The 57,671-nt window shown below is 38.4% G+C and carries 56 protein-coding genes (2 of these 56 cut by a window edge); 38 read left to right on the forward strand and 18 right to left on the reverse strand.

Annotated features, from left to right (window positions below; translation table 11 throughout):
* Positions 1-805, forward strand: partial view of a DMT family transporter gene (locus F3H00_RS05580; RefSeq protein WP_148799038.1) — the 3' portion only. It extends 83 nt beyond the left edge of the window; 805 of the gene's 888 nt are visible here — the last part of the coding sequence; the start codon falls outside the window, past its left edge; the stop codon is at positions 803-805.
* Complete coding sequence (locus F3H00_RS05585) at positions 802-1,224, forward strand: threonylcarbamoyl-AMP synthase (protein WP_021091590.1); 423 nt, start codon at positions 802-804, stop codon at positions 1,222-1,224. Before F3H00_RS05580 ends, F3H00_RS05585 begins: the two co-directional genes overlap by 4 nt.
* A gap of 9 nt (positions 1,225-1,233) precedes the next feature.
* Here F3H00_RS05585 and F3H00_RS05590 read toward each other — a convergent pair whose 3' ends face one another.
* The 6 genes from F3H00_RS05590 to nifJ form a co-directional block, all read right to left on the reverse strand.
* Positions 1,234-2,961: a gluzincin family metallopeptidase gene (locus F3H00_RS05590; RefSeq protein WP_148799040.1), complete on the reverse strand. Its 1,728-nt coding sequence runs from the start codon at positions 2,959-2,961 to the stop codon at positions 1,234-1,236.
* A 9-nt stretch (positions 2,962-2,970) separates the two neighbouring features.
* Positions 2,971-4,365, reverse strand: coding sequence for a C4-dicarboxylate transporter DcuC (dcuC, locus tag F3H00_RS05595; RefSeq protein ID WP_148799042.1), 1,395 nt, complete (start codon positions 4,363-4,365; stop codon positions 2,971-2,973).
* 324 nt (positions 4,366-4,689) lie between these two features.
* Positions 4,690-5,835, reverse strand: coding sequence for a toxin-antitoxin system YwqK family antitoxin (locus F3H00_RS05600; RefSeq protein WP_148799044.1), 1,146 nt, complete (start codon positions 5,833-5,835; stop codon positions 4,690-4,692).
* A 106-nt stretch (positions 5,836-5,941) separates the two neighbouring features.
* The gene (locus F3H00_RS05605) at positions 5,942-6,448 is read right to left on the reverse strand and encodes a DNA-deoxyinosine glycosylase (protein ID WP_148799046.1); all 507 of its coding nucleotides are present in this window, start codon (positions 6,446-6,448) and stop codon (positions 5,942-5,944) included.
* A 52-nt stretch (positions 6,449-6,500) separates the two neighbouring features.
* Positions 6,501-7,106, reverse strand: a complete 606-nt coding sequence (locus tag F3H00_RS05610; RefSeq protein ID WP_103624140.1) for a LemA family protein — start codon at positions 7,104-7,106, stop codon at positions 6,501-6,503.
* 177 nt (positions 7,107-7,283) lie between these two features.
* Entirely contained in the window at positions 7,284-10,886 is a 3,603-nt protein-coding gene (gene nifJ / locus F3H00_RS05615) for a pyruvate:ferredoxin (flavodoxin) oxidoreductase (protein ID WP_148799048.1), read from the reverse strand.
* A 169-nt stretch (positions 10,887-11,055) separates the two neighbouring features.
* Here nifJ and F3H00_RS05620 point away from each other — a divergent pair, with 169 nt between their 5' ends.
* The 4 genes from F3H00_RS05620 (at position 11,056) to fldA (ending at position 13,889) form a co-directional block, all read left to right on the forward strand.
* Positions 11,056-12,219 carry a sugar transporter gene (locus tag F3H00_RS05620; protein WP_148799050.1) on the forward strand — a complete coding sequence of 388 codons (1,164 nt, stop codon included), beginning with the start codon at positions 11,056-11,058 and terminating at the stop codon, positions 12,217-12,219.
* A 138-nt stretch (positions 12,220-12,357) separates the two neighbouring features.
* On the forward strand, positions 12,358-12,669 hold the full coding sequence (locus F3H00_RS05625; RefSeq protein WP_002939277.1) for a DUF2325 domain-containing protein: 312 nt from the start codon (positions 12,358-12,360) through the stop codon (positions 12,667-12,669).
* 3 nt (positions 12,670-12,672) lie between these two features.
* Positions 12,673-13,386, forward strand: a complete 714-nt coding sequence (locus tag F3H00_RS05630) for a UDP-N-acetylmuramate--alanine ligase (protein WP_148799052.1) — start codon at positions 12,673-12,675, stop codon at positions 13,384-13,386.
* 11 nt (positions 13,387-13,397) lie between these two features.
* Positions 13,398-13,889, forward strand: a complete 492-nt coding sequence (gene fldA, locus F3H00_RS05635) for a flavodoxin FldA (protein ID WP_087586080.1) — start codon at positions 13,398-13,400, stop codon at positions 13,887-13,889.
* A 33-nt stretch (positions 13,890-13,922) separates the two neighbouring features.
* Here the strand turns inward: fldA and F3H00_RS05640 are convergent, their stop codons facing one another.
* From F3H00_RS05640 to F3H00_RS05665, 5 genes are all read right to left on the reverse strand, one after another.
* A complete protein-coding gene (locus tag F3H00_RS05640; RefSeq protein ID WP_148799054.1) occupies positions 13,923-14,660 on the reverse strand; it encodes an amino acid ABC transporter ATP-binding protein in 738 nt (245 codons plus the stop codon).
* Positions 14,660-15,328: an amino acid ABC transporter permease gene (locus F3H00_RS05645; RefSeq protein WP_149703765.1), complete on the reverse strand. Its 669-nt coding sequence runs from the start codon at positions 15,326-15,328 to the stop codon at positions 14,660-14,662. Before F3H00_RS05645 ends, F3H00_RS05640 begins: the two co-directional genes overlap by 1 nt.
* Before the next feature lie 23 nt (positions 15,329-15,351).
* Positions 15,352-16,104: an amino acid ABC transporter substrate-binding protein gene (locus tag F3H00_RS05650; protein WP_148799057.1), complete on the reverse strand. Its 753-nt coding sequence runs from the start codon at positions 16,102-16,104 to the stop codon at positions 15,352-15,354.
* A gap of 9 nt (positions 16,105-16,113) precedes the next feature.
* Positions 16,114-16,866, reverse strand: a complete 753-nt coding sequence (locus tag F3H00_RS05655) for an amino acid ABC transporter substrate-binding protein (protein ID WP_148799059.1) — start codon at positions 16,864-16,866, stop codon at positions 16,114-16,116.
* A gap of 366 nt (positions 16,867-17,232) precedes the next feature.
* Positions 17,233-20,685, reverse strand: coding sequence for an acyl-[ACP]--phospholipid O-acyltransferase (locus tag F3H00_RS05665; protein WP_148799061.1), 3,453 nt, complete (start codon positions 20,683-20,685; stop codon positions 17,233-17,235).
* A 168-nt stretch (positions 20,686-20,853) separates the two neighbouring features.
* On the opposite strand from F3H00_RS05665, the gene mnmG reads away from it, so the two are divergent.
* The 4 genes from mnmG to F3H00_RS05685 all read left to right on the forward strand — a co-directional run bounded on the left by mnmG (position 20,854) and on the right by F3H00_RS05685 (position 25,699).
* Positions 20,854-22,719 (forward strand): tRNA uridine-5-carboxymethylaminomethyl(34) synthesis enzyme MnmG, encoded by a 1,866-nt coding sequence (gene mnmG, locus F3H00_RS05670; RefSeq protein ID WP_149703766.1) that lies wholly within the window; start codon positions 20,854-20,856, stop codon positions 22,717-22,719.
* Between the two features lie 175 nt (positions 22,720-22,894).
* Positions 22,895-23,398 carry a ubiquinol-cytochrome c reductase iron-sulfur subunit gene (petA, locus tag F3H00_RS05675; RefSeq protein ID WP_021091707.1) on the forward strand — a complete coding sequence of 168 codons (504 nt, stop codon included), beginning with the start codon at positions 22,895-22,897 and terminating at the stop codon, positions 23,396-23,398.
* Between the two features lie 10 nt (positions 23,399-23,408).
* Positions 23,409-24,653 (forward strand): cytochrome b, encoded by a 1,245-nt coding sequence (locus F3H00_RS05680; RefSeq protein ID WP_148790332.1) that lies wholly within the window; start codon positions 23,409-23,411, stop codon positions 24,651-24,653.
* 2 nt (positions 24,654-24,655) lie between these two features.
* Positions 24,656-25,699, forward strand: a complete 1,044-nt coding sequence (locus F3H00_RS05685) for a c-type cytochrome (RefSeq protein ID WP_148799065.1) — start codon at positions 24,656-24,658, stop codon at positions 25,697-25,699.
* Between the two features lie 756 nt (positions 25,700-26,455).
* On the opposite strand, the gene F3H00_RS05690 is transcribed toward F3H00_RS05685, so the two are convergent.
* Positions 26,456-26,743, reverse strand: coding sequence for a hypothetical protein (locus F3H00_RS05690; protein WP_107785383.1), 288 nt, complete (start codon positions 26,741-26,743; stop codon positions 26,456-26,458).
* A gap of 44 nt (positions 26,744-26,787) precedes the next feature.
* A complete protein-coding gene (locus tag F3H00_RS05695; RefSeq protein WP_148799067.1) occupies positions 26,788-27,873 on the reverse strand; it encodes an MBL fold metallo-hydrolase in 1,086 nt (361 codons plus the stop codon).
* Positions 27,874-28,286: 413 nt separating this feature from the next.
* Between F3H00_RS05695 and F3H00_RS05700 the strand changes: the two genes are divergently transcribed.
* From F3H00_RS05700 to F3H00_RS05750, 11 genes are all read left to right on the forward strand, one after another.
* Positions 28,287-28,856, forward strand: coding sequence for a 4Fe-4S dicluster domain-containing protein (locus tag F3H00_RS05700; RefSeq protein ID WP_103577080.1), 570 nt, complete (start codon positions 28,287-28,289; stop codon positions 28,854-28,856).
* A gap of 1 nt (position 28,857) precedes the next feature.
* A complete protein-coding gene (locus F3H00_RS05705) occupies positions 28,858-30,825 on the forward strand; it encodes a proton-conducting transporter transmembrane domain-containing protein (RefSeq protein WP_107858571.1) in 1,968 nt (655 codons plus the stop codon).
* A 9-nt stretch (positions 30,826-30,834) separates the two neighbouring features.
* Positions 30,835-31,755, forward strand: a complete 921-nt coding sequence (locus tag F3H00_RS05710) for a respiratory chain complex I subunit 1 family protein (protein WP_084041928.1) — start codon at positions 30,835-30,837, stop codon at positions 31,753-31,755.
* A 1-nt stretch (position 31,756) separates the two neighbouring features.
* Positions 31,757-32,401, forward strand: a complete 645-nt coding sequence (gene hyfE / locus F3H00_RS05715) for a hydrogenase 4 membrane subunit (protein WP_054197158.1) — start codon at positions 31,757-31,759, stop codon at positions 32,399-32,401.
* Positions 32,402-32,403: 2 nt separating this feature from the next.
* Complete coding sequence (locus F3H00_RS05720; RefSeq protein ID WP_021091695.1) at positions 32,404-33,885, forward strand: hydrogenase 4 subunit F; 1,482 nt, start codon at positions 32,404-32,406, stop codon at positions 33,883-33,885.
* A complete protein-coding gene (locus tag F3H00_RS05725) occupies positions 33,882-35,618 on the forward strand; it encodes a hydrogenase large subunit (RefSeq protein WP_148799068.1) in 1,737 nt (578 codons plus the stop codon). Before F3H00_RS05720 ends, F3H00_RS05725 begins: the two co-directional genes overlap by 4 nt.
* Positions 35,615-36,154: a formate hydrogenlyase complex iron-sulfur subunit gene (locus F3H00_RS05730; RefSeq protein ID WP_054197155.1), complete on the forward strand. Its 540-nt coding sequence runs from the start codon at positions 35,615-35,617 to the stop codon at positions 36,152-36,154. The genes F3H00_RS05725 and F3H00_RS05730 overlap by 4 nt, the downstream gene beginning before the upstream one ends.
* Complete coding sequence (locus tag F3H00_RS05735; RefSeq protein WP_103641218.1) at positions 36,151-36,975, forward strand: NADH-quinone oxidoreductase subunit B family protein; 825 nt, start codon at positions 36,151-36,153, stop codon at positions 36,973-36,975. Before F3H00_RS05730 ends, F3H00_RS05735 begins: the two co-directional genes overlap by 4 nt.
* Positions 36,972-37,316: a formate hydrogenlyase maturation HycH family protein gene (locus F3H00_RS05740; RefSeq protein WP_021091884.1), complete on the forward strand. Its 345-nt coding sequence runs from the start codon at positions 36,972-36,974 to the stop codon at positions 37,314-37,316. The genes F3H00_RS05735 and F3H00_RS05740 overlap by 4 nt, the downstream gene beginning before the upstream one ends.
* Complete coding sequence (locus F3H00_RS05745; RefSeq protein ID WP_072594541.1) at positions 37,316-37,762, forward strand: hydrogenase 3 maturation endopeptidase HyCI; 447 nt, start codon at positions 37,316-37,318, stop codon at positions 37,760-37,762. Before F3H00_RS05740 ends, F3H00_RS05745 begins: the two co-directional genes overlap by 1 nt.
* Before the next feature lie 163 nt (positions 37,763-37,925).
* Positions 37,926-38,792 carry a formate/nitrite transporter family protein gene (locus F3H00_RS05750; RefSeq protein ID WP_072594540.1) on the forward strand — a complete coding sequence of 289 codons (867 nt, stop codon included), beginning with the start codon at positions 37,926-37,928 and terminating at the stop codon, positions 38,790-38,792.
* 79 nt (positions 38,793-38,871) lie between these two features.
* Here the strand turns inward: F3H00_RS05750 and F3H00_RS05755 are convergent, their stop codons facing one another.
* Together F3H00_RS05755 and F3H00_RS05760 are read right to left on the reverse strand one after the other, a co-directional pair.
* A complete protein-coding gene (locus F3H00_RS05755) occupies positions 38,872-39,510 on the reverse strand; it encodes a Crp/Fnr family transcriptional regulator (protein ID WP_148799071.1) in 639 nt (212 codons plus the stop codon).
* Between the two features lie 148 nt (positions 39,511-39,658).
* Positions 39,659-40,072: an acyl-CoA thioesterase gene (locus F3H00_RS05760; protein WP_054197151.1), complete on the reverse strand. Its 414-nt coding sequence runs from the start codon at positions 40,070-40,072 to the stop codon at positions 39,659-39,661.
* A gap of 91 nt (positions 40,073-40,163) precedes the next feature.
* Here F3H00_RS05760 and ciaB point away from each other — a divergent pair, with 91 nt between their 5' ends.
* Positions 40,164-42,005 (forward strand): invasion protein CiaB, encoded by a 1,842-nt coding sequence (gene ciaB / locus F3H00_RS05765; RefSeq protein ID WP_148799074.1) that lies wholly within the window; start codon positions 40,164-40,166, stop codon positions 42,003-42,005.
* Between the two features lie 453 nt (positions 42,006-42,458).
* Positions 42,459-44,342, forward strand: coding sequence for a putative bifunctional diguanylate cyclase/phosphodiesterase (locus tag F3H00_RS05770; protein WP_223155242.1), 1,884 nt, complete (start codon positions 42,459-42,461; stop codon positions 44,340-44,342).
* On the opposite strand, the gene F3H00_RS05775 is transcribed toward F3H00_RS05770, so the two are convergent.
* Complete coding sequence (locus F3H00_RS05775) at positions 44,335-44,874, reverse strand: hypothetical protein (RefSeq protein ID WP_148799078.1); 540 nt, start codon at positions 44,872-44,874, stop codon at positions 44,335-44,337. The two genes, F3H00_RS05770 and F3H00_RS05775, sit on opposite strands and share 8 nt — an antisense overlap.
* 241 nt (positions 44,875-45,115) lie before the next feature.
* On the opposite strand from F3H00_RS05775, the gene F3H00_RS05780 reads away from it, so the two are divergent.
* Entirely contained in the window at positions 45,116-47,320 is a 2,205-nt protein-coding gene (locus F3H00_RS05780; RefSeq protein ID WP_223155243.1) for an EAL domain-containing protein, read from the forward strand.
* On the opposite strand, the gene F3H00_RS05785 is transcribed toward F3H00_RS05780, so the two are convergent.
* On the reverse strand, positions 47,317-47,505 hold the full coding sequence (locus F3H00_RS05785) for a hypothetical protein (RefSeq protein WP_021091806.1): 189 nt from the start codon (positions 47,503-47,505) through the stop codon (positions 47,317-47,319). The two genes, F3H00_RS05780 and F3H00_RS05785, sit on opposite strands and share 4 nt — an antisense overlap.
* Before the next feature lie 129 nt (positions 47,506-47,634).
* Between F3H00_RS05785 and dut the strand changes: the two genes are divergently transcribed.
* Together dut and F3H00_RS05795 are read left to right on the forward strand one after the other, a co-directional pair.
* Positions 47,635-48,330: a dUTPase gene (gene dut / locus F3H00_RS05790; protein ID WP_084041937.1), complete on the forward strand. Its 696-nt coding sequence runs from the start codon at positions 47,635-47,637 to the stop codon at positions 48,328-48,330.
* Complete coding sequence (locus F3H00_RS05795) at positions 48,327-49,067, forward strand: EI24 domain-containing protein (protein WP_148799081.1); 741 nt, start codon at positions 48,327-48,329, stop codon at positions 49,065-49,067. The genes dut and F3H00_RS05795 overlap by 4 nt, the downstream gene beginning before the upstream one ends.
* 18 nt (positions 49,068-49,085) lie before the next feature.
* On the opposite strand, the gene F3H00_RS05800 is transcribed toward F3H00_RS05795, so the two are convergent.
* Entirely contained in the window at positions 49,086-49,607 is a 522-nt protein-coding gene (locus F3H00_RS05800; RefSeq protein WP_148799083.1) for an ATP/GTP-binding protein, read from the reverse strand.
* Between the two features lie 84 nt (positions 49,608-49,691).
* Here F3H00_RS05800 and F3H00_RS05805 point away from each other — a divergent pair, with 84 nt between their 5' ends.
* The 12 genes from F3H00_RS05805 to F3H00_RS05855 form a co-directional block, all read left to right on the forward strand.
* Positions 49,692-50,060, forward strand: coding sequence for an L-arabinose ABC transporter (locus F3H00_RS05805; RefSeq protein WP_223154383.1), 369 nt, complete (start codon positions 49,692-49,694; stop codon positions 50,058-50,060).
* Complete coding sequence (locus F3H00_RS05810) at positions 50,061-50,480, forward strand: pyridoxamine 5'-phosphate oxidase family protein (RefSeq protein ID WP_148799084.1); 420 nt, start codon at positions 50,061-50,063, stop codon at positions 50,478-50,480. It abuts the gene before it with no gap.
* A 55-nt stretch (positions 50,481-50,535) separates the two neighbouring features.
* Positions 50,536-51,279 carry a 3-oxoacyl-ACP reductase FabG gene (gene fabG, locus F3H00_RS05815; RefSeq protein ID WP_148799085.1) on the forward strand — a complete coding sequence of 248 codons (744 nt, stop codon included), beginning with the start codon at positions 50,536-50,538 and terminating at the stop codon, positions 51,277-51,279.
* Between the two features lie 88 nt (positions 51,280-51,367).
* Entirely contained in the window at positions 51,368-51,601 is a 234-nt protein-coding gene (acpP, locus tag F3H00_RS05820) for an acyl carrier protein (RefSeq protein WP_021091725.1), read from the forward strand.
* Between the two features lie 34 nt (positions 51,602-51,635).
* On the forward strand, positions 51,636-52,847 hold the full coding sequence (locus tag F3H00_RS05825) for a beta-ketoacyl-ACP synthase II (RefSeq protein WP_148799087.1): 1,212 nt from the start codon (positions 51,636-51,638) through the stop codon (positions 52,845-52,847).
* Between the two features lies 1 nt (position 52,848).
* Entirely contained in the window at positions 52,849-53,784 is a 936-nt protein-coding gene (gene accA, locus F3H00_RS05830) for an acetyl-CoA carboxylase carboxyl transferase subunit alpha (RefSeq protein WP_148799090.1), read from the forward strand.
* A gap of 192 nt (positions 53,785-53,976) precedes the next feature.
* A complete protein-coding gene (locus F3H00_RS10530; RefSeq protein ID WP_223155244.1) occupies positions 53,977-54,201 on the forward strand; it encodes a hypothetical protein in 225 nt (74 codons plus the stop codon).
* 21 nt (positions 54,202-54,222) lie between these two features.
* Positions 54,223-54,831: a CbrC family protein gene (locus F3H00_RS05835; protein ID WP_223155245.1), complete on the forward strand. Its 609-nt coding sequence runs from the start codon at positions 54,223-54,225 to the stop codon at positions 54,829-54,831.
* 10 nt (positions 54,832-54,841) lie between these two features.
* Entirely contained in the window at positions 54,842-55,684 is an 843-nt protein-coding gene (locus tag F3H00_RS05840) for a YwqG family protein (protein ID WP_149703767.1), read from the forward strand.
* Positions 55,685-55,899: 215 nt separating this feature from the next.
* On the forward strand, positions 55,900-56,514 hold the full coding sequence (gene ribE / locus F3H00_RS05845; RefSeq protein ID WP_148799094.1) for a riboflavin synthase: 615 nt from the start codon (positions 55,900-55,902) through the stop codon (positions 56,512-56,514).
* A 9-nt stretch (positions 56,515-56,523) separates the two neighbouring features.
* Positions 56,524-57,255, forward strand: coding sequence for a peptidoglycan editing factor PgeF (pgeF, locus tag F3H00_RS05850; protein ID WP_148799096.1), 732 nt, complete (start codon positions 56,524-56,526; stop codon positions 57,253-57,255).
* A 155-nt stretch (positions 57,256-57,410) separates the two neighbouring features.
* Positions 57,411-57,671 carry the beginning of a DUF4198 domain-containing protein gene (locus tag F3H00_RS05855; RefSeq protein ID WP_148799098.1) on the forward strand. It continues 519 nt past the right edge of the window, so 261 of the gene's 780 nt are visible here — the first part of the coding sequence; the start codon lies at positions 57,411-57,413; its stop codon lies beyond the right edge, outside the window.

Here is a 57,671-nt window from a genome sequence, read left to right on the forward strand (position 1 = left end):
ATTTTCACTTGGTATAAATTCTGATCTTTTGGTGCCATATAGACTGATGCTAGCTGGCATTGTTATTGTGATTTTTTATGCTTTTAAAGAACCAAGTACCGTTTTTGCTCCGATTAAAGATATAAAGCTACTTGGCGAGTTTTTAGTCTATGCCCTGCTTGGGCTTATGATGACGCAGTACGCTTATTTTTACTCCATTGAGCTTTCAAATGCCGCAGTTGCGACTGTTATTCAATACACTGCGCCAGTTCTCATCCTAGCCGTCATCTGCCTAAAAGAGAAGCGAGCACCAAGACCACTTGAAATTTTAGCTCTGCTTTGCGCGATGCTTGGCGTATTTTTCCTAAGCACACATGCTCAAATTTCATCTCTTGTCATTTCGCCAAAAGCGCTATTTTGGTGCTTGGTGAGTGCCATTTGCGTTTGTGTTTATAATCTTGCTCCAGCAAGGCTAAATGCTAAATATTCAGTCACTCTCACGCTTGGCTGGGGCATGGTTATGGGCGGAATAGTGCTTGCTTGCTATATGAGAGTTTGGGATTTTGCTGGGCTTAATGGTATAAATCAATGGCTGGCATTTATTGCTGTTATTGCGCTTGGCACCATTTTTGCATTTAGCTTTTATATGATAGGTGTTAAGCTAATAGGCGCAGCAAAAGCTAGTTTATTAGCCTGCATAGAGCCACTAAGCGCAGCATTTTTTGGCTACTTTTGGCTTGGAACAAAATTTGTATTTTGGGATTTTTTAGGATTTGCTCTAATAATCTCTTGTATATTTTTACTATCAAAAAGAGAAAAAATATGATATTTCTAGCACAAACTGATACGACAGCTGGCTTTTTGAGTAAAGATTATAAAGAGATAAATAAGGCCAAAATGCGTGATGAAAATAAACCTTGCCTTATCACGACGGCAAAATTTAGCGTTTTAAATGAGCTTGTTAGAGTGCCAAAAAAATATAAAAATTTTATACGCCGTTCAAGGAAAGCCACATTTTTGTATCCAAATTTAAAGGCTATTAGAGTCGTAAAAGAGTGCGAGCACGAAAAATTTTTAGCTAAATTTGACTGGCTTTATTCAAGTAGTGCGAACAAAAATGGGCAAAATTTTAATGAAGCTTGGGCTATGAGCGTGGCTGATGAAATAGTAGATGATCATTTTTTCGAAGATGCTCCATCAAAAATTTATAAAATTTCTCGAAAAAAAATAAAACGTTTAAGATAACTAGTAAATTTATACAGCCACTACCTTTTTAAACTCATCTAAATTTTTTAGCGCTTCATCTATGCCAATCAGCCAAAATTCGCACTTTGTCGTATCTTTTTTAAAGTGTTTTTTCATTAGCTCTTCCACGCTTTTTGTACCACACTCTATTAAAAATTGTTTATAAATTTTGCAAAATTTTGCTTCATCTTTTTTAAACTCACTTAGAAAAAATTGTGATAGCAGATAACCGACGCTATAAGGATAGTTGTAGATATAGTTGTCTGTTTTATAAAAATGTGGCTTAAAATATGGCAAAAATTCTTCAACATCGCTCGTACTATCTTTATAAAATTTATCCCAAGCTTGTTTTAAAAGATCGCTTGCATCTTTTTTGCTGACTTGACCTTTTTGTCGTAGTCTTAAAAAGCTAGTTTCAAACTCGTATCTAACGCTTATGTGTAGTAAAAAATTTGCAGCACTTTTTAGCTCCTGCCATAAAATTTCTACCCTAAGTGAGTCATCTTTTTTTAGTTCATTTCGTAAAAGAGTCTCATTAAATGTACTCGCGCTCTCGGCTAAGCTCATTGGAAAGTTTGCGCTTAAAACCGGAAGATCACGCATCAAATAGTAGTGCCAAGCATGCCCAAGCTCATGAGCTTGCTGGATTAAGTGCGAAAGAGTATTCATGTAGGTGGTAAAAATTCTTGGTTGCTTAAATTTTGGCAAACTCACAAAAAATGCTCCGCCAGCTTTATTTTCTCGTACATCGCTTTCTATCCAGTGTTTGTCTATCATAAGCTTTATAAAACTATCTTCGCCCAGTGGTTTTAATGCTTTTTTGATGATTTTAATAGCCTCATCATGAGAAATTTTACTGTGTTTGCTAAGTGGATAAGGTGCCAAAAGATCGCAACTTCTCATACTTTTGCCACCTAAAAAGCTAGCTCTTACTCTTACGCATTCTCTTATTTTTTCCACTCTTTTGCTAATGGCTTCTTGCATGGCATTTAAAGTGTCAAGGCTCATTTTATTTTCTTCAAGGCTTGGAGTTAAAAAATCAACTTTTGCTGCCTTAAATTTAGCCAGTCTAAATCCATGAAGCATATTTAAGATATCAAGATAAAGATCGGAAAATTTATCATAGCGAGAACTCAGAGCATCAAACACATTTTTGCGTAAAATTTCATCATCTGATCCTTTTAATATACCCATACATTTTGCAAGATTATAGCTTTGTGTATTTGCATTTTTATTGGTAGCAGAGATATTTATTAAATTATTTAGATGTCTAAAATTTGCAAAAAGTGGAAAAAAATTTGTGAGCGCTAAATTTGCAAAAAAGTCTCTTTCGCTCTTTTTTCGTATTTTGCTCTTGCTATTTTTATGCTCTAAATATAGAAATTTTATATGTTTAAATTGAGTGCTTTGAAAAAATTTATCATCATTTTTTAGGCTATCAAATTTATCAAAAAGTATCTCCTTTGCCGTATCAAGTTTAGCTTTTTGCTCTTTTATTTTTAGCTCAAATTTACTAGCTAGCTCATCTTTTGTATTATCACTACTTTTGCAACGACAAAATGCGAGTAGGCTAGTTGCTTCTTTGTATGCTTCTTCGTATGAGATGATAGCTTTGGTAAGCTCGCTATTGTTTAAAAATTTAACCAAATTTTCATTTTGTGCTTTTAGATTTTCAAACGATGAGGTAAAAATTTCGCTATTAAAATCTATATAAGAATCATCAAAGCTCCATCTCATATTTTCTCCTTAAAATGATAGTAAAAATACAAATATATGGTGGCTTATAAGACCTAAAATAGCTGGCACGCTACATCTTTTAATGAGCGAAAGCGGGCTAATGTGAAGCATGCCTGAAATGGCTACCACTACACCAGAGACAGGTGAAAGTGGTCTAGCTATTGTGGAGGCTTGATGCATAGGAAGCACGAGCATAACAGAGTTGATGTTTAAGCTCTTAGCTATATTTGGCACCATGTTTAAAAGCGGATAAAAGCTTGCACCATTTGAGCCAGCTATGATTGTAACGATGGTTGTTATAAATACAAAAAGTATAGACATGCCAAGCCCTCCAAAGCCTATGCTTTTTGCCAAATTTACAATAGCATCAAGCATGCCAAGAGCCTTAAAACCCTCAGCAAATATACCAGCTGCTACAACTAGCATAACAACACCGCTCAAGCTTTTTGCCATGGCATTAAAAAATACTTTTAGCCCTTCACCAAGCTTTTCAAAGCTAAATTTATGTCTAAATGCTTCAAAAACCATAGCAATTATCATAGAAAGGATTATGACGCTTGATATGTTTAGTTTTATAGTTTTTAAACAATATGGCGAAAAAACTACTACTAAAATCATCGGTAAAAATGGTAAAAGAGCATAGATCATAGGTGCTTGCTCTTTTGGAACATCCACCTTATCGTCAAAACTAATACTCTCTCCTATATGCTCGCTACAAACCCAACCTTCTTTTTTGTCTAAGTATCTATTCCAAAGAACTAATGCAATGCCGATCACGAGCACAGTTGGAAGAGCCGCTGGAATTTTATAGATAAAAACATAATCAAGCACCTCAAGTTCAGTTGCTTTTGCAGCAGCAGCTGTCGATGAGCCAAGAAGTACCATTGAGCTAGCTCCGCTCATCGCACAAATACTACCAACGCTTAGTTTATTTAGTCCTAGTGATATAAGAACTGGTCCAAGAAGTGCAAGACAAAGCACGCCAAGTCCAACTGCGCTGGTTATTACCATGCTTATAAGTTTTGCTACGCAAAAAGCTATGAATATCATAAAATATGGGCTTTTTATGGCTTTAAACCTTTTTGTGGCGATGCCCACAAAGGTTTGATTTGCTCCAATATGGGTCATATAACTTGCAAAACCGACCATTAACATGATTAAAAGTCCAAGTTGTGAAAAATTATTTGAGAGCATATAGCGGATAAACTCAACTACATCCAGTAAGGAATTTCCAGTGCTCTTTACCTTTTCTGGTAAAAATTTTCCCGTATCAAGAATGACCGAAGAGACAAGCATGATAACACCAGATAGTAAAAGCACGAAAGTGGCGTATTTGCCTTTTAAAATCGCCCAGCCTACGACAAAAAGCGTAAGTAGAGCTATGATTAGACCAAGAGTATGCATTTTTGCTCCTTATTAAGATATTTAAAAACCAGAATACAAAAATCAAAAATACACTTAAAATATAAAAAATAATATTTATATGCTTGCAATTATACTACTTGTTATATTGAAATTTCGCTTTTATTTATAAAAATATTATTAATTTTATAAATGAGATTGCTACTTTTATGGCTAAGATGCAAAAGATAAATATAAAAATTTTAATATTAAGTACGACTATTGTAGTGTTGTTTAAAGCCAATCAAAATATGCAAAATATAAAAGGATGTAAATATTTGGTTTGGTGAATATTCAAATAATGCCAGTAGCAACTTATTTTAGTATTTACTCCCTCGGCAGTCCGTTTTTATCAGACTTATCGCTGATTAGCCTACCCGATTCGTCGTATTTTTTGGCGCGGATGAGCCTGCCGCGCTCAAATTCGCCCTCGGCTTCGAGCATTCCGTTTGCGTAGTAGTGTTTCGCCGTGCCGACCTCCAGCCCGTCCTCAAACATCACCCTGGCTTTTAGCTTGCCGTTTTCGTGATACTCCTCGTATAGCCCGTGATAGCGCCCGTTTTTAAACATCACTTTTGCAGCCAGCGCCCCGCTCTCGTAGTAGTCCAGCCCCGCGCCTGTTTGGCGGCCGTCTTTATACTCGTATTCGCCTCTGAGCTTGCCGCTTGGGTAGTATTCGCGCGCGACGCCGTCCTTTTCGCCGTCTTTATAGTTTTCTACCACGCGCGTTTTACCGTTTTGGTAATATCGCTTCCAAACGCCGTTTTTGCGGTCGTTTTTGTATTCGCCCGTCTCCTCCACGGCGCCGCTTTCATAGTACCATTTTTCCGTGCCTTCTCGCTTGCCGTCCTTATACGTTCGCACGCCGCGGATCTTGCCGCTTTTGTAATAGTCGAAGTCCTCGCCGTTTCGCAGTCCTCCGACATAGGGGCTGCGTGCGCTAACCTCGCCGCTAACGTAATAGTCGGTAAATACGCCCTCTCGCCTGTCCGCCTTGTAGGTGCCCTCCTGCTTTAACGCGCCCCCCTCGTCAAAATAGTAGCGGCGGTAGCGCCCGTCGCGGACGCCGTTTTTGTATTCGCTCTCGCCCATCAGCGCGCCGCTATCTGCGTGATAGTGCTTCGCCATGCCCTCGCGGACGCCGTTTTTTAGGGGATATTCGTTTGAGGGCTTGTCCCTACCGTCAAAATAGTCTCGATATCGCACCGCCGCACCGCCCTGCACATCTATCTCGCGTATAAGCGTGGGTGGCAGAGGCTTTAGCCTCGGATAGACAATGCCCATCGCATTTACGTCATATAGGTCCTCGACGCTGTAACGAAGCATCTTTAACGTGCCGTCGTAGGGCTTGCCTTTTACGTAGTAAAGCCCGTTTTTTAGGCTCGCTTCGGGCTTCATTACGATTTTTGGCTCTAATGCCTGCGCTCCGACGGCTAGAAGCGGAAGTAAAAATAGAAATTTTAGGATTTTCATGGTTCTCCTGCTTTGTTTGATTTAGGTAATTTTAAAATTTGAAATTAAATTTAAGGTGAAGGCACGGTTATTTCGGATGAGTTAAATTTGAAGGCTCACATCAAATTTAGCTGTCTTTTAGTGCTTGGGCGACGACCTTCCACTCTTGCATGAGCCTTTCAAAGCTAAAATTTGCATTTGCCGAACTAGTCGAGGGTAGTTTGACGGGTTCTTTACCCGTTGCGTTTAAAATTTGAGTTTTTAGGTATTTTTCGCAGATTTCGTGCGCCTTACCGCCGTTTGAGTAAACTTGCGCTATGCGCGCTCCGCTAAAAATCGGCTCCAAATTTGCAGGCTCAACGGCGGTCATTTTAGCATCGCTCGAGCCCTTTATCTCGCACGAGATCGCAGCGTCGTAGATAGCGATACGGTGAGCGAGTAGAAAATCTATCTTTTCATCCGTGCTTCCTGGTAACGGAGCGTTTAAAATCCCGGCCAGCACCCGCCAGAAACGATTTTGCGGATTTGCGTAGTAAAAGCTAAATTTACGAGAAACGACGGAAGGGAAGGATCCGAGGATTAAAATTTTAGAGTTTTTATCAAAAATCGGTTTAAATGGACTAATTTGATTCATCTATCTCTTTTAAAATTTTAGCCATTTAAACCATTTATTATTTTATAAGAAGTTACTCTTTTTGATTTGGATTATTTGAAATTTTATCGTTAATCATCTTTTTCGCATTCATTGCAATATCGGTGATTTTCTTATTAGAGTCACTTAAAATTTCTTGTATTCTAGCCGAATCATCTTTTTTAAATATTTTTAAATTTTCGCTAAAGTCCTCATCATTAATGTCAAAATAAGCGACTGATTCAAAAGATAGTTTTGAGGCTATTAGGACTTGTGGAAATGCATTTTTGTAAGAATTATAGCTTTTAACCTCAGCATTGTAGCTCTCACGTTTATTTAGGAGTTCGCTCTCGATTTTTTCTAACTGCGACATTAGCATTTGATATGTTTCGTTAGCCTTTAGTTCCGGAAAGGCTTGAGCCAAAGCAGCTACTTTTGCGACTCCATTTCCAGAAACGCCAAGTTGAATCATTTGTTCGCTACTTGCATAATCTTTGGCTATATCTATTATTTGATTTGATAGATCTAAACGTTTTTTGAGCGTAGCTTGGATATTTGCGAAGCTCTCTCTGATGTTTTGCATCATTGATTGTAGTTTATTATATATTTTAATAATATAAGCCGCTAAGGCAATAACAACGACAATTATAGTAATAAGCATTTTTGCTCCTTTTTACTTATTTTAAAATATGCGATTTTGACTTTTTACGACTTAATTTCACTTTAAGGATTTAGAAACTTGCTTATTTTGTTTATGGGTTATTTAATTTTTTTAAGTGAAATTATCTAAAAAAGAAAATTCTCCCACATAATAAATTTAAGTGGGAGAATTCGTGCCTTACTCGGCTACGCTGCCGGCAGAGGCATCCTCGGCACTCTCAGGCGAGCCAGACTCGACCTCATCGCTAAAGTCAGACAAGCTTAGGCGTTTTAGCTGGCGGTAGCGTCTTTGCGCGTCGGCCTTGTTTTTAGCTAGTAGCTCGTCGGCGTGCTCTGGGTTCGTCTTTTTAAGTGAGTTGTAGCGAACCTCGTTTAGCAAAAAATCCTCGTAAAGCGACCAGTCAGGGTCTTTTGAGGTCATTTTTAGCGGATTCTTACCCTCTTTGATTAGGCGCGGATCGTAGACGTAGGTCGGCCAGTAACCGCATTTGGTCGCTAGCTCGCCCTGATCGCCAGAGAGCGCCATACCGCCCTTGATACCGTGCGCGATACACGGCGAATACGCGATCACGAGGCTCGGACCGTCGTAGGCCTCGGCTGCAGCGATGGCCTTTATCGTGTTTGCCTGGCTGGCGTTTGAGTTGATCTGCGCGACAAAGATATTTCCGTAGGTCATCGCGATGTAGCCTAGATCTTTTTTCTGCATCGGCTTGCCGCTAGCGGTAAACTGCGCTATGGAGCCCGCGCGGCTGGATTTTGAGCTCTGGCCGCCGGTGTTTGAGTAGACTTCGGTATCTAGCACGAGCACGTTTACGTTCTCGCCGCTAGCTAGCACGTGGTCAAGCCCGCCAAAGCCGATATCGTACGCCCAGCCGTCGCCGCCGATGATCCACTGGGACTTTTTGACGAGATATCTTTTTAGCTCTAAAATTTCTTTAACGCCCTCTACGTCTAAATTTTGCTCCAAAATCGGCGTTAAAATTTTAGCGATTTGCGTCGTTTTCTCGCCGTCGTTTTTATGCGCGATCCAGTCGGAGTATAGCGCGGCTAGGGCATTTGGCGCGGCGTCTTTGGTGCGTAGCATGACGTCTTCGATACGGTGGCGCAGCGTCTCTACCGCGACATTCATACCCATGCCAAACTCCGCGTTATCCTCAAACAGCGAATTTGCCCACGCTACGCCCTTGCCCTCTTTGTTCGTCGTATAAGGCGTCGAAGGCGCGCTACCGCCGTAGATCGAGCTACATCCGGTGGCGTTTGCCACGATCATACGGTCGCCGAAAAGTCTCGTAACAAGCCCGATATAAGGCGTCTCGCCGCATCCGGGACACGCACCGTGAAACTCAAATAGCGGCTGCGCAAATCCCACGCCCTTGACGCTATCTTTGCTCATCAGGTCGTCTTTGTAGGTAACCTTTTTAAATAGATAATCCGCGTTTTCCTGCTCGTTTTTCTCCATTTCCTCTGCTAGCGGCACCATGACGAGCGATTTTTCCTTGCTCGGGCAGTTTTGAGCGCACAGTTCGCAGCCCGTGCAGTCAAGCGGGCTAACTTGGATTTTATATTTTAGTCCTTTTACCTCCTTGCCTTTGGCGTCTAGGACGTGATCTTGCACGGTTTGCGGAGCGGCGGCGAGCTCGTTTTCATCGATGAGAAACGGCCTGATCACCGCGTGCGGGCAGACGAAGGCGCACTGGTTGCACTGGATACAATTTTCCTCGATCCATTTAGGCACCATCACGCCGATACCGCGTTTTTCGTAGGCCGTGGTGCCTGATTTAAAGTGTCCGTCCTCAAAGCCCACAAACGCCGAAACAGGCAAGCTATCGCCCCTAGCGGCGTTGATAGGCTTAACGATTTTTTCTATAAATTCGTCGCCGACGTATTTTTCCTCGTTAGCGGCGTCATCCGTCAAATTTAGCCAGCTAGGATCAACCTCGACCTTAACCAGCCCGTCCGCGCCCATATCGATAGCCTTGTAGTTCATCTCCACGATCGCTTCGCCCTTTTTGGCATAGGCTTTGTGTGCGTACTCTTTCATGTATTTTTGCGCGTCGGCAAACGGGATAATGTCTGCGAGTTTAAAAAACGCCGACTGCATGATGGTGTTCGTGCGGTTTTTTAGTCCGATCTCGCGAGCTAGCTTAGTGGCGTTGATGATGTAGAAATTTACCTTTTTGGCGGCTAAAATTTTCTTTACTTTATTCGGCAGTTTAGCGACCGTCTGCTCGGCGTCCCAGATCGAGTTTAGCAGGAACGTCCCGCCCTCGCGGATACCGTCTATGACGTCATAAATTTCAAGATACGCCGCGACCGAGCAGGCTACGAAGTGCGGATTTGAGACGAGATAGGTCGAGCGGATCGGATTTTTACCAAAACGCAGGTGCGAGCGCGTATAGCCGCCTGATTTTTTGCTATCGTAGGCAAAATACGCCTGCGCGTAAAGCTCGGTTTTATCGCCGATGATTTTGATGGAGTTTTTATTGGCTCCCACGGTACCGTCCGCGCCAAGGCCGTAAAATAAGCACTCTTTCACGCTTGCGTCGCTTAGCGAAATTTTCTCGCCGACTTTTAGCGAAGTAAAGGTCACGTCGTCCTCGATACCGACGGTAAAGCCGTTTTTGGGCTCGCTTAAATTCAGATTTTCAAAGACGGCTAGCATCTGAGCAGGATCGACGTCCTTTGAGCTTAGACCATAGCGTCCGCCCACGATCACGGGCTGATTTTTGCGTCCGTAAAACGCCGCCTTGACGTCCAGATATAGCGGCTCGCCTAGGCTTCCGGGCTCTTTCGTGCGGTCTAGCACGGCGATCTTTTCTACCGTCTCAGGCATCACGTCAAAGAGGTATTTTAGACTAAACGGACGGTATAGATGTACCTTTAGCACGCCTACTTTTTCACCCTTTGCGAGTAGGTGATCGACGACCTCTTCTAGAGTTTGCGTTACCGAACCCATCGCGACCACGACGCGTGTAGCATGCGGATCGCCGTAATAATTAAACGGTTTATAATCGCGTCCCGTGATTTTTGAAATTTCTTTTAGATACTCGGCCACGATATCAGGCACCGCGTCGTAGTAGCGGTTAGCTAGCTCGCGCGTCTGGAAGTAGATGTCGTCGTTTTGCGCCGTACCGCGAGTTTTTGGGCTTTCGGGGCTTAGCGCTTCGTCTCTAAATTTTTGCAGCGCCTCGCGGTCAAGAAGCCTATCAAAGTGCGCGTAGTCAAGCACCTCAACCTTTTGTATCTCGTGGCTCGTGCGAAATCCGTCGAAAAAGTGCAAAAACGGCACGCGACCCTTGATCGCCGCTAGATGAGCGACGCCCGCGATATCCATGACCTCTTGCACGGAGCCGCTTGCTAGCATAGCAAAGCCCGTTTGGCGACAGGCGTAGATGTCCTGATGATCGCCGAAGATAGAAAGTGCCTGCGCCGCGATAGAGCGCGCACTCACGTGGATGACGCCGGGTAGTAGCTGGCCTGCGATTTTGTACATATTTGGGATTTTTAGCAAAAGTCCTTGCGAAGCCGTATACGTCGTAGTTAGCGCGCCTACTTGCAGCGAGCCGTGCACGGTGCCCGCAGCCCCGCCTTCGCTTTGCATTTCGACTACCTTAACCGGCATGCCGAATAGATTTTTCTTACCCTGAGCCGCCCACATATCGGTGTAGTCAGCCATCGGCGAGCTAGGGGTGATCGGGTAGATGCCCGCAACCTCCGTAAATGCGTAAGCCACGTGCGCCGCAGCCTCGTTTCCGTCCATAGTTTTCATTATTTTAGCCATTTTTCCGCCTTAAATTTTCTTACGATTTTTAAAAATCTTTTATTATAGAGATAGTTTCCAAAATCTACTATTAATCTATGTCATTAATAAATTCCGAGAATTTTGCCTTTTAAATTACTAACTTTAAGCAAAATTCCATTACCGTAATGAAAAAAATTAAGGATAAAATTTGATAAGTGTTCATAGGGTGGCCTATTTAAGGGTTATAGCTCTTGCTTTTTGTGCTTTTATATTTAACACTACTGAGTTTGTTCCAGTACCACTTTTAAGTGATATTGCAAAAGACTTTGATATGAGCACGGCTGATACTGGCCTTATCATTACGATTTATGCGTGGAGCGTCACTATACTCTCTTTGCCACTTATGCTTTTGACTGCAAATTTAGAGCGAAGATCTCTTCTTTTAAAGGTTTTTATCGTATTTGTTGTAGCTCATACTCTTTGTGCCTTTGCTTGGAATTTTAAAATTTTAATTATTGCTCGGTTGATGATAGCCATAGCGCATGCTATTTTTTGGGCTATCACTGCTTCACTTGCTGTTAGGCTAGCTCCGATAAATAAAAGCTCGCAAGCTCTTGGATTGCTAGCTCTTGGTACATCGCTAGCGATGATACTTGGTCTGCCACTTGGAAGAATTTTAGGTGACGCACTTGGTTGGCGTGTGACCTTTGGACTGATCGGAATTTTTGCTGTTGGTGTTGGAGTTTGGCTATATAAAATTTTGCCACTTTTGCCAAGCAAAAACTCAGGCTCGCTTAAAAGCTTGCCAGAGATTGCAAGAAATGGCCTTTTAATGGTCGTATTTTTACTAACGGCAATTATCATAAGCGCGCATTTTAGCACTTATAGCTACATTGAGCCATTTGCAAAGGATATTAGTGGTTTTAGTGGCAAATTTATCACTATATTCTTGCTTATATTTGGTGTTGCTGGTATCGTGGCAAGCTGGCTTTTCTCTAAATTTTATAAGCTCATTCCAAATGCATTTTCAGCAATTTCTATCATGCTTATTTTATGTTGCTTGCTTTTGTTAAATTTTATTGCTAAAAATGAAGTTTTAATGCTAGTCTTGGCCTTTATTTGGGGGCTTGGCATAGCTGGTGTAAATATGAGCTTTCAAATAAAAGTGCTAAATCTTGCCTCAAATGCAACTGATGCTGCAATGGCGATATTTTCGGCTATTTATAACATAGGCATCGGAGCAGGGGCGCTAATAGGGCATCAAACGATAGTTCATTTAGGCGAGCAAAATATCGGCAATGTTGGTAGTTTTTTTGCCACAAGCGGACTTATCATATTTTTGTTTGCAGTATCTAAGATTAAAAGAGTTTAAAAGAAGATGTTTAAATATCTAAGTAAAACGTTACAAATTTCTACATATAAGTGATAATAAATATCATAACTAAGAAAAATTTTAGTTAAGCTTCCTTATAATCATTATCAGAAAATGAATAAATTTTAGGAGCTTATTATGTCAGTTTTAGTTATCGGTGCAGATGAGATAACGCCTATCAAGGCAGTTTTACATGATTTGGGAGCTGAGAAGATAGAACACTGGGATGCTAGAAATGAAAACCGTGTAAATCGCAAGCCAATTCCTCAAGATACCGAGTGCGTGGTGATGCTAACTAGTTTTTTAAACCACAACACTATGAAGACTATTAAAACTCAAGCAAAAAAGAGAAATATTCCAATTGTTTGTGCAAAAAGAAGCGTTAGTTGCGTATTTTGCGAGTACTGCAAGGTCTTTGGGCTAGATAAGGAATTTGGATGCAAAGAATAATCAATGAGATTCGGGCTTTTATCAGATATTGGCGAAATAACTCCAAATATTTTTGCAAAGCTTGATAGGCTTTCACGTGCAAAAATTTTTATTGCACTTTATAATTCTGGTGTAGAAAGTGAGCTAAAAATACCACTTTCTTACGCTAAATTTCTAAATTTCAAAGAAATTTTTGATGCTAGGATAAATTTCCTACTTCGTGAGAAATGTCTAAATTTTAAGCCAGCAGATCGCTTTTGTCTTCCCTCAAATATCATCATAAATGCTTATTTAAAAGGTGATTTTTCAAAGATAAAATTTGTAGCAAAAGAGCCAAAAATGGCAGCTGCAAAGATGATAAAAATGCTTTATGCAAGTGGAGAATTTGAGTTTTGCATCGATGCGGCACAGATGTTTTGTCAATTTGTTTATGATAAAATACGCCTCCGTCATCAAGACAAAGATGTCGTGCTAAATGGCGGTGTCATTTCAGTCAAAAAAGATGGTAAAAATTTGCTCAGCGTCATGCCAAGCTTTAAAAAAGTAAGCTTTGATGATATGAGAAATTTAAACGACGATATAGATAGAGCTGTCGGTGTGCTTGGTCACGAGTGCGAGATGGTTTATATTGTTTTTCCTAGAAATGAGGAATTTAGGCGACACGTTGAGGTTAGGCACTGTTATGCGAGAGGCTTGATCAAGCTTGTGCCTTATACGATTATTAGTAAAATTTTTTAAAAAGGATAAAAATGATAGGTATAGTTTATGGAAGCAGCATGGGAAATACCGAAGATGCAGCGAAACTTATAAGTGAGGGTCTAGGCCTTGAAAATGAGCTTTTAAACGTTGCTGACGTAGATGCAGCGAAACTAAATAGCTTTGATAAGCTCATCCTTGGTACATCAACCTGGGGCAGTGGTGATCTTCAAGATGACTGGGATGCGTTTGACTTTAAAGCGTTAAATCTAAGCGGAAAAACAGTCGCTGTTTTTGGCATGGGTGATAGCGAGAGCTACTCTGATGAGTACTGTAACGGTATGGCAAAGCTTTATGATGAGGTCGTAAAAGCTGGTGCAAAGGTAGTTGGTGAGGTTAGCACTGATGGATATACATTTGATGGCTCTGATGCTGCAAGAAATGGAAAATTTGTAGGTCTAGCACTTGATGCTGATAACCAAAGTGACAAAACTGAGGGTAGAATTTCAGCTTGGATCGAGCAGATAAAACCTCACTTTGCTTAATGTAATTTTAGCTAGATTTTCTAGCTAAAATTTTCATATATTCATAGCCGAGATAAAGCTTTTTATTCTTTCATTCTGGCTATTGAAAAACTCATCTACCAAGCCATCAAATGCGATCACACCTTTATCTAAAAATAAAATTCTATCAGCTATCTTTCTAGCAAAATTCATATTATGAGTGACAATGATCATAGACTTTTTCTCTTTTGCAAGAGATAAGATGACCTTTAAAACTTCAGCCTCAAGCTCTGGATCAAGCGCGCTTGTAGGCTCGTCGAGTAGTAGAAAGTATGGATTTACAGCTAGGGCTCTAGCGATGGCTACACGCTGTGCTTGTCCGCCTGAGAGCCTGTTTGGATAGGTATCTTCTTTGTGGCTAAGCCCCACTTTAGCTAAAAGCTCTTTTGCCTCTTTTACCGCTTCGTTTTTATCCTTTTTTTGAACGTAGATCGGAGCTTCGGTAACATTTTGAAGCGCTGTTAGGTGCGGGAAGAGGTTGAAACTTTGAAAGACCATGCCTGTTTTTTTACGAATTTCTAAAAGCTCTTTTGAGCTTAGCTTCTCTTTAAAATTTACACTCCTATCATCTACCTCTAAAGTGCCACTTTGTGGGATCTCAAGTAAATTTATGCATCTAAGAAGCGTTGATTTGCCACAACCAGATGAGCCAACTATCACGGTCGTTTGCCCCTCTTTAAAGCTTGTATTTATGTTATCTAGCACCAAATGATCGCCGTAAGATTTGCTTATATTTTTAAAATTTATAGCCATTAGACATACCTTGAGACAGCTTTTTCAAGCCTTGATTGAAGATAGGTTAAAAGTGTGCAAACCACTAGATAGATGAGTGCTGCTAGGATGTAGAGGATGAGTGGCTCAAAGGTCCTTGCCGCGATCCTTTGAGCGACCATAAACATATCTACCATCGTTATAGAAGCTGCTAGTGAAGTGTCTTTAACAAGGCCTATAAATGTGTTTGAAAGCGGTGGCAGCGAGATCCTCACTGCTTGAGGTGCGATGATGCGCTTTAAAATTTGATAGTGTGTTATGCCAAGCGATATGGCTGCCTCCCACTGACCTTTTGGCACAGAAAGTATGGCAGCCCTTACAGACTCAGAGGCGTAAGCGCCCACGTTTAGGCTAAATGCGATAGTGGCCGCACTCCAAGTATAAAGCGTGATACCGATGCTAGGAAGTCCGTAAAATACGATGAAAAGTTGCACAAGAAGCGGTGTACCGCGAAATATCCAAACATAGGTGGCAAATATAAATTTTAAAATTTTTATATTTGAAAGCCTTGCTACTGCTGTGATAATGGCGATGACAAGCCCTAGCGAAAACGAGAGCAAAGTAAGTGGGATCGTCACTTTTAAAAGTGCGATGATCATCGGTAGCGTCGAGCTTGAAACAAGCTCGATCACTCTATCTAAATTTTCCATTTTTGCCTTGTTGGTTTATAAATTTATTTTGAGACGTCTTTGCCAAAGTAGCTTTTTGAGATAGCTTCTAGTTTGCCTTCTTTTGAAAGTTCAGTTAAAGCATTTGAAATTTGCTCTGCAAGCTCGGCGTTGTCCTTTTTAACAGCTGCTGCTGTGTAGTCTTTCTCATCAAGTGAGGCGGCTATCTTTACAGGTGCGTCTGGACGCTCTTTTATGAAGTCGTAAAATACGATGTTATCTCTTACAACAGCATCTACACGTCTTGATATAAGAAGCTCCATGCTTTTAGCAAAACTATCTGTTACGACGTGCTCAGCACCGTATTTTACGGCGACTTTCGCCCAGTTGCTAGTTGCTGAGTCGGCATCTTTTTTGCCTTTTAGATCAGCAAAACTTTTGATGTCGTTATTGTCTTTTCTAGTGATGATAGCGCCAAATGTCACAGTATAAGGCACTGAAAAAGCATATTTTTTCTTTCTCTCATCAGTTATGCTTACTTGATTAAATACAACATCAGCCTTGCCAGCGTCAAATGCTGCTAACATCGCATCCCATGGAGCTGTTAGAAACTCAACTTTTAAATTTAACTTTTGTGCTACAGCTCTTGCGATATCTACGTCGTATCCTACTAGCTCATTTTTGTCATTATAAAATGTAAAAGGCGCGTAAGTGCCTTCTGTTGCTACTGTTAGCACTCCATCTTTTATAGTTTTTGCTTGCAAATTTAGAGCCATTGCAAGCACTGCTACTACTTTTAATAAATTTGTAAATTTCATTTTGATCCTTTATTTTGATATATCTTTTCCAAAATATTTCATCGAAATTTCGCTTATCTTACCTTCGGCTTTTAGCTCATCAAGTGCTTTGTTTATCGCTTCTAGTAGCTCAGTATTGCCTTTTTTAACGATTGCAGCTGTTGGCATCGGCTCGTTGCTTGTGTATGCGATTTTTAGTGGCGCATTTGGGCGTTGTTTGATATAGTCATAAAAAGTGACGTTATCGTTTATCGTATCATCAGCTCTTTTTGAGATGATAAGCTCCACGCCTTTGCTAAAGCCATCAGCTACGACCACTGTTGCGCCATTTTTCTCGGCTATTGCTGCCCAGTTGCTAGTAGCAGAGTGCACACTCTTTTTGCCCTTTAGATCAGCAAAACTTTTGATGTCGTTATTGTCTTTATGCACGACAATTACCGGATATGGCATAGTGTAAGGCACGCTCATACCATACTTTTTCTTTCTATCCTCGTTTATACTTACTTGGTTAAACACAACATCGGCTTTACCAGCATCAAAAGCCGCAAGCATCGCATCCCAAGGAGCTGTTAGAAACTCAACTTTTAAATTTAGCTTTTGCGCTACGGCTCTTGCGATATCTACGTCATATCCTACTAGCTCGCCCTTTTCATCGTAAAATGAGTAAGGTGAGTAAGTACCTTCAGTTGCGACGATAAGTTCGCCTTTTTTGATAGTTGAAGCATTTAAATTTAAAGCTAAAAAAGCACCTGCGATCAAGCCAAAAATGGGCTTAAAATTCATTGATTCTCCTTATTTAGAAATATCTTTGCCGAAGTATTTAAGCGAAATTTCGCTTAAAGCTCCTTCTTTGCTAAGCTCATTTAGGGCAAAATTTATCTTAATTAGCAGCCCTTTGTTACCTTTTTCTACGTTATAGTCTATTTGTTCGCTATTTGTATGGCATCATCTTTTATGATTGCTAGTAAAATTTTATAAAGGTAGAATTTAGCAAACAATCGCACGAATTACAGCAAACTTAAAAGGCAATAGAAATTTTTATACAAAGCTCTTTGCAAAAAATTTTTAAGATTTATGCAAATGTCAGTCGCAACTGCAATCTGGGTAGTATTTTGGCGCTATTTTATCACAAAGAAAGAGGGCGGTGCCTCACTCCGCTAGAAGTGAGACCGCTAGAGCTTTTACGCCCTTAAAATCAACCTTGCCGCTTGCAAGCGTTGGTATATCATCAACGATGAAGATATAGCTTGGCATCATTATAGGAGCTAGGCTACTCTCTTTTAAAATTTGCTCGATATTTTCAGGCTCTGTGCCACTTTTTACTAAAAGTGCTATCGCTTCACCCTTTTTGCTATCTGGTACATTTGCACTACTAAAGACAACGTCGTTTCCAAGTACCTTTGTAAGCTCTTCTTCAACGCTTCCAAGGCTTATCATCTCGCCGCCTATTTTGGCAAATCTTGAATACCTATCGACAATAAATACAAAGCCGTTTTCATCTATGTGGCCTTTATCGCCAGTTTTATAGTATCTTACGCCGTCAATGTGCGTGATGACTTCGTTTGTTTTGGCCTCGTCGTTTAGATAGCCCTTCATAACTTGCGATCCGCCGATGACTATTAGTCCGTCCTCGGCAGTTTCAAGCTCTTCAAGTGTCTCTGGGTCGATTATTTTTATGATAGTGCCAGGCAGAGGCATACCAACGCTACCAGGTCTATTAAATGTAAGCTCCTTTAAGCTCTCTTTTTCTAGGATATTTGGCATATTTACAGCAGCTACTGGCGCTGTTTCTGTCGCGCCATAACCTTCATAAATTTCTATGCCAAATTTTAGCCTAAACTCGTCTTTTATCTCAGGCTTTAGCTTCTCAGCCCCAGCTACGACCATTCTGGCACTTTGAAACATCAGTGGATGAAGCTTTTTGTTTCTGGTGTAGAGCCTAAAAAAGGTCGAGGTACCAAAGATGATGCTAGCGCTGTGTCTTGCAGCCATTTTGCCGATAGTCGCTCCATCTGTTGGATCAGGCACGCTTACCATTTTTATGCCCTCGCAAAGCGGCATGAGTGTGGTGACTGTTAGTCCAAATGAGTGAAATACAGGGAGTGAGTTTAAGATCACATCATCTTTTTTGAAATTTAGAAGCTCGCTTATTTGCTTAATGTTTGCAAGTAAATTTTTATGGCTTAGCTCGATACCTTTTGGCTCGCCTTCGCTGCCGCTACTAAATAAAATAGTAGCCGTATCCTCTAAGCTCACTGGCCTAAAATAGCAAAGCTTAATGAGCCAAGTTGGGGCAAAAAATGCAGTTAAAAGCGCTAAAAATTTCTCTCTTTTTGAGACGCTGGCTGAGAGATCTTCTGCAAATTTAGCCTTGCCACTCATCGCATCTTTTAGATCAAAGCCCTTAAGTGCTAGCTTCTCAAGAAATTTGCTAGATGTGATAACTGTGTTTATATTTGCCTTTCTTAGGGCGTGATTTAGCGAGGTTTCATTAAGTGTGTAGTTTAAATTTACGCTTACTTTGCCCATGGCAAGAAGCGCCATATTTACTATCGCTGCGATACTTGAGCTAGGTAATAAAATGCCTATATTTTTCTCATCTTTTAGCTCGCGTTTAAAAATTTTGATAAAGACTAAAACGGCTGTTATAAATTTCAAGTTGCTTAAATTTAGCCCTGTGCTATCGCTCACGCACTCTTTAAATTTATCCTCTTTTGCGTTGCTTAGCCACTCCTCGGTTAGTGGTTTTTGCCTTGAGATAAAGCTCTCCCATGATGAAAAGCTAAGCTCAAGCACCTTTTGCTTCATCTTTGCAGCGTTTATAAATGTGTTTATTGGCTTGCCAAAGGCGACGATGATGTCGCGTCTGCCGTTTTTAGAAGTGAGGTCTTTATAAAATTTACTAGCTCTTGAAAAGCTCGAGCCCCAAAGGCCACGAAGATAAAATGGCACTATGCAAATTTCTTCTAGATCTCTGATGATGAGCTCAAAGCCCTTTTGAAATTCGTTGATTTGGCCGTTATAGCTGATGTGCCCCTCTGGGAAAAGTGCGACCACTTCGCCATTTTTTAGGCACTCACGCACAAGCTCGATCGACTCTTTGCTCGCCCCTGCACCTATCGGGATCACTTTGAAAAATTTAAAAATTTGCTTTAGATACCATTTGTTATAGATCGTTCTATACATGACAAATCTTATACCTCTTGGGCTGGCTGCCTGAAGCACGAGCCAGTCTATCCAGCTGATGTGGTTGCCAAGAAGTAGCGCGCCGCCACTTTGTGGTAAATTTTGCAGGCCCTCTACAAAAAAGCGGTATTTTGTCTTTAAAAATGGCAGTAAAAGTAGCCTTGTAAAAAGGTGTGGAAGCTGCAAAATGGCGTAAAAACTACCGATGAGGCAAACAAGCGCTGTAAAGACAAAAAGCCCAGTTGTTGAAATTTCAAAATATACTAAGCCTATACCAATGGCTAGAAATAGCAGCATTGAGACGTTTTGCAAGAAGTTGTTTGCTGCCATTATCTTGCCGGTCGTTTTTTGCGGGGCAAAGTACTGGATCATTGCATTTAGTGGCACTATAAATATGCCTCCAAAAAAGCCAAATGCAAATGAGCTAAGGCTCACTACGCCGATATTTGAGCCAAATGCGAAAAATAAAAGCGAGAAAAATATACCCATAGCACCCATTGGCACGATACCAAGCTCGATATGTAGCTTTGACATAGAGCCAGCCACATATGAGCCAAATGCGATACCTATGGCGCTTGCTGCTAGGATCGCTTGTACCGCTAGCGAGCTGTCGTCGTTAAAAACGGCTTTGTAATGAGCTGGGAAAGCTGCGATGATGATCTGAGAAATTCCCCAAAATATACTAAGCCCAGCGATACTGAGCCAAATATTTTTATCTGATCTCACTTCTTTTAAATTTTCTCTTAAATAGCTAAGGCGAATATATTTTTTAATATCAAAATTTTCGCTTGTTTCGTCTTTTTCATCGATGCAAGGTAACTTATAAGCAAAATACGCTTCAAGTGCGCTAAATACGACTAAAAAGACGCCAATAGGATAGACGCTTTTTAAGATCTCTTCTGAGTTTTCGCCTTGGATGTATAAATTTTCAAATATAAATGAAAACAAAAATGAGCTAAAAAGTATCGCAACGATGGTGAGCGCTTGGATGATGCCGTTTGCTGTGCCAAGGCGCTCAGGACCGACTAGGGCTTTGATGATGCCGTATTTTGCTGGTGAGTAGATCGCACTTTGAGCAGCTAGTATGAGCGTTAAAGCAAAGGCTACGCCAAAAGCACCTGCAAGATAGCTAAAAAGTACCGCGACACTAATGACAAGGCCAAAAATAGCACAAATTCTTATGACTTTTGTCTTTGAGAATTTATCATTTATAAAGCTTGAAGGCGAAAATAAAAATATAAATGGAAGCAAGATCATTGCGTTTATGACGGCTGTTAGGATAAAAAGTATATCGCCATCGTATGTTTTTAAAAGAACGTTTTGTATGGTTATTTTGTGTGCTAGATCGACGCTTGCATTTAAAAATGCGATCGCAAGGTAGGGCAAAAAGCCAGCAACTTTTAATAAACTCATCATAGAAATACCTTTGTGATTTTAAAAATTTTGTAAATCTAACAGCAAAATATTTAAAATATTATTAATAAAAAACTCTATATTAAATTTGACAATAAAAATTTTTTAAAAATTTAAATTTTATATGCTTTTGGATAAAATCACGCAATCAAAAATAAGGAAAAATTTATCATGAACTATGAAATCATCGTCATTGGCGGCGGACATGCAGGCATTGAGGCAAGTCTTGCGGCTGCTAGAATGGGCAAGCAAACTTTACTTATCACGATCTTAGCCGAGCAAATAGGCGCTGCAAGCTGTAATCCGGCCATTGGAGGCCTTGCAAAGGGACATCTTGTAAAAGAGATCGATGCGCTTGGTGGTCAAATGGGTCTTACAACCGATGCTGTTGGCATCCAGTTTCGCGTGCTAAATGAGAGCAAAGGTCCAGCAGTACGTGGTAGCCGCGCTCAGATCGATATGGATAGATACCGTGTTTATATGAGAAATTTGCTTTTAAATACACCAAATTTAGAAATTTCTCAAGAGATCGCCACTGAAATTTTAAGCGAAAATGGCGAAATAAGTGGTGTTAAAACACATCTAAATAATACCTATAATGCAAAAAAGGTGATAATTACCACTGGCACTTTTTTAAATGGACTAATACACGTTGGATTTAATAAACTAGAAGCCGGACGTGTTGGCGAACTAAGTGCCAAGGATCTAAGCGGTAATCTAAGGGAGCTTGGGCTAAATTTAGGCAGATTAAAGACTGGAACATGTCCAAGGATTGATGCAAAAACGATAAATTTTGAAATTTTAGAGAAGCAAGATGGCGACGCAAATCCAGCTGCATTTAGCTTTAGAACTAAAAATTTCTCTCCAACACAGCTGCCATGCTACATCGCCTATACAAATGAAACTACGCATGATATAATCCGCTCAAATTTTGATAAAGCGCCACTTTTTACAGGCCAGATCGAGGGTGTCGGACCAAGGTATTGCCCAAGTATCGAGGATAAGATAAACCGCTTTGGCGACCGCGACAGACACCATCTTTTCATCGAGCCTCAGACACTTGAAGCGACAGAGTACTACATAAATGGCTTTTCAACGAGCCTGCCTTATGAAGTGCAAGTGCAGATGCTTCGCTCTGTAAAGGGCTTTGAAAATGCAAAAATCGTAAGGCATGGATACGCCATCGAGTACGATTACGTCGAGCCAACACAGCTAAAACATAGTTTGGAGACAAAAAAGGTAAAAGGTCTTTATCTAGCTGGGCAGATAAATGGCACGACTGGATATGAGGAGGCCGGTGCTCAGGGACTAATGGCTGGTATAAATGCAGCTCTTTCACTGGATAATAAAGAGCCGCTTGTTTTGCGCCGTGATGAGGCGTATATCGGCGTTTTGATCGATGATCTTGTTACAAAAGGGACAAAAGAGCCATATAGGATGTTTACAAGTAGGGCGGAGTACCGCTTGCTTTTGCGTGAGGAAAATGCCATTTTAAGGCTTGGCGGATATGGCCATGAGCTTGGGCTTCTTGATGATGAGACTTTTAATGAAATTGAAGCTATCAGGCAAAATTTAAAAGATGGCCTTGCTTACCTTAACAATACGCAAATTACGCCGAGCAAGCAAAATTTAGAGCTTTTAGCCAGCCTTGATGAAGAGCCAATAAGCCAAAATGTGAGCCTTCAAAAGATTGTCGCACGCAAGAGCTTTACAGCTGAGAAACTAAGAAAGCTTGATCAGAAATTTGCAAATTTAGATGATGCGAGTGTGGATCAAATTTTAACCGAGTGTAAATATCAGCACTACATAAATGAGCAAAAAAATCAGATAGAAAAAATGAAAGATATGATGGATGTAAAAATTCCTGAAAATTTTGACTTTAGAAGTGTTAGTGGTCTTAGTAATGAAGTGGTCGAAAAGCTTGAGAAATTTGCTCCGCCGACGCTCTTTGCTGCGAGTGAAATTTCAGGTATCACGCCAGCTGCGATTGATATCTTACATATTTATATAAAGATGAATGAGAAAAGGCTTGGCTGATTTTGATTTTTGGTTTAGTTCAAAAAGCTATAAAGCTTAAAAAATTTTATCTTAAAATCAAGATTTACGTTTAAGTTAAAATTAACATTATTTTTGCAGATTATATTTAGAAATTATACTTTTTTAATTTTTTGAGAGTATAATCGTTAAGAATTTATTTATAGAAAGGAATTTAATGTCAGTAAAGCAAGAAAGACGTAGCTTTATCGGCCTTGCGTTTGGTGCTGTGGCAGCTGTCGGCGGCGCTATGTCACTAGTGGCTGTTAAAAAGACTTGGGATCCGCTTCCAAGCGTAAAAGCTGCTGGTTTCACAACAGTTGATCTAAGTCCGATCAAAGATGGAGAAATGAGGCAGGTTGAATGGCGTAAAAAGCCTATTTTCATCCTTAAAAAAAGTCCTGATATGGCTAAAAATGACAAAAGAGATGTTGTCGTAGGGGATGCTAGATACGTAGTTCTTATCGGACTTTGCACGCATCTTGGCTGTATACCTGAGTATAAAGCAAGTAAACAAATGTTTGTATGTGCCTGTCATGGCGGCGAATTTAATGCCGACGGAATGCAGACATACGGACCTCCTCCAAGACCACTTGATATACCACCATTTAAGATCGATGGAACCAAGCTAGTTCTAGGCGAAACAAGCCCAGAATACGAAAAATTAGTAGCAAAAGCTTAGGAGGATAGCAATGTCTTTAGCTCATAAATCAACTGGCGTTATTGACTGGCTTGATCAACGCCTAGCTTTTACAAAACTTATAAAGGTTTTAGTTAGCGAATACTGGATTCCAAAAAATATAAATTTCCTTTGGGCGATGGGCGTTATCTTAACAACGCTTTTTATGCTCTTAATTGTTACTGGTTTTTTACTTTTAATGTATTACAAACCAGATGTAAATTTGGCATTTGATAGTGTAAATTATACTATCATGCAAGAGGTCGAGTATGGCTGGCTTTGGCGTCACATTCACGCAGTTTCAGCTTCTACAATATTTCTTATCATGTATATTCACCTACTTACTGGACTTTACTATGGTTCATACAAAAGAGGCAGAGAAGTCATTTGGATAAGTGGTATGGTGCTATTTATCTGTTTTTCAGCAGAGGCATTTAGTGGTTATATGCTCCCATGGGGACAGATGAGCTACTGGGCAGCGACTGTTATCACTCAGCTTTTTGGCGGTGTGCCAGTTATTGGCGATGCTTTAGTTGAGTGGATTAGAGGTGATTATGCAGTTGGCGACTCAACACTTACTAGATTTTTTATGCTTCATGTTTGTTTATTGCCACTTGTAACGATAGCTGTTTTGGTTATTCACTTCTACTCTTTAAGAGTTCCGCACGTAAATAACCTAACAAGCGAAGATATCGACTTTGAAGTAGAGGCACAAGAGTATCTACACGGCGATAGAGCGAAATCTAAAGTTATACCATTTTGGCCAGGATTTTTGGCAAAAGACTTTATGTATGTATCATTCTTTATGATATTTGTCATCTATCTTGTTTGCTATCACTTCAACTTTGCAATGGATCCTATCAACTTTGAGCCAGCAAATCCACTAAAAACCCCACCACATATCTACCCAGAGTGGTATTTCTTGTGGCAATATGAAATTTTACGTGGCTTTTTCTTTGATATAGCTGGAATTTCTGCTTATAACATTGGTCTTATCGCGTTTGCGTTTGCAGGTGTTGCATTTATGCTTATACCGCTTTTTGATAGAAGTGACCTTGTGGCTCCAGCTCACAAAAGACCACTATTTTTCGTATGGTTTTGGGTCTTAGTTGTCGATCTTATCGTTTTATCGATATATGGCAAACTCCCAACAGGTGGCATCAACGACTGGATAGGATTTTATTCATCATTGCTATTCTTGTTCTTATTTATAATTGCATTGCCAGTTATCACAATACTTGAAAGAAAGAGGGGCTAATTATGAAAGAGCTTAAAATTTTTGCCATTGTTGTTATTCTTTCAGGTGTTTTATATTGGGGTATCGAGCCTTATGCTCACACAAAGCTTCATCCTCATACTGCAAATGCTGAGTATAACTTCTCAAAAGAAGATACTGACTATGCAAAGCACTTTTTAGAGCAAAAAAAGACAGCACTTGAGACTGCTAAGGCTAGCGGAAATAAGGCAAGTATAGACGCGGCTACAAAGGATGTAGAAGTAGCACAAAAAATTCTTGACGACTATACAGCATTTTGGAATGACATTAACTCTATCGACCTCACAAAAGGTGACGCCACAAGGGGTGCTGATACTTTTGTAGCAGCAGGATGTACAGGATGCCACGGTATAGAAGCAGCAGGTATGCCAGCTGGTATGGATGTTGAGACAGCTAGTCAAAGCTTTGGTGTAGTGCCACCAGATCTTAGTACCGCTGGTAAAATTTATGACGATAAATTCTTGGCTGCACTCATTAAAAATCCAAATATGGCTTTAAAGCTAACTCATAAATTTAACGACGAGCATCCATTTCCGATGACCGCATTTATGGGTGCTGGTGGCGATATAAATGCTGAGACTGCCGATATAGTAGCTTATTTGAAAAAGGTATCTGCTGATTATGAAAAGGCAAATAATAAGATCACTGAAGAAAAGGTTTTTGCTGATGCATGTCAAAGATGTCATGATATAAAATATGACAAAAAATATGCATTTAGCAACAAAGTAAGCCTTGCTGCTTATATGGGCTCAAATCCACCTGATCTATCGATGATGATTCGTTCAAAAGGCGATGAGTATTTACATAAATTTATAAACGATACTCAAAAGATGCTTCCAGGCACTGCGATGCCTAGAGTTGGTTTAAATAAAGCCGCTGAAGACGACGTGGTAGCTTATATCCAAAAAGTAGGTGATAAGAAAAAGGCTGAGCGCGAGAGCACAGGGCTTTATGTCATGATCTACTTCTTTATATTAGGAATTTTTGCTTGGCTTTGGAAACGCAAAGTTTGGAGCGAACTACACTAAAATTTAAGAGCCTCTTTGGCTCTTAAATCCTCTCTGGTAAATTTACATATATAAATAGGTATTCTTTAAATTTATTCTTTTACAAAATTTAATCAAGCAGTCTTACAAATTTTAAAATCTTATTCACTCGCCTTAGCAGACTACTAAACTTAGGCTGCACTACGTTTAGTACTGAATTTAGAGCCGTGATATGCTCGCTCATAAATTTTAAAATTTACCTGACACTTGCCTGATGTAAAATACATGCGGCGCAAAGCGCTATCGCATGCTCTCTAACGTGCGAGAGGTTTTTACTTCGACTTCGTTTCGTAACTGCAGGCAGACAGGGGATTTAAAAAAAGAGGATAAGGGTACGGCTTCGTAATTCAAGTCCCCTTGTCTCCACCTTGAATAAAGTTTTTAATTTAAAGTCTATATTTTTAAAAATAGAAATTTACTATTTTGCAAATTTTAAAACTTTCATTTACTCGCAAGAATTTGACTACCGATTTTGAGCCTCGCAAGGCTTGCTACTAAAATCAAAGTCGAAATTACTCGTTTATGAAATTTTAAAAATTTGCCTAAAAACCTAAAGCAGTAGTATATCTATGCTACCATGTGAGCTATGAATATATAAGCGTTTCGGTAGAAAATAGAAATATATCTGAGTTTTAACGGTCGCTATTTAAATAAATTTATTTTAAGCAAATCACTCACTAAAACCCACTAAATTTCACAAAATAGTAAAATTTAGCTCCGCATCAAGCCTATTTAAAACTAAATTTCCTTGGCGATCTTGCTCATTTTATTGAGCAGTTTTTCACGTTCATTTGGCTTTAGGTTGCCGTATTGAAGCTTTGTTATCATCTGCATGAAGTCAAATTGTTTAAACATTTGTGCATCGCTTTTTAGCTCTTTTTCTAGCTGTTTATAAATTTTTTCAGTCTCTTTATTTGCTTTTTCTAAATTTTGTAAAAAGCTTCCAGTTGCGCTCATATCAAGGTCGTTTTTTGCAGCTTTATCGATGGCATTTTTTAGATTTGCTAAATTTTCAGAAATTTTCATCAGCATTTCCTTTTGGATTTTAAAATTTAGAGCAAAATTTATTCCTAAATTTCCTCCCACCATTTTTTTCTAGGCGGATTTTGGGTAGTGAAAACTTCTCCGATCATCGGCGTTGCGTAGTTTAGCTCAAGTTTTGTCGCTGCCTTTTCAAAACGCTTGATCGGCTCATCCCAAGCGTGATAAGATAGATCAAATTTACCCCAGTGTACCGGTACACCAAGCTTTGCACCAAGATCTTTTAGCGCTTGCGCCGACTCCTCTGGCCTCATATGCACGTAAGGCCAGCCATCGCCGTAAGCACCATTTTCTATAAAAACTAGATCAAATGAGCCAAATTTCTCATTTATCATCTTAAAATGTTTGCCGTATCCGCCATCTCCGCTAAAATAAAAGCTAAAGCCAGCCTCTTCAACCGCCCAGCCACCCCAAAGTGTCGTGTTTCTTTTAAATGTGCGCCCGCTAAAGTGCCTTGAAGGGCAAAACGTGAAGTTTAAATTTCCTATTTTTTGCTCACCAAACCAGTCAAACTCAAAAATTTTGTCTTCATCAACGCCCCATTTTACAAGGTGAGCTTTTACGCCAAGCGGCACTAGAAATTTACAAATTCTATCCTTTAGCTCAAGTATCGTTTTATGATCAAGATGATCGTAGTGATCGTGCGAGATGAGGGCGATGTCGATCACATCTGGGTAATCACTAGCGGTGATAGCATGCTCGTAGGTAAAGGGCTTACCGCCAATTGGCAGTGGAAATGCTCGGTGCAAAACTGGGTCTGTGATGATGATTTTATCATAAAGCTTGCATATGAGGCTAACGTGCCCAAGCCAGATAAATTCTCCATTTTTCAAGGCATTTGCGTCAAATTTTAAATTTGGCAAAGGCTTAGTTGGTAGCTTGCCCTTTGGTGGAAAGAGCGCTTGCAGGACGAAATTTAACATAGATGCTTGCGGATTATTTTTTACTATATCAATCGTTGGTTCTAAATTTATAAAAACTTTGCCGTTAAAATTTGGCGAAGCCTTTATCAGCTTTTGGCTTTTAATATCTGGCACGCCACCAAAAACTGGGGCAAATCTCATAAATACAAAAACTGCAACAATAAACAAAACTATAACTATAAAAATTCCCATAAAAAGCCTTTAAATTTAAAGGTCGGATTATATTTTAGATTTTTAAATTTCAGCTTTATTTAATTAACCCGAGCTTAAATAATTAACTTATAATTTTAAACTTAATTAAGATATTTTTACTCTTTATAGGAAAATTTTATTAATAAATATTATCCTTTAGCAAATAAACATACCTAAAAATCGATATTAAGTAGATAATCTTAAAGATATATAAAATAAAAATTTAATTCTAAAAATACAAAATTTGTCAGATAGATGACGGAATTTATTCATTGTAAGTTATAGAATTATTACAAAAATTAGGAAGGAGCGTTTGAGATGTTAAATAAAAATTTAACTATCTCTATTTTGGTGACTAACCATCACTTTAAAAGTGAGCAGGGCAGTTTAGCCTTGTTTAATGGGAGGAATTTATGAAAAAACATAAATTTGTGATTGCCGATTATAAACGCTGTATAGGATGTGCAACCTGCATGGCTGCATGTTTTAAGAGCGCTTATGAACGCGGCAAGCTGTCACGTGCAAGGCTAAGTGTGCTAAGAGAAGCTACTGGCGTTATGCCAACTCAGTGCAGACAATGCGACGATGGTCCTTGTGCGAATGTGTGTCCAACTGGAGCATTGCGATTTAATGATAATTGCATCGAGCTTCACGAGGAAATTTGTATAGGCTGTAAGATGTGCACGATCGCTTGTCCTTATGGTGCGATAAGTTCTAGTGCGGAGCTTATGCCTTCAGTAAATTACGCTGTCGAGCCAAAATATAACCTTGAGGTAGAGTCACAATCAGGTGCAAAAAATATCGCCGTTAAATGTGATATGTGCTTTGGTCGTGAGAACGGACCAGCCTGTGTCGATGTCTGTCCAACGAGTGCTCTTGTTATGATCGATCCTGAAGAGGGTAAGCATAAACTTGGCAAAAGGATAGATTATGAGGCAGCGAATAAATTTGCTACTAAAATTTTAAACGGACAAGGAGCATAAGATGACTACGGTTTATATGCTATTTCTTGTAAGTGCCGTCGTTAGCATCTTGCTTTATTGTGCTCCAAAGGCCGCTGTAAAGGTTGGTTTTGGGCTAAGCGCTTTAAGCTGCTTTTATGCGATGTGTCACTTCGTTGCAAATATGGGAGTAAGCGATAGCTTTGCTCTTATGGATGGCTTTTTGTATTCGCCAAAATTTGCGCTAAATCCACTTGGAAATTTCTTTAGCTTTGTCGTTGTTTTCATCGGATTTGCAAGCAGCGTTTATGGTATGAGCTATGCAGACGAGTACATCAAAAAAGCAAATGTTGGCGTGTTTGCATGTTTGTTTAATACATTTATACTCTCAATGCTTCTAGTAATTAGCGCTGATAATGTATTTTGCTTTGTCGTTTTATGGGAGCTTATGACTCTTATCTCGTCGTTCCTTATCATAGTAAATGATGGCAAAAACACTCTAAAAGCAGTCATGGTTTATCTTGGTATCGCACAAATCGGTGCATTTTGTATCACCTGTGGCTTGCTTATCACTGCTTACTACGCAGGAAGCACAGAATTTAGTGCGTTCATGGGTGTTAAGATGCCATTTGGCGCTTCTGTTGCTACATTTATACTATTCCTAGTTGGATTTGGCAGCAAAGCTGGTATGTGGCCATTTCACGTTTGGCTCCCACAAGCTCACCCAGCAGCACCATCAAACGTTTCAGCCCTTATGTCGGGCGTTATGATCAAAGTTGCTCTATTTACACTAGTTAAATTTACACTTTACTTGCCACTTAGCACATATTTTGGACTTACAATACTCGCTCTTGGTGCAGCTAGCTCATTATTTGGTGTTTTATATGCTCTTTGCCAACACGACTTCAAAGCTTTGCTTGCTTATCACTCAGTTGAGAACATAGGTATCATCTTGCTAGGTCTTGGCACAGGAATTTACGGTGTCGCAGCTGGAAATTTAACACTTGCAGCAGTAGGTTTTCTAGCAGGTTGCTACCACGTAGTTAACCACGCTATATTTAAAGGTCTGCTTTTCCTTTGCGCTGGTTCAGTCATCCACGCTACTCACACACAAAATATGGACATCCTTGGCGGTCTTGCTAAAAAAATGCCATGGACAAGCCTTGGTATGTTTATAGGTATCATGGGTATCGCAGCCTTGCCTCCAGTAAACGGCTTTGTTTCAGAGTGGTTTACATATCAAGGTATGCTTCAAGGTGCGATGGGTGAGGGAACATTAGTTAGATATGCATTTACGCTTGGTGTCGTAGCTCTTGCGCTAACTGGCGTTTTGGTCGGTATGCACCTCAAACTTTACGCTGTTATATTTGCAGGTACTCCAAGAGATCAAAAAATTTGGGAAAATGCTAAAGAGAGTCCAATAGGCATGGTTCTTGGCATGATCATCCTGATGATAGGTTGCGTTGGCTTTGGTCTTGGCGCAAACTATATAGTTGATTACATCATGCAAGCTGTAAATTCTATCGCTATAAGCGACTATAAAGCTAGTCTTGGTGCTATAAATGTAACTTCACCAATAGGCAGTATGATCTCAACTCCGCTTATCGCTTTAGTTCTATGTGCGACTATGATTTTGCCATTTATCATCCTTGCTGTTATGAAAGCAAATAGAGATAAACCACGCGAGACTGATCCTTGGGCATGCGGCTTTAAATATAGCTCACGTATGCAAATGACAGGTGGACCATTTACAGGCGATCTTAGAAAGATCATGCAATGGCTATTTAGAGCTGATAAAAAGATCGTTACTAGAAATTATTTTGACGCGGTTGAATATCACAACCATCCAAAAGATATCTGGTGGGGAATGTTTTATGAGCCAGTCATCAAATGGTGTATGAAATTTGCCGATAAACTAGGCATCGTTCAAAGCGGATACACAAACATCTATACGCTTTATATCCTAATTTATCTTTGTGCCATACTTGCTGTGGGCTACTTTTTAGTTTAGGAGACGAAAATGCAAACTATACTTTTAATGATATTTCAAGTAGTCGTTATCGTTTTGGTAGCTCCTTTGTTTGATGGTATGGCAAGAAAACTAAGAGCTAGACTTCAATCAAAACAAGGTAGCGATTTCTTTCAAACATATCGCGACATTATAAAACTATTTAGAAGAGGAAGAACCGTCCCTGAGTGCTCACACTGGGTATTTAGATGGGCTCCGTTTTTCCTTTTTGCAACTTCAGCTGCAGTACTAGCTGCTATACCTATAACATATAGCAAGGATACTGTTTTTGGAGCGTATTCAGATATATTTGTGATCCTTTATCTTGGCGCATTGCTTAGATTTGTATTTGGTGCAGCTTCAATGGATAGCGGCAACCCATTTGCAGCAACAGGCGGCGGCAGGGAGCAAATGCTGGGCGTATATGTTGAGCCAGTCATGATCATGTGTCTAATCGTCGTAATGCTTGCAGCTAAAACATCAAATTTAATTGAGATCCAAGAGATGGTAAAAACTGGTGTTATCGGATATCAAATCCCAAGTTTTGCCGTAGCTTCTATCGCATTTTTATGGTGCATGTATGTTGAGACTGGCAGAAAACCATTTGACGTAGCTGAAGCAGAACAAGAGCTTCAAGAGGGCTTACTTGGCGAGTACGCAGGTAGCGACCTTGGTTTAGTTCAAGCATCACTTATATTAAAACAGTTTGCTATGATCGGACTTTTCCTAACTATATTTGAGCCATGGAATTTTAGCAATCCTTTCTTAGCTATCATCGTTTTTGTGATAAAAACTGGAGTATTTTACGTAGCAGCTGTCTTTATAGACAACTTTGGCCCACGCTTTAAAATGACTTCATCTTTACGCAAGAATGCGCTTGGTGCACTTGCTATCTCGTTTGTTGCACTAACACTTTATGTAGTAGGAGTGTGAGATGCAAACACTTGATATTTTAGCCATTTGCATGATCGTAACTTCGCTTGCGGTTTTTGGTCTTAGAAATTTAAAGCTATCTATCATCGCTTATGCGGTTGAGACATTGCTTTTAGTTAGCATATTTTTCTTATTATCTGAAAAATTTAATGCCGAACAGCTCACAACTTGGGCGATCGTTGCGTTCTTTACCAAAGTTATTTTTGTACCAGCTATCTTATTCTGGCTTGTTAAAAAGCTAGGTGTAGTTAGCGAAGATGAGCCAGTTGGTGGATTTTTTGTAAGCCCTGTTATCGCTATGGGATTTTCTCTAGCTCTTTCAATGAGTATCCACCCTATATTTTTAAAATTCTCTCTTATCAAAGAAGAGATCATGCTAATAGCTGCTGGAACAGTCTTTATGATGGGAATTTTTGGCTTCATGCTAAGAAACTCATTTATAAAACAAATTCTAGCTTACTGCTTATTTGAAAACGGTATCCACCTAAGCCTTGCTCTAATGGCTTATAACTCACATGAGTTAGTCGAACTTGGAATTTTAACAGATGCGATATTTGCCGTTATCATCATGAGCATTTTAGCGATTAGATTTTATAAAGCTTATGATAGTTTAGATACTTCTAAAGCTTCAAATTTAAGGGGTTAGAGATGGATAGTTTAGCTTTAATACTTATCTTACCGCTCCTTGGTGCTTTGGTCTTGTTTTTGAGTCCTAAAAATTATGCGGTATTAAGCGGACTTCACGTTTTGTTTTCTGCTGCGACATCAGTGGCTTTACTTAACAATGTTCTTAAAGTCTTAAGTAGCGGAACTTTTTATAGTTTTGATAAATTTTTGTTTTTAGATAGCTTAGGCTGTGTTTTCTTGGTGCTTATCGCTGTAACTGGATTTATAGTAAATTTCTACTCTATCCACTACATGAGATGGGAGCTTGAAGATGGACACATCCACTTAAGCGATCTTAAAAAATACTACGCACTAAGCCATGTGTTTATCTTTACAATGACTTTAAGCGTTATTTGCAACAACGTTGCGTTTATGTGGGCTGCTATTGAGGCTACAACACTAGCTTCTGTGTTTCTTGTCGCTATCCACAAAGATCAAAAATCAACAGAAAGTGGCTATAAATACATCGTTCTTTGCTCAATCGGTCTAGCATTTGCACTTTATGCGACTGTTCTTTTATATTCAGCCACATTTAGCACTCTAGGAGATGGCGAAGCTTCTATGCTATTTTCAAGCATAATGGCAAACGCTAAAAATTTAAACCCAGATGCAGCAAAACTTATCTTTGTATTTGCTCTAATTGGTTTTGGCACAAAAGCTGGTCTCGCGCCAACTCACACTTGGCTACCAGACGTTCACGCTGAAGGTCCAGCACCTATCTCAGCTTTGCTTTCAGGTGTACTTTTAAAATGTGCGATGCTAGCACTTTTGAGATACTATGCTATCACAGCTCAAGCTGTTGGATTTAGCTTTGTTGAGGGCATAATGATCGTTTCAGGAACTATCACTCTTTTTGTAGCGGGATTTTTCCTAATCAGACAACACAATGTAAAAAGAATGTTTGCGTACCACTCAATTGTTCATATGGGTGTTATCGCATTTGCACTTGGTGTTGGCGGTAAATTTGGTCTATTTGCAGCGATATTTCACTGCTTGGCTCACAGCTTTACTAAAGCTCTTGCGTTTTGCTCAACCGGCAACATAGCAAGAATTTATGGCCACAAAGATATGAGCAAGATGGGCGGCATGGTTAAGATCGCACCGATCACCACTATAATGTTTGGCGCGGCTGTTTGCTCACTAGTTGGTGTTCCAGCATTTGCTATATTTGTTAGCGAATATAACGTCTTTGTAGGAGCTATCACAAGTGGTCAATACATCGCAGTTGCGCTATTTGCTATTGCACTTGCAGTTATTTTCATAGCTGACTTTGCACACTTTAACATGGCAAGCTTTGGCGAGCCAAAAGGTGTGGTTGTTCATAATAAAGAGATGAGTTTGTTAGAGAATTTACCTCTTATAGCACTTTGTGCCCTTATCATAATCTTTGGCGTATGGCACGTAGATAGCTTTTATACGCTAGTAGATAACGGTGTTAATATAATGATGGGAGCTTTAAAATGAGAGGCGATAAATTTATAGAAATCCTAAAAACCAAGGTAAAAATTTTAGAAGTAACTCGTCAAGCAGACGATCAAATCACAGTTTTGGTTGATAGAAACGATCTTCCACTAGCTGTTAAAACGCTTTATTATGATATTGGCGGCTTCATAAGCACGATGATACCAAATGACGAGCGCCAGATAAATGGCAGTTTTGCGCTTTATTATGCTCTTTCAATGGAAGGTAGCAAGATGACTGAAGCGGATGATTTTGCAGCTGAGGATAAGTGCTTTATCACTGTTAAAACGCTTATCCCAGGAAGCGATCCGACATTCCCATCAGTTACTCCGCTAGTGCCAGCTTGTGTTTGGTATGAAAGAGAAGCTTATGATATGTTTGGCCTTGTGGCTGAAGGTTTGCCTGATAAAAGGCGTCTAGTTTTAAGTGATGACTGGCCAGACGGACTTCATCCACTTAGAAAAGATGCGATGGATTATCGCTACCGCCCTGATCCAGTTGATCATAGAGATGAGCCTGATTCTGAGTTTTTGTTTCCAACAGGTGATGCAGTAGTTGATGTGCCACTTGGACCACTACATATTACTTCAGATGAGCCAGGTCACTTTAGACTTTTCTGTGACGGCGATGAGATCATCGACGCTGACTACCGCCTCTTTTATCAACACCGCGGTATGGAAAAGCTAGCTGAAAATAGAATGAACTATGATCAAATGGGCTATCTTGCAGAGAGAGTTTGTGGAATTTGTGGTTATGCTCACGCTATTGCGTGTATCGAAGCAGCAGAAAAAGCTATCAAGCTTGAAATTCCACTAAGAGCTCAAGCTATACGTGTCATCTGTCTTGAGATCGAGCGTCTTCACAGCCACCTTTTAAATATCGGTCTAGCTTGTGAGGTTACTGGTAACTACAACGCTTTCATGCACATCTTTAGGGTTCGTGAGTACTCTATGGAGCTAGCTCAGCTAGTAACTGGCGGACGTAAAACATACGGTAACGTCGTTATGGGTGGTTTAAGACGTGATATGACAAATCAAGAGATTAAAAAAGGCATCGAGATCATAAATAAACTTGACGTTCAAATTTCAGAAATTTGGGATGCAGTTATGGAGGATAAACGCCAAATCGGACGCTGGAAAGGTGTGGGCATCCTAGATCGCCAAATCGCACGTGACTTTAGCCCAGTTGGTCCAAATATGAGAGGCTCTGGCTTTAAACGCGATAACCGCTACGATCACCCATATGACTTCTTTAAACAGATAGAATTTGAAGTAGCAGTTGAGCATGGTTGCGACGTTTTTGCTCGCGAGATGGTTAGATATAAAGAGCTAAAAAGCTCTATCCACATCATCCGCCAATGCTTTGAGATGATGCCTCAAACACCTATCATGATCGATCCTGTGACTATGATCAAACCTGAAAATTTTGCACTTGGTCATGATGAAGCACCACGTGGCGAAAATGTTCACTGGATCATGCAAGGCAGCGCTCAAAAAGTATATCGCTGGAGATGCAGGGCAGCAACATATAACAACTGGCCAAGCCTAAGGTATCAATTCAGAGGCAACAACATAAGTGATGCTGCACTTATCGTTTGCTCACTTGACCCTTGCTACTCATGCACCGAGCGTGTTACATTAGTCGATGTAAGGACTAAAAAGAGCAAAATTTTAACAGAGAAAGACCTTAAAAAATTCTGTCAAGATGGCGGGGTTAGTAAGAAGGATTTAAGATGATGAAGTTATTTGACATCACAGAAAAATATGGAAAGGCGACATACGCCTATCCATTTGAGCCATATATTGTTCCTGAAAATTTCCGTGGTCAGCCAAACTATACATACGATCTTTGCATAGGTTGTGCAGCTTGCGGTATCGCTTGCCCTAGCAACGCGATAGAACTTAAGATGAACGAGGAGCAAACAAAGCTTGTTTGGGAATTTGACTGCGGGCGCTGCATATTTTGCGGACGCTGCGATGAGGTTTGCCCAACTGGAGCCGTAAGACTTAGCGATAGCTTTGAGCTTGCGGTTAAATTTGACAAGAGCGCTCTTATACAAAGGGGCGAGCTTGAGATGCAAACTTGCAAATGCTGTGGCAAGCCATTTACACCAAAAAGGCTTATAAATTTCACACTTGAAAAGCTTGGCACTGCAAATTTACTCCCAGGCAGACTTGAAGAGGCAAAAGACTACCTTTATATCTGCCCAGAGTGCAAGAAAAATCAATCTGCTGAGAGGCTAACAAAAGGCATTGAGGAGGCTATAAAATGAGTCTATATCAAGTCCCAGAGGACATAAAAACAGCAAATGATCTAACTGCAAAGCTAGAGCATCTAAAAAATATCAAAAGAAGCTTTAGCGTTTATAGGATCGACTGCGGAAGCTGTAACGGCTGTGAGATAGAAATTTTTGCAGCTATTACGCCGATGTGGGACCCTGAGCGTTTTGGTTTCAAGCTTGTAGCAAACCCAAGACACGCTGATATTTTGCTTTGTACTGGTCCTGTAACAAGACAGATGTATTATCCGCTTCTTCGTGCCTATGAGGCGACTCCAGATCCTAAGATCGTAGTTGCTCTTGGTGCATGCGGAAGTAGTGGCGGAATTTTCCACGACGCTTATAGTGTTTGGGGTGGCATCGATAAGATAATCCCAGTCGATGTCTATATCCCAGGCTGTCCTCCACACCCAGCAAGCATTATTTACGGTCTTGGCATGGCTCTTGGTATCATCGATCAAAAACTTCATAAAAAAAGCTATGAAAAAGATAACACATTGCCACCTTTGGTTGAGAAGTCAGTCATAGGCGACATCTTGTTTGAGCGTGATTTGCAAGCTGAAAGCAGAAGGCTAATGAGCTATATTTTTGGTAGAATCCTTTTTGAAAAATATATGAATGCTATCAAATGTTCAAAAGATGTCCATGACCCAAGCATTTCAAGAGAGGCTGTGCTTACAGCTATCAAAAAAGAGGAAGATCCTAGATATGCCGAGTGCATGGGGCTTTTGCATAATGATGTCTATCTAAAATATGCAAAAGCTGATAAAAGCTTTGCGATAGACGTTGATAGCGAGGTTTGGAGTAAGAGATGATACAAGTTTATAAGCTTACAAAAAGGCATATGGACGACAACGACAAGCTTCCACGCGAGCTAAAGGAGATAAAAATTTTCTCCACTTGCGTGGGACATGGCGTTGGCACGATTGATTTTAGCGAGAAAATTTTAGAGCTAAGCGATGAGGAATTTGACGAGATGATCAAAAACTCAGGCGAATACGTGAAATTTAAGATCGGAAATTTAAGCAAATATTTTGAAGTTGAAATTTTTGCCGAGCATATCGCTAAACTCTTGCCACAGCTTTGTGAGTGTAAGCTTAAAGAAATTTTGGCAAATTTAAAAGAGGGATATATCGTGCTTAGGAAGGACTTTTGATGAAAAAGGCCATCCTTTGCATCGGTAATCCTATGCGTGGCGATGATGATGTGGGTAATGAAGTAGGCCGCATCGTGGAGCACGAGCTAAAAGAGTGGAAAGTCTTTTTTGGGCAAGATGTGCCTGAGAATGAATTTTCAGCCATTAGAGAATTTGCGCCTGATATCTTGATAGTGGTTGATGCGATGAGTGGCTTTGATGAGGATAAGATAGAGTTTTTTGACCTAAGTGACGATAGAGACTACATCTACTCAACTCACAATCTACCAACTCCAGTACTTTTAAGCTATTTGCGAAAAATTTGCCCAAAGACGCTTTTTCTTGGCATTAGCGTCTTGCTCGAAAATGTCTTAAATTTTGAAGAAGGACTAAGCGAGCAGGCTAAAAAAAGTGCCAGAAAAGCATTTTTAAGAATTGTAGAGATTGATAAAAATTTAGTTGGTTAAATTTAGCAAATGGCTAATTTTAATCTTTTTGGTTGCTAAAGGCAAAATTTTGCTTTTAATCGCAAGCAGCGATTTGACTTTAGTGATTTTGCAAAGTGTTAAACTTTGGTCGCAAAGATGAGCTTGGCTCATGTGCGAGATTGAAAATAAAAAGGAGAATGTGATGTTAAATCCGGCAGAAACCGCTCAAGCGGTCTCAAGCTCTATGGAGCATAAGGCTCATATGCCGCTTACTAGTATTATTTTTCTTGCTATCATGGCTGGAGCTGCTATTGCTATGGGTGATATTTTCTGGGCTCACTCGACAGTTGGCATGGCTGAAAATCAGTCTATTGGACTTTCAAATTTTATCGGCGGTATCACATTTAGCTGTGGTCTTATGATGGTTGTCTTTTATGGTGGACATCTTTTTACAAGCTCAGTTTTAAGTGGTGTTAGCGCATATGAAGGAAAGCTAAAACTAGGTAAGACTATCGGATACTGGGCTATCGTTTGGATATTTAACTTCGTTGGCGGCGCATTGATCGCTTATATGTACTACTACTCAGGCTTGCCACTAAAGTATGATGGCTACATCTTGCAGCACTTTATACCAGCTGGCATTGGCAAGATCACAGCACCATTTCATGAGCTATTTATCCGTGGAATTTTTTGTAACGTCTTTGTTTGTATGTCTATTTGGACTGCGACAAGTGAGAGCAATCTATCTGGTAAATTCTTTGCCATTATGTGGATGATCGGTGCGTTTGTAGCTTGCTCAATGGAGCACTGCGTGGCAAATATGTTCATCATCACCGAAGCCATCATCTCAAAAGCTCACTATATAGCAGCAAATGGCGGAGATATCGCTGCTGCGGCTGCAGCTTTAGGACATGGCATCACGGCTGAAAAGCTAGAAGTGCTAAACTGGGGAAATTTCATCGGTAAAAACTTAGTTCCGGTTACACTTGGTAATATCTGCGGCGGGCTTTTCTTTGTTGGTTTAGTTGGCTTTATGGCAAATAAATTCGATATGAAGAAAAAAGCTTAAAAATTTTAGTCTTTGCTTCTTGGCAAAGACTAATCCTCTAAGGCTACTCTTTGCTAGCCATTATAAAAATTTTTGATTTTTAGTTTGTGTAACTTTCAAGTCTTTCATAATCAATTATTAAAAACTCGTGTGGCGTGATCTTTCTTATGATGTCGTCTTTTATAAGCTCATTAAAAGCAGTTGAAGCGCTTTGTCGTTTGAGCCCCACAAAGCTTGAGAGCACCTTTAGAGAAAATGGCAAAAATATGTAGTGATATCCATTTTGCTTTAGATCCTGCTCCTTTGCAAGCTCGATCAAAAAATTTGCAATCCTACCTTTTGCATCTTCAAAAAGTATTGATTTTATGATCTGGCGTTGCACGATCACTGCATTTAACACAGCTTTTAAAATTTCATCTGCGACATTTGCATTTGATAAAATTTCACCTATTTTGTTTAAATTTATAGCATAAATTTCAGCATCTTCAAGCGCTTCAAAAGCGCAATTATCATCAAGTACGGCGATGTTGCTCGCTTCTAAATGATAAAGGATAAATTCCTCTCCATCTTCAAAAAATGAGAGCTTTGCACAGCCACTTTTTAAGATGATGATCTTGATCTCTTCGGTGTAGATTGTGCTTGTTTTTGGTAGCTCTTTGTACTCAAATTTATCAAGCTCATTTTGAGTTAGGATCTTTGTGATTTGTGTTTGCAAAAGACCTAGACGTGATTTTTTCATTTTTCTCCCAAAAAATGTATAGAGCCTGATTTTACTTCACAAAGCATTTAAAGAAGTTGAAAAATATTGCTTTTAGTTTAAGAATTTCAATAATTTTTAAAAGTAGTATTAATTTTCAAGGAAGGTTGCATAAAATGCAACCAAATTTTTAAAAACCATGAAGTTTTTTTAGATTTTCATCTATAGGTTTTTTATGTCCATCTTTTGTCACACTGACGTAGGTTGCGATAGCGCTTGTGACATGTATAGTCTCTCTAAAGCCACCGTCATTTAGCCTCAGCGCAGTCACTTCTATCTGTGTTGTTATAGATGTTTTGCCAACTGCGATGATCTTTGCGTAGCAGCTTAGCACGTCGCCAACAAAGACTGGTTGTTTAAAGATGATCTCTTTCATAGAAATTGTCACAACGCGTTCGGGAGAAATTTCTCTTGCAGCTTGTGCACCTGCAAGGTCGATCTGACTCATTATCCAGCCACCAAAAATATTTCCAGCTGAGTTTGTATCTTTTGGTAGCATGACTTGTTTTATGCGTGGCTCACCAAAATCTTTTAAAATATCCATTTTCTGCCTTTTAGATGTTAAAATTTTTGGTTGATTGTAGCAAATTTTAATGGCTTTATGCTAAAATCTTGCAACTTCAGGGGATGAAAAAATGAACGATTTTAAAAGATTAAATGAACTCACAAAAGAGCAAAAAAACAAGCTAAATGCTATTTATAAAAATTTAGACGATGATATCATAAACGAGGCTGTTAAAATTTGTGGTCTTGCTGGTACACCAAGCGAGAAACTGGCTCTTGCAAGAAGGATAGTAGATCTTAAAGTAGATCCGCTTCAAAATGAGCTAAAAAAGCTAAATTTAGGCGAAGATGAGCAAAAACGAGTGCTAAATTTAATGTATGGCTACGTTAGAAATTTATATGAAAACCTGCACGCCAAGCTTTTAGAAAAGGCCAAAGAAGAGAAAATTTTAGATCCATTTAACCAAGCTTTTGTGCAGGCGATGCATGAACTTGGGCTTAGTCTAAATGCGTGGCAAATTTCATGGCAGGATCGTATTATTGACACTACAAACAAAGAGTTTGAGGCTAAATTTAAAGATTTAAGCCAGGCAAATGAGTTTATTACTAAAAATGCTTTATTTCAGTGTGATATTAACGGTGTAAGAGCTGATAGAACTTACGGCGCAGTTTGCAAAGAGGGCGAGAAATTTAGCTTTTTGCCTTACGCACTTGCCTTTAAAGATGAGGTTAGTGAGCTTAAAAAAGTCTTTGCAAAAAACCTTGAAATTTTAAGAAATTTAGCCCAAAATGACGAGCAAAAATCCTATGTAAAATACCTTAAAAAACTACAAAATGCCTTTTGTGAAGAGGACAATGCAAAGGTGATAAATGTATGGCAAGAGGCCGAGATAGCGTGGATGGATGTAAAAGGTGCGCTTCAGCCAGGCCATCCACTAGAGTACTATGAAGATGCCTATACACACGCAGTTGCGCTAGAGTGGGACATCAGGCTGGTTGATAGCGAGGGCATTGATGAGCTTAAATTTAAAGAAAAAATAGCAAAAACTTACGAAAGCGTTTGCGAAAAGATCAAGTTTGACAACGCCGAGACAAACAAGGCAGTTAGTGAAAATATCGCTAGAACGCAGCTTTATATAAGCGTGCCGATGATTTATTATGGAGCCGAGCTAAATGGACTTTTTAGCGCTCAAGTCGTGCCAAATGATGAGAGTGTGAGCGCAAAATGTGGTAAAAAAATTTTTGCCTTTGTAAATCACGTCTATGAGGGCGCAAAGGCAAAGCCTTTTATGAAGCTTGGGGCTGAAATTTTTAGCAAGGAATTTTTGGATTTTGGTAGGGAAATTTTATTTTTAAAGCCAAAAATTTGGAAAAAAGTTTATGAAATCTCAACGATCGGACATGAGTTTGGACACATCCTCTTTATCGGGCTTGATACCGAGATGAGCATGAATAAAAGTGGCGTCTTTAAATTTATAGAAGAATATAAGGCGACGACTGGCGGGCTAGTAAATTTCTTCTTGCACGAAGAAGCGGAGTATAAAATGGCCGTCTTTCACGAGCTAATTGCCCGTGCGGTTGGGCTTATTGCGTGGCGAAAGGTCGATGAGGTGAGGGCTTACTACTGCGAGGGGCTCATACATCTTAGCTTGCTTTTTAGGGCTGGAGTGCTTAAATTTGACGGCAAACTAAGTGTGAATATGAGCGAGCAAACTTATGCTAAATTTAAAGAAAATTGTCTACAAAACTACTATGATCTAGCGCAAACATACGCTAAAAAAGATGATGCGAACACATTTTTGGAGAAATTTTGCCAAAAAGACGAACTAAGCTATCTACCAAAAGATGAAGAGTGCAAGAAATTTGTTGAGCATTTTTACGCTAGATACGAAGCTATAGGCAACGACGTCGATGATAGTGGTGAGTGGCAAAGGTGGCAAAGTTTAGCCAAAAAGGCAGAGAAAGATAGATAAAGACGAAACATGATAAGTAAAATAAGTAACGAAAATCAAGTATCTTTTTTATTTATGTTAATACTTTTTTGTGTATATGTTGTTAGTTGTTTTATTGCTAGTAGTTTTTATAATGACATAATTACTGTTCTATTTGATTTTATGATCACATTATTTATCTTTTTAAAGCTAAAAGAGACAAAAAATTTAAAAACATATTGGATATATATATTACTAGGCCTTACTTGCTGGGTAGCATCAGACACTATGTGGATGCTATATGATAAGGTTGATTTTCTTAAACAATTTCTTTCTAAAGTCAATTTTATACAAATCTCATACTTGGTCTCATATTTTATGTTTGCATTTTCTGCTTTTTATATTTTGATCAAAAATTTGAAAAATTTATTTTTAATGCAAGTATTTGTGGATTCAGTCTCTATTTCCGCAATATATTTTAGTTTTATGTGGTTTATGATTTTTAATAGAAATTTAACTCAAGTTTTAAGCCAAAAAGATTTTTTTAATCTAAGCTATATCGCCATAGATTTATTTATGTTTTGTACCTCATTTACTGCGTTTTTTTCACTTAAATTTTCAAAAAGAAGACTATCTATATTTTTATGCTTGATAGCACTTATTGTAATAAGCACTTATGATGTTTTTACCACTACAATGGATTTTTGGATAGATGAAATATCCTTTTTTGGATACGACATTTTATTTAAGAGTTCATTTTTTATGTTGTTTGTTGCTACGCTTCATTTAAGAGAGGGCGAGGCAAATCTAAAATTTAGGGCACTTAGAAACGATTTTGATAAAATTTTAATACAAAAGCTATTTGTTTTTGCCGTATTTTTGACGATCATGATCTTGTACTCTTGGAAGATAAATTTGACATGGTTATTTTCTATTTTAGTTACTTTGCTTGCATACGGGGCATTATCTTATATATTTTCTAACGTTAGAAAGATGGATATTTTAATTAAACGTGAAATACATATCAAAAAAGTGTTAAATAATCAGATAGAAAATAAAGTAAAAGAGCTTGAAGAGACAAATAGGCACCTACAAAGGATCAGTAAATACGATTATCTAACAAATGCTCTAAATCGCCAGTATTTTATCGCAAGGCTTGAAGAGATGATAAAGTCAAAGGCACTTGGCGAAAAGATAGATATTTATAGTATTGACATAAACCATTTTAAAGCGATAAATGACTCGTATGGGCACTATATCGGTGATGATGTAATAGCAAAGTTTGCTTCAAACATTGAGTCAATATTGCCACCAAACGATTCCTTATTTGCAAGATCTGGCGGCGATGACTTTATCGTTGTTGTCAAGCAAAACGAAAATGTACATTGCAGAGAATTTTTACATTATCTACTAAAAGCTATTTCAGAGCCAATCGTTATAGATGATTATAAAATTGTACTTGATGCGAAAATAGGGATTAGCTCGACACAAACTAGTGAAATTTTGGCTGATGATTTTATCATGCAATCAGAAGCAGCACTAGAAGCAGCAAAAAAAGATGCATCTGAAAAGTATGTTTTTTATAGTGATATAAAAAGCATTATTCAGGATAGAAACTACATAGAAATATTGCTAAATAGCATAAGCTTTGATGAAGAATTTGAGCTAAAATTTCAGCCCCAATATCTAATAGAAGGTAAAAAAATAGTAGGAGCAGAGGCTCTTGTTAGGTGGAACTCTCCTATAAAAGGTCCGGTAGATCAATCAAAATTTATCCCAATAGCCGAACAAAGCTCTATTATCAATGCGATAGGAAAATGGGTAGCAAAAAATGCTATAAAACAAATGGCCTTTTGGAATGAAAAATATAATACAAACCTAAAAATAGGCATAAATATCTCGCCAAAACAGATTGATAATATAAATTTTGCATCTAAATTTTTAAGCTATATAGATAGATACGGCATCGATCCATCTTGTGTAGATGTTGAGATCACTGAGGCTAGCCTCGTTAATGCCGAAGAGATGATGCAAAGTGCGTTATCTGAGCTTTCAAATAGAGGAATTTGCATCTCCATAGATGATTTTGGTACCGGTTTTTCATCAATGAATTACATCAAAAAATATCCTATGAGTCGCCTAAAGATCGCTAAAGAGCTGATAGATAATATTGCTAAAAATGATATAGATAAAGACGTGGTAAAAAGCGTTATAGCTTTGGCTAAAAATGTGGAGCTAAAGACTATTGCTGAGGGCGTCGAAGATGAAACCCAGCTTGAAATTTTAAGAGAGCTTGGATGCGATGAGGTGCAAGGGTATCTTTGGGGCAAGCCAATGAGTGCAGAGGATTTTGAAAAGCTTATAATAAGCGCTATTTAAGCACGCTCTTTGCGCTAAAATTTTCAAATTTCAAAATATCTTTATGGCAAAGTTTGGCCAGCTCATTTATCATTTTTGAGCTAGCTTCATCTTTTGGGATTATTAGATGTATTTTTTCTTCTAAAAAAATGATAAAGATATTTTTTAACTCATAAATTTCACTAACTTCATTTAGGTCAAATTTTTCATTTTCTTTGGGTTCGTTTTCATAGTAAGCCAGAAATTTCTCATTTACTTCAAAATTCATTTGCTTTTGAACATCTGAAATTTCAATTCTCTTTAATGCAGCTATACGACTTCTTTTTAAAAAAATAGGATAAAAAATGATCCAAAATATAGCAAAAACAGCTCCGATAATAGTAAAAATTTTACTTTTTAATAGCATATCAGCAACAAAACCAGCTATGATGGCTTCAGTAAATATCATAAAAGTGTTTATAAAATACTGCTTTCTTGCCGCCTTTGAGAAAAATAAGATAAAAGATTTATAATCTATTAAATTTTGTCCATTTATGACGATATTGCATTTCATAAGATACCTTTGTGAATTTTAAAGTTTTTGGGAAATTATAACCAAAAGCAAAGTCAATTTTTGTATAATTTGGACTATTTCTTAGGAGAGGGACACTATTTTTTTAATATCAAAATCATCTATAACTGGCATGCGAAAATGGATCTTAGTTGCAGTTGTAGCGCTATTCGTATTTGCACTATTAGCATCTTTACTAGACTATAATCTAATTGGAAAAATATCTATTTTGCTTAGTTTCTTTATGATAACTTTTGGTATTTATACTTCAATGGATAAAGTAAAAACCAAAATAACGCATTGGCTTGCAATATGTTTTGGTGTTTTTTTATGGTCTATTTGTGATGCATTAATGGTATTAAATCAAGATGTACTATTGCGGGCTCATAGTTCTTACGCGTATCTTGATGTATTTTTTATGTTGCCGATGATATCTATTTTAACTGGCGTTAGTATATTTTTGTATTCAAAATTTGCAGCCAGTCAAGAAAAACTAGCCATCATTATGGATAGCATAAGTGTCTTTTTTTTAATAGTAATTTTAATATATGGTATTTTTGATGAAGTAGATATCTCATCGATGATAAATAATAGATCAAATATCGTTTTTCTCTCTATCGTAGCTATAAATTTTCTTATACTTTTTATCAATTTAAGTGAGATTTTTACAAGCAGTTTGCTTCATATAAAAATTAGTGGCTTTTACCTTATATCAGCTAGCATTTTATTTACGATGCTAAATTTATTTATTTTCTATAGTCAGATCTCAAATGTAAATTTTGGCCATAAAATAGATTTTTTATATATCGTTCCTTTCTTTTTTTTGATGATAGGAGCTTTTCATTTAAAAGCTAAAAATGAATATGTTACAAATACCGATAAAGATATCTCAATAGGATCAAAATGGCTACCAATAATAATAGTTTTGCCTTTGCTGTTACAGGAAGATCTAACATCTTTTAGTGCACTTATCTCACTATTTATCTTGGTTGTAAATGCTATTGTTAATTACTACGTTAAAAGCTCTATTGCAAGTAGAAAAATATTAGATTATGAGAGAAATCTTCATAGAGAGATGGAAAAGTCGATGCATGAGCGAACCAATGAACTTATGCTCGCAAATTTAAGACTTCAAGATATGTCCGAGAAAGACTATCTAACAGACCTTGGCAATAGAAATTTTATAGTAAATGAGCTTGAAAGAATGTGCAAAAGCATCTTTGAAGATGAGGAAATCGCAGTTTATTATATAAATTTAAGCCGTTTTAAAAGCATAAATACATCTTACGGGCATGAAATAGGCGATAGAATTTTAAAGCTAGTTGCAAAAAGGATACTTGAAGTTTGCAATAGACAAGAGGCCATAGCAAGGATTAGTGCGGACGAATTTATCGTACTAGCAAAAATGGAGATAAATAGTCATACAAAACGCTTAAATCTTGGAATTGCCTTAAAAGATGCTATTGAAAAGCCAATTCAAATAGATAGATATCACTTTGGGCTTAAGTGCATAATAGGCATAGATGTAGCAACAAAAGATAGCACGGCAAATCCAAGAAATATTATAAAAAACGCAGATATGGCAATGTATTACGCCAAGAAAAATCCAGCTTTAAATCCTATGGTTTATAGCGATAAAATTAGCAATGAAATGCACCTAAGCTCAAGTATCGAGATCGCGCTTAAAAAAGCTAATTTGCAAGAAGACCTTCATGTATATTTTCAACCAATATTTGATCTAAAAATCGAAAAAATGATCTGCGCGGAGGTTTTTTTATATTGTAAATCAGAAAAATTTGGCTTGATGGAAGCAAGCAAATTTATGAAAGAGGTCAATGTAAATAGTGATATTTTAAACGATATTTGCTCGCTTTTGGTTTCAAAGACCATAGAGTATGTAGATAGATGGCAAAAAGAAAAACTCTTGATACCAAAAATAAGCATAAATGTTGCGCAGATTCAAAATAAATCAGAAAAATTTGTTTTAGATTTTATTTCTAGCTTGTGCTCGCATCATATAAATCCAGAGCTTTTTGAAATAGAATTTGGCGAAGAAATATGGACAAATAATTCTAAAACGCTTGATAAAATTTTTTCTATTCTTAAAGAAAATAATATAGATGTTTGTATAGATAATTTTGGCTCTGGATATACTTCATTTATTTATATTAGAAAATACGGTGTTAAGCGTATAAAAATAGCAAGTGAATTTGTTGCTCAAGCATCAAATAGCAAAATAGACGCACAAATCGTATCTGCAATTATCGATTTAGCAAAGGCAATGAAGATAAAAGTTGGCGCAAAAGGCGTAGAAAAAGAAGAAGATATTCGTTTCTTAAAAGAGCTTGATTGTAATGAAGTGCAAGGACTTTTCTTATCTCGTCCTATGAGTGCAGAAGAATTTGAAGACCTTGTAAGACAAGATCCTCAAATGATAGCTAAAGTTTAAATTTCAGCCTTTATCTCTTCGTTTGATTTTACGACCATACCTGAACCATGGATTACGCTTGGAACACAACTGGTGCAAATATCAACTTCTTCGCCATTTTTATGAGCGTGGATAAAAACTGCATTTGTATCATCACTGCTTTTTAGTCCGCAAACATTGCAAACCACTAGATCTTTTTCTCTCATTTTTTCTCCTTTGAAATTTTTGCCTATTTTAGCTCCTAAATTTTATACATAAAATGATTTAAGTCAAGCTTGCCTCGTGGCATTTAATAATTTTTTGTTATAATCCTTTAAAATTTTAAAAGGCCTAAAATGAATGAAAGAACGATTATTTTAGAGATGTTAAAGATGCAGCAAAGCCTAAATGATGAGACAAATGGGCTTGGCTGGGAAAATGGTTATACTAATAAAAATAAACTAATCAGCTGGAGGCGCTGCATATATATGGAGTGCGCTGAGCTGATTGATAGCTTTGCTTGGAAACACTGGAAGAGCATCGATGCTAAGACTGATGAGCAAAATTTACGCATAGAAGTTGTTGATATCTGGCACTTTATTATGAGCCTAGCTTTGCAAATTTATAAATCAAAACAGCTTGGAGATATAGAAACTTTAGCCGATGATATTTGCCAATCAAGCGGATTTAGTGAGTTTTGCAAAGAGCCACTAAAGATCGAAGACGAGAGCATTTATGAGATAATGAATGATGTTGAGATGCTTATACATGAGTGCAGCGGGTTTGACTACGATATATTTGATATTTTAAAAATTTACTTCTCTATGTCTTTAAAATGCGGCGTAAATTTATACTCACTTTATGAGTGCTATATCGCTAAAAACGTGCTAAATCGCTTCCGTCAAAATAATGGCTACAAAGAAGGCAGCTATAAGAAAAATTGGAACGGACGCGAAGATAATGAAGTGATGAGTGAAATTTTGTCAAATGGCGTTAGTAAGATAGGTGAAATTTACGCAGCACTTGAGCATGAATATAAAAAGGTGAAATGATAAACCTTCTTCGCCTTGGTTTTAAAGACTTTTTTACAGCCAAATTTATAGCGCTATCCATCTTGCCACTTTGCCTTAGCATCATCTGCCTAGCTTGGCTTAGCATCTGGGGCGGCGGTGAGATATTTGATGTTTTAAGTGAAGGAGCAAGAAGTGGCAATTACTCTTTTATTGATACAAACTCAACGCTCTCTTCATATGCTATTAGAATTTTAAGCTTTAGCGCCACAAAATGGATAGTTAGTATACTTTTTTATATTCTGAGCACCTTTTTAACGATCATTGTTAGCATCGTGATTGCTCTAATTGTAGCTGGCTTTTTAACTCCAGTTGTTACTAAAGAGATAAACAAAAGACACTACAACTACGTGCTTAAAAGCGAGGTTAGCACGGCTAGAGTGCTAAAGGTGATGATGGTTGAGATCATAAAATTTCTTGGGATCTTGCTCGTTTGCCTGCCACTTTTATTTGTACCAGTATTAAATTTTTTCATCATAAATGTGCCGTTTTTTTATATCTATTACAAACTTTTACTGATAGACGTTGGCTCAAACACTCTTGATAGCGATAAATTTGAGCTAGCACTGCTTGAAGGTGGCGGGGTTAAATTTATAGTTTTTACACTTTTATTTTATCTCATCTCGCTTGTGCCGCTTGTGGGACTATTTTTTCAGCTTTATTTCGTGATAGTCTTGTCACACCTCTTTTTCGAGAAAGAAGCACTTATAAAAATTTAGAGCCAAAAGGCCCTAAATTTACGCATAGTAAGATACTTTGTTGCTCTCATCAAGCAATGTGTCAAATAGCCTTTTTGTGGCATTTAGTAGATTTTTGTTTGCATCATTTTTAGCTAGAAGCTCGTCAAACATCTTTAGCATATTGTCATTTATGAAATTTTTGTGATTTAGATCTTTTGCGTCAGGCAACATCTGCTTGATCTTGTTTGAAAGATCACTTATGCTTTGGCTACTACCAGCGATCTTGTCGCCCTCTTTGACATTTTTCATAAACTCATCAACTTGTGGGCGAATTTGCTTCATCGCCTCTTCGATCTCTTTCATGTCTTGCTCGTCTATGCCGTTGCCTTTATAGGCAAACTCGTAGCCGTATTCGTGCATGAGAGTAAGACTTCTTTGGCTTGAAGTGCCATTTTTCTGGCTTGAAAACTCCAAACTTTTGTTGTCATACATCGAAAAGCTTATCTCATCGCCTGAGCTAGTTTTCATCGAAAAGCTCATGTTGTTGTAGCTTCCTTGAGAGTAAAAATTTGTTTGCATTTTTAAATCCTTTTGAGGCTACATCGGCAAATTTTTAATTTCATAAAGCAAAATTTTGTAAAATGCGTCAAAAAAGGACGGGCGATGTGTTGTTTTGGGACTAGGATCTTTTTGCTTATGCTTATCACTGTTTTAAGCTTCGTTTTTGCTAGAATTTGCCCAGTTTTACCAGTCGTTGGCTATTATTTGATACTTGCAAATTTGCTTGCCATTTTAATGTTTTCACTGTTTTTTAAAGGGCTTTTGCCAAGCTTCGTAAAGGTAAATGCGATCCACTATTTTTCGCTTATTGGTGGCTTTTTTGGAGCATTTTTAACAATTCTTGTTTTTAAAAAAGTTGCAAAAGATAAATTTACTCTAATAGAGCTTATTATTTTTACGCTTTGGGTACTAATAATCGCCATAGTTATCTTTAAATTTCAAGTCATTCTTGACATTTTTAGGGGAATTTAGATGGATGAGAGGATAGTAAAATTTCTAAAAAAGATGCATCTCGCAAGTGTCTGTGCCATTGATGATGAGGGTCAGCCTTATGCTTTTAGCGCATTTTATGCCTTTGATGATGTAAATTTTAGCCTTTTGCTAGCTAGCTCAGATGATAGCTCGCATGTTAAATTTTTAAAAAATTCAAAGTTTGTAGCTGGCACAGTCGCTCTTGATACAAAAATCGTTGGCAAGATAGAGGGCGTACAGTTTCAAGGAGTGATGAGAGAGGCTAACGCAAGCGAGCGAGAAATTTACTTTAAAAGATTTTTTTACGCAAAGGTGATGGATCCAAAAATTTGGTCTATAAGCCTTGAAAAACTAAAATTTACAAGTAATGTTCTTGGTTTTGGCAAAAAGATAAGGTGGGAAAGAAACGATAAAATTTAGACGTTAAGCTTATATAAGCTACAATCATTGAAAAATTAAAAAATAAGGAGAATTTATGAAATTTAGCGGGAAAAATGTGCTAATAACAGGTGCCAGCAGAGGTATCGGTGCACAGATTGCAAAAACGCTTGCAAATATGGGCTTAAAAGTGTGGATAAACTACCGCTCAAAGCCTGAGATAGCAGACGCTTTGCAAGCTGAGATCGAGCAAAATGGCGGCAAGGCTGCAGTGATAAAATTTGACGCAACTGACGAAGATGAGTTTATAAAAGGTATAAATTTGATAGTTGATAGCGATGGCGAGCTAAGCTACCTCGTAAATAACGCTGGTATCACAAATGATAAGCTAGCGCTTCGCATGAAAACTAGCGAATTTACAGATGTGATAAATACAAATTTAACTTCAGCTTTCATCGGATGTAGAGAGGCTTTAAAAGTGATGAGCAAAAAGCGCTTTGGAGCGGTCGTAAACGTCGCATCTATCGTTGGTGAGATGGGAAACGCTGGACAGGTAAATTATTCAGCTAGCAAGGGCGGACTGATTGCTATGAGTAAGAGTTTTGCAAAAGAGGGCGCAAGTAGGAATATCCGCTTTAACAGCGTAACTCCAGGCTTTATCGAGACTGATATGACACATGGGCTAAGTGATGAGGTGAAGAAAACTTATAGCGATAACATTCCGCTAAAACGTTTTGGCAGTGCTAGTGAAGTAGCTGAGGCTGTTGCATTTTTACTAAGCGATCACGCAAGCTACGTAACTGGAGAGACGCTAAAAATAAATGGCGGACTTTATATGTAGGTAAATTTCAGACAAGTTTTGAAATTTAAAATAAATAAAAGCGTAAATATTATAAGATAACAGACATTTTTTATAAGGAGACCTTAAAATGGCAGTATTTGAAGACGTAAGAGACGTAGTTGTAGAGCAACTAAGCGTAGATCCACAAGCAGTAAAATTAGAGTCTAAAATCATCGAAGATTTAGGTGCTGATTCACTTGACGTTGTAGAGCTAGTTATGGCTTTAGAAGAAAAATTTGAAGTAGAAATTCCTGATAGTGAAGCAGAGAAATTAATAAGCATTCAAGACGTTGTAAATTATATAGAAAAACTAGGTAAATAATTAAAATTTACACAGTTTGATTTAAGGAGATGTATTGAAACGAGTCGTTGTAACTGGTATAGGCATGATAAACGCACTTGGCCTTGACAAAGAGAGTTCTTTTAAGGCTATTTGCGAGGGTAAAACAGGTGTGAAAGAGATCACAAGCTTTGATGTAAGTGACTTTCCTGTTAAAATTGCTGCCGAGATAACTGATTTTGATCCGAATAGCATTTTAGACGGCAAAGAGGTGAAAAAAGTAGATCGTTTCATACAGCTTGGCATAAAAGCATCTAATGAAGCTATGGCTGATGCGAATTTTAAAGAGTTTGATGCTCATAAATTTGGCGTTAGCTCGGCAGCTGGCATAGGTGGTTTGCCAAATATTGAAAAAAATTCAATTACATACTTTGAAAAAGGTGTAAAGAGAATCTCACCATTTTTTATTCCATCGGCACTTGTAAATATGTTAGGTGGCATAGTTTCTATAAATCACGGACTTAAGGGTCCAAATTTGTCTAGCGTAACAGCATGTGCAGCAAGTACTCATGCAATATCTCAAGCAGCAAAATGCATTATGATTGGCCAAGCTACAAATATGCTAGTTATTGGAGCTGAGTCTACGATTTGTGGTGTTGGAATAGGCGGTTTTGCTGCCATGAAAGCACTATCAACTAGAAATGATGAGCCAAGCAAGGCTTCAAGGCCATTTGACGCAAATCGTGATGGTTTTGTAATGGGCGAAGGTGCTGGCGCATTAGTACTTGAAGAGTATGAGTCAGCTGTTGCAAGAGGAGCTAAAATTTATGCTGAAGTGGTTGGATTTGGTGAGAGTGGAGATGCACACCATATCACATCACCAACACTTGAAGGCCCATTAAGTGCGATGAAACAAGCACTTGATATGGCAAAAGGTGTAAAGATAGATTATGTAAATGCGCACGGTACTTCAACACCTGTAAATGATAAGAATGAGACTGCGGCACTAAAAGCAGTTTTTGGTGATAAGTGCCCACCAGTTAGCTCAACAAAAGGTCAAACCGGACACTGTCTAGGTGGTGCTGGTGCGATCGAGGCTGTTATATCTATAATGGCAATGAGAGATGGTATTATCCCTCCAACAATAAACTACCAAACTCCTGATCCAGAGTGCGATCTAGACTACGTTCCAAATAAAGCTAGAAAAGCTGATATAAAAGCTGTTATGAGCAACTCATTTGGCTTTGGTGGCACAAATGGCGTCGTGATATTTAAAAAGTTGGATTAAGATGTCAAATTATTTAGATTTTGAAAAAAGCATAAAACAAATTGATGAAGATATAGCAAATGCTAAGATCAGAGGCGATGAACATGCTGTTGAAATTTTAAATAAGAATTTATCCAAAGAGATATCAAAAGTATATAAAAATTTAAACGAATATCAACGTTTGCAACTTGCTCGTCATCCAGATAGACCATATTCTATTGATTATATTAATGCGCTTTTGATTGATGGATATGAGATTCATGGGGATAGAGCATTTCGAGATGATCCAGCAATAGTTTGCTACATCGGCTATATCGGAGGCAAAAAGACTATTGTTATAGGCGAGCAAAAGGGCCGTGGCACTAAAAATAAATTAAGAAGAAATTTTGGTATGCCTCACCCTGAGGGTTATCGAAAGGCTCTTAGAGTTGCAAAAATGGCTGAAAAATTTAATCTACCCATTTTATTTCTCATAGACACTCCAGGCGCATATCCAGGTGTTGGAGCTGAAGAGCGAGGACAAAGTGAAGCTATAGCTAGAAATTTATTCGAGTTTGCAAATTTAAAAACTCCAATAATTGCTGTTGTCATAGGCGAAGGTGGAAGTGGTGGCGCTTTAGCTATAGGCGTGGCTGATAGACTTGCCATGATGAAAAATTCTGTGTTTTCAGTTATATCACCAGAAGGCTGTGCAGCGATACTTTGGAATGACCCAGCTAAGCAAGAGCAAGCTACAAAATCTATGAAGATAACGGCTGATGACTTAAAAAATTTATCACTTATAGATGACGTGATAAACGAGCCGATAAATGGAGCTCATAGAGACAAAGAAGGTGCTGCAAAAGCACTTGCAAATTATTTTATCTCAGAGCTAGCTGAGCTTGAAAAGCTTGATATAAATGATCTTGTTTCAAAAAGAATAGAAAAAATTCTCTCTATCGGAGCATTTGAAGAATAAATTTATAGTCACAACAATTTTATAAGAATACTTATCAAATTTGTTTGTGGCATCATCTACCAAAATACTAAAACAATTTAAAAATCAATATAAATTTAATCGCTTTAACAGCCATAATTTTTACACTAGCTTTTATATCTTTAAGATTTAAACACTAAAATTGTTAATGTCAAATCTACATAAAGAGTATTAATGAATAAATTTCAAGAAAAATATATCACTCTTTCAAAAGAATATTATAAAAATAATGGCAATGCTTCTAGTATTGAGGCACTCTATCAGTTTAAAGAAGAGTTGAAAAATTGTGATGACATTTGCGCAAAGTATGTTTTAGTCGATGTTTATCAGCTTTTATCTATGAGAAAGAGTGCTTACGACTTACTTTTAAAAATACATGACAAAAGTGATAAAAGGTAGCTAAAGGCACTTGGCTATCTAGTGCAATTCATTGACGAAAATGATAAATGGGCGCTGCCTCGCCCAAAAAGTAGAGGTCAAATTTTGGCTCAAGAAGATAAAGCCTCCACACTACCAAAATTTATCTACCATCCTAACCCTTTAAAAACTGGCGCATTTAAAGATGATATTAGTATCTTGTGTGAGTGTTGCGGCAAAGACACTGAAGTTTATTATAACGGTAGCATTTATTGCGAGCAAGATATTTCGTATCTTTGTCCTACTTGTATTTCTAGTGGTAAGGCTGCTAAGAAATTTGATGCTACATTTGTGCAAGATGCTGACAAATTAACTACAAGTGATGCTAAAAAGGATGACGAACTCTTTAGAAGAACCCCGGGCTACGAGAGCTGGCAGGGCGAGCATTGGATAGTTTGTTGTGATGATTATTGCGAATTTTTAGGTGACGTTGGTACAAGAGAGCTTGAAGAAATGGGTATAGCAGACGAGGTCTTTGAGGACTATGCAAAAAGAGCCGAATATGACGATAAAATGCTACGCGAACATCTTGTTAAAGCTGGCGATATTGCCGGATATTTGTTTCGTTGTTTGCATTGTAAGAAGTATCATATATACGTTGATGCTTGTTAAAGAGGAAAATATGGATATTACAAAAATTTCTAAAGGTTGTAAAGAACGTGGGCTGGATGAACTTTTTAAACTTTTGTCGCCACTAGCAAGAAATGCCATAAGGATAGATGTGCAAGCTAAAAATGACGATGATATCGCCGTTGGAGCGTCTAAATTTGGCGGCTCGCCAGATCTACCAGATGGTTTATTGTGGCCTTCAAATGAAAACGGCGCGCTTAGCTTTGTGGCACAGATAAATTTTGCTGAAGCTAGCAAATTTGACACTGACTCACTACTGCCAAAAAGCGGAATGCTCTATCTCTTTTATGATAGAAATTTGCGTGTTTGGGGCTATGATCCTGCCGATAAAAATGGCTTTGCAGTGATCTTTTCTGATGTAAATGATGAGTCGCTTTCTCGCAGGAGAGCGGAGAGTTTAGAGGGAGAAAATTCTACATTTAACGCGCGCTTGCTTAGCTTTGAAAATGAGATAAATTTGCCAAATTTACAAAGCTCGATTGTGCCATTTAGTAAAATTAGTGAAGCTGAGTGGGAAGCTTATCATGAGGTTATTGAGTCAAGCTGGCAGGCTAAAGAAAATAAGCTCCTTGGGCACTCCGATAATGTCCAAGATGGTATGGAGCTAGAGTGTGAGCTGATTGCAAATGGACTTAGCTGTGGTGATGGTAGCGCTTATCACCACCCAAGAATAGCGGAATTTGAGAAAAATGTTGCCCAGTGGCAACTGCTTTTACAGATAGATAGTGATGATGAGGGCGACATGGACTGGGACGGAGAGGGCAGAGTTTATCTGTGGATAAAGATAGCGGCGCGCGACTTTAGCAAGACGTGGCTAGTTTTGCAAACAAGTTAAGGCTACCGAATTTATAAAAGATAAAAATTAAAATTTATAGGGAAATTTTATACTAGGGTTACACAATAAATTTTTACTAACATTTTTAGTGCGATTATCAAAATTTCACTTCCATTTCTACCACTAACTACTTAAATATATAAAATAATCAAAGATGGTAATGCCCAAATTTAGGCAAAATTTAGTAAAATCCTTAAAAATTTTAAAGGCAAAATATGTTTAATGGCTTGATTCGTGAGATCGCACAGGTTGTTAGTTATTCACAAAATATTTTAAGGCTAAAGGCAAATTTTCGTCCAAATTTAGGCGATAGCATTGCTGTAAATGGTGCTTGCCTAAGTGTAATAAAACTGCATGAAGATGGCTTTAGTGTGGAGCTAAGTGCAGAGAGTAGGGCAAATATCGCGGTTGAAAATTTAAAAGAAAGAGTGCATATCGAGCCAGCGATGAAGCTTGGAGAGCGCGTGGATGGGCATTTGATGCAAGGACATATCGATTTTATCGGTAAAATTTCAAATATCAAAAAGAATGAGAATGGGGTTGATTTTTATATCGACCTGCCGCGCGAGGCTATGAGCTTGATGTCAAATAAAGGCTCAGTGGGTGTTGAGGGTGTGAGTCTAACTATAAATGAAATTTTGCCAAAGGGTATAAGGCTCACAATCATACCAATCACATTTAGAGATAGTCTTTTTGGCACTTTCAAGGTCGGCAGACGCGTAAATATCGAAAGCGATCTTTTGGCTCGATACGTAGCTAGGCAGCTTTTTTGCAAGCAAGATAGCACCCTTAGCTGGGACGATGTTGAGCGAATTTCTAGCCTTTACTAGGTGGATAAAATGCGTGAAAATTTAGAGATCGTTTTTGATAAAAATGGCGTATTAGCTGGCTTTACAAATAGATTTGGTGGTGTGAGTGAGGGCGCTTATAAGAGCTTAAATTTAGCAGATCATGTTGGCGATGATCCGTTAAATGTCGCACAAAATCGTGAAATTTTAGCAACGGCGCTTGGCATTATGCCTATTAATTTAAAATTTATGAGCCAAATCCACTCAAATCGAGTGGAAATTTTGCAAGATTTTAACGACGATCTACCTCCATGCGATGGTGTGATAACATCACTAAAAGGCGTAGCACTTTGCGTCTTAGTCGCAGACTGCGCACCTGTTTTGATAATAGATGAACATCTTGGTGTAGTCGCAGCTGTGCATGCGGGACGCGCAGGTGTTACTAGTAAAATTTGTACAAATGCGGTAGGACTGATGATGAGCGAGTTTGGCTGCCGCGCTAGTAATTTACGCGTGTTTATAGGCGCAAATATCAAAGTGCAAAACTACGAAGTAGGCAAGCTAGATCTTGGTGAATTTAACCGATACAAAAAAGATGGAAAATTTGATATAAACGCAGCTTTATTAGACGAATTTGCTAAGTTTGGAGTAGAGCAAATATCGCTAGATCCTCGTTGTACTTTTGAGAGAGATGAATTATTCTCATACCGCAAACAGAGTAGGACCGGGCGTTTTTGTGGGTTTGTGATGAATAGAGCCACATCGGTAAATAATAAAAGATAAAAGTAAATCTTTAGCTTCATTACTTGACTGTTAAAATTTGCCAGCTAAATTGTATTGAATGTTTTGATATTTAATTTGATCTAAAAAATGGCTAAATATAATAATTTTTAGCTACAATTTGATATCAAATCTCAAAAATAATAATAAGGGAGACCATGAAAACAGGTAGAATTTTGACCGCCATTATGTTAACTGGAGCCTTTTATATGGTGCAAGCACACATGTTTTGGGTAGATGGAGCTAATGATGAAAAGCTAGGAAAATTTATCGCAAACATGGGTTATAGCGACGATTTTCCAAAGCTAGAGCCTATTATGGCCGAACGCGTCCATCTTTTTGCGCCAATTACTGTAATAAGTAAAGATGGTAGCAAAAAGAAGCTTACACAAAGTGGCGAGAACTACCGCTATGATGGC

The sequence above is a fragment of the Campylobacter concisus genome (assembly GCF_902460845.1).
Classification (GTDB): domain Bacteria; phylum Campylobacterota; class Campylobacteria; order Campylobacterales; family Campylobacteraceae; genus Campylobacter_A; species Campylobacter_A concisus_X.

Bases quoted from the DNA above. Each gene is read 5' to 3' on its own strand.
- F3H00_RS05585 (WP_021091590.1), top strand. From the start codon at position 802: ATGATATTTCTAGCACAAACTGATACGACAGCTGGCTTTTTGAGTAAA.
- F3H00_RS05590 (WP_148799040.1), bottom strand. From the start codon at position 2,961: ATGAGATGGAGCTTTGATGATTCTTATATAGATTTTAATAGCGAAATT.
- dcuC (WP_148799042.1), bottom strand. From the start codon at position 4,365: ATGCATACTCTTGGTCTAATCATAGCTCTACTTACGCTTTTTGTCGTA.
- F3H00_RS05600 (WP_148799044.1), bottom strand. From the start codon at position 5,835: ATGAAAATCCTAAAATTTCTATTTTTACTTCCGCTTCTAGCCGTCGGA.
- F3H00_RS05605 (WP_148799046.1), bottom strand. From the start codon at position 6,448: ATGAATCAAATTAGTCCATTTAAACCGATTTTTGATAAAAACTCTAAA.
- F3H00_RS05610 (WP_103624140.1), bottom strand. From the start codon at position 7,106: ATGCTTATTACTATAATTGTCGTTGTTATTGCCTTAGCGGCTTATATT.
- nifJ (WP_148799048.1), bottom strand. From the start codon at position 10,886: ATGGCTAAAATAATGAAAACTATGGACGGAAACGAGGCTGCGGCGCAC.
- F3H00_RS05625 (WP_002939277.1), top strand. From the start codon at position 12,358: ATGTCAGTTTTAGTTATCGGTGCAGATGAGATAACGCCTATCAAGGCA.
- F3H00_RS05630 (WP_148799052.1), top strand. From the start codon at position 12,673: ATGAGATTCGGGCTTTTATCAGATATTGGCGAAATAACTCCAAATATT.
- fldA (WP_087586080.1), top strand. From the start codon at position 13,398: ATGATAGGTATAGTTTATGGAAGCAGCATGGGAAATACCGAAGATGCA.
- F3H00_RS05640 (WP_148799054.1), bottom strand. From the start codon at position 14,660: ATGGCTATAAATTTTAAAAATATAAGCAAATCTTACGGCGATCATTTG.
- F3H00_RS05645 (WP_149703765.1), bottom strand. From the start codon at position 15,328: ATGGAAAATTTAGATAGAGTGATCGAGCTTGTTTCAAGCTCGACGCTA.
- F3H00_RS05650 (WP_148799057.1), bottom strand. From the start codon at position 16,104: ATGAAATTTACAAATTTATTAAAAGTAGTAGCAGTGCTTGCAATGGCT.
- F3H00_RS05655 (WP_148799059.1), bottom strand. From the start codon at position 16,866: ATGAATTTTAAGCCCATTTTTGGCTTGATCGCAGGTGCTTTTTTAGCT.
- F3H00_RS05665 (WP_148799061.1), bottom strand. From the start codon at position 20,685: ATGATGAGTTTATTAAAAGTTGCTGGCTTTTTGCCCTACCTTGCGATC.
- mnmG (WP_149703766.1), top strand. From the start codon at position 20,854: ATGAACTATGAAATCATCGTCATTGGCGGCGGACATGCAGGCATTGAG.
- petA (WP_021091707.1), top strand. From the start codon at position 22,895: ATGTCAGTAAAGCAAGAAAGACGTAGCTTTATCGGCCTTGCGTTTGGT.
- F3H00_RS05680 (WP_148790332.1), top strand. From the start codon at position 23,409: ATGTCTTTAGCTCATAAATCAACTGGCGTTATTGACTGGCTTGATCAA.
- F3H00_RS05685 (WP_148799065.1), top strand. From the start codon at position 24,656: ATGAAAGAGCTTAAAATTTTTGCCATTGTTGTTATTCTTTCAGGTGTT.
- F3H00_RS05690 (WP_107785383.1), bottom strand. From the start codon at position 26,743: ATGAAAATTTCTGAAAATTTAGCAAATCTAAAAAATGCCATCGATAAA.
- F3H00_RS05695 (WP_148799067.1), bottom strand. From the start codon at position 27,873: ATGGGAATTTTTATAGTTATAGTTTTGTTTATTGTTGCAGTTTTTGTA.
- F3H00_RS05700 (WP_103577080.1), top strand. From the start codon at position 28,287: ATGAAAAAACATAAATTTGTGATTGCCGATTATAAACGCTGTATAGGA.
- F3H00_RS05705 (WP_107858571.1), top strand. From the start codon at position 28,858: ATGACTACGGTTTATATGCTATTTCTTGTAAGTGCCGTCGTTAGCATC.
- F3H00_RS05710 (WP_084041928.1), top strand. From the start codon at position 30,835: ATGCAAACTATACTTTTAATGATATTTCAAGTAGTCGTTATCGTTTTG.
- hyfE (WP_054197158.1), top strand. From the start codon at position 31,757: ATGCAAACACTTGATATTTTAGCCATTTGCATGATCGTAACTTCGCTT.
- F3H00_RS05720 (WP_021091695.1), top strand. From the start codon at position 32,404: ATGGATAGTTTAGCTTTAATACTTATCTTACCGCTCCTTGGTGCTTTG.
- F3H00_RS05725 (WP_148799068.1), top strand. From the start codon at position 33,882: ATGAGAGGCGATAAATTTATAGAAATCCTAAAAACCAAGGTAAAAATT.
- F3H00_RS05730 (WP_054197155.1), top strand. From the start codon at position 35,615: ATGATGAAGTTATTTGACATCACAGAAAAATATGGAAAGGCGACATAC.
- F3H00_RS05735 (WP_103641218.1), top strand. From the start codon at position 36,151: ATGAGTCTATATCAAGTCCCAGAGGACATAAAAACAGCAAATGATCTA.
- F3H00_RS05740 (WP_021091884.1), top strand. From the start codon at position 36,972: ATGATACAAGTTTATAAGCTTACAAAAAGGCATATGGACGACAACGAC.
- F3H00_RS05745 (WP_072594541.1), top strand. From the start codon at position 37,316: ATGAAAAAGGCCATCCTTTGCATCGGTAATCCTATGCGTGGCGATGAT.
- F3H00_RS05750 (WP_072594540.1), top strand. From the start codon at position 37,926: ATGTTAAATCCGGCAGAAACCGCTCAAGCGGTCTCAAGCTCTATGGAG.
- F3H00_RS05755 (WP_148799071.1), bottom strand. From the start codon at position 39,510: ATGAAAAAATCACGTCTAGGTCTTTTGCAAACACAAATCACAAAGATC.
- F3H00_RS05760 (WP_054197151.1), bottom strand. From the start codon at position 40,072: ATGGATATTTTAAAAGATTTTGGTGAGCCACGCATAAAACAAGTCATG.
- ciaB (WP_148799074.1), top strand. From the start codon at position 40,164: ATGAACGATTTTAAAAGATTAAATGAACTCACAAAAGAGCAAAAAAAC.
- F3H00_RS05770 (WP_223155242.1), top strand. From the start codon at position 42,459: ATGATTTTTAATAGAAATTTAACTCAAGTTTTAAGCCAAAAAGATTTT.
- F3H00_RS05775 (WP_148799078.1), bottom strand. From the start codon at position 44,874: ATGAAATGCAATATCGTCATAAATGGACAAAATTTAATAGATTATAAA.
- F3H00_RS05780 (WP_223155243.1), top strand. From the start codon at position 45,116: ATGATAACTTTTGGTATTTATACTTCAATGGATAAAGTAAAAACCAAA.
- F3H00_RS05785 (WP_021091806.1), bottom strand. From the start codon at position 47,505: ATGAGAGAAAAAGATCTAGTGGTTTGCAATGTTTGCGGACTAAAAAGC.
- dut (WP_084041937.1), top strand. From the start codon at position 47,635: ATGAATGAAAGAACGATTATTTTAGAGATGTTAAAGATGCAGCAAAGC.
- F3H00_RS05795 (WP_148799081.1), top strand. From the start codon at position 48,327: ATGATAAACCTTCTTCGCCTTGGTTTTAAAGACTTTTTTACAGCCAAA.
- F3H00_RS05800 (WP_148799083.1), bottom strand. From the start codon at position 49,607: ATGCAAACAAATTTTTACTCTCAAGGAAGCTACAACAACATGAGCTTT.
- F3H00_RS05805 (WP_223154383.1), top strand. From the start codon at position 49,692: ATGTGTTGTTTTGGGACTAGGATCTTTTTGCTTATGCTTATCACTGTT.
- F3H00_RS05810 (WP_148799084.1), top strand. From the start codon at position 50,061: ATGGATGAGAGGATAGTAAAATTTCTAAAAAAGATGCATCTCGCAAGT.
- fabG (WP_148799085.1), top strand. From the start codon at position 50,536: ATGAAATTTAGCGGGAAAAATGTGCTAATAACAGGTGCCAGCAGAGGT.
- acpP (WP_021091725.1), top strand. From the start codon at position 51,368: ATGGCAGTATTTGAAGACGTAAGAGACGTAGTTGTAGAGCAACTAAGC.
- accA (WP_148799090.1), top strand. From the start codon at position 52,849: ATGTCAAATTATTTAGATTTTGAAAAAAGCATAAAACAAATTGATGAA.
- F3H00_RS10530 (WP_223155244.1), top strand. From the start codon at position 53,977: ATGAATAAATTTCAAGAAAAATATATCACTCTTTCAAAAGAATATTAT.
- F3H00_RS05840 (WP_149703767.1), top strand. From the start codon at position 54,842: ATGGATATTACAAAAATTTCTAAAGGTTGTAAAGAACGTGGGCTGGAT.
- ribE (WP_148799094.1), top strand. From the start codon at position 55,900: ATGTTTAATGGCTTGATTCGTGAGATCGCACAGGTTGTTAGTTATTCA.
- pgeF (WP_148799096.1), top strand. From the start codon at position 56,524: ATGCGTGAAAATTTAGAGATCGTTTTTGATAAAAATGGCGTATTAGCT.